This is a genomic window from Microcoleus sp. bin38.metabat.b11b12b14.051 (assembly GCF_013299165.1).
Classification (GTDB): Bacteria; Cyanobacteriota; Cyanobacteriia; order Cyanobacteriales; family Microcoleaceae; genus Microcoleus.
Map to the genome: position 1 here is coordinate 1 of NZ_JAAFKD010000027.1, position 42,493 is coordinate 42,493.

Genomic DNA, 42,493 nt, shown 5'->3' on the forward strand with positions numbered 1-42,493 from the left:
TTGGAAAAAACCCGGTTTCTGGGCCCCCGCCACCCAGCAAAGAAACCGGGTTTTTGCCCGAATCTGTGGGTTGTAGGGAAGTATTTTGGAAAAAACCCGGTTTCTGGCACACCGCGATCGACTTTTGGACAAATGTGCGATCGACTTTTGGGAAACGGGCGATCGGGCGATCGAAAAACAGTGTCAAATAAGGATAAACTCAAAATAATTATGAGAGTTATTGAAATTACCGAAGCGATCGATCCGCTCGCAGAATATGCAAATAGTCAAGAGCCAATTATGTTGACTCGCAACGGACAAATCATCGCAGCCTTAATGCCATTTGCCCGCAATCCAGAAACAGACGAACTTCCTTCTAATGTGCAGGAAGCGATCGAGCAACTATCCTTATCCGAAGAAAGTGCGAGCGCCCGTTCCCGCCAACAAACAGAATTAGCAACAACCTTTTACCAGTTAGTCGAACAATGGAAAACCGAAACTCGCGGCATTTCATCCACCGAACAACTGTCATTGCATCCAGCCTATCAGCAAATTATTGGCATGGGGCCCGATGTAATTCCGTTATTGTTGCGAGAAATTGAAAAAAAATCCGGTCGCTGGTTTTGGGCGCTCAAAGCAATTAGTCGTGAAGAACCAGTAACGCCGGAACAGCAGGGAAAAACAAAAGAAACGATTGCAGCTTGGTTAAATTGGGGCAGAGAGAAAGGTTACAAATGGACAGAATATGTCGCTAATTAAAAAATACGAATCTTCAACCCACGGAGGTGGGTTTCGTTTGTGTAGACGCGGTTTCAACCGCCGTCTCTTCTGGGTTTTTACCTAATCTGTGCGCGAAAACGAAGGATTATCGAAAAAACCCGGTTTCTGACAACTGAAAAGTTTGATAAATTAATGACAGATCAGATCGATCGACCTTATGCCACAGTCATACTCGCGATCAGTGCCGATGGTAAGATTGCAGATAAAGTGCGATCGCCCGCGAGATTCGGTTCAGCTAACGACAAAGCCCACCTCGAACAACAAGTCGCAGCAAACGATGCTGTTTTGTTCGGCAACGGCACTTTACAAGCCTATGGAACGACGATGCGAGTGATTTCGCCGGATTTGCTCAAACAGCGGGAACTCGCCGGGAAGCCACCACAACCCGTGCAAATTGTGTGTTCGCGATCGCGCCAATTTGACCCAAACTTGCGATTTTTCCAGCAACCGGTGCCGCGATGGCTGTTGACTGCGAAGCCTGGAAAAGATGAGAAAATTGTCAAGTTTCAATCTCATGATTTGCCGACTCCGACTGGAGAAACCGGGTTTTTTCCTGAATCTATCGGTTGTGATGCGTCTTTTCTGGAAAAAAACCCGGTTTGTGGGCCTTCATGCGTCAGTCCTAAGTTCGATCGCACTATCTATGCTAAAACCACGGATGGAGAGATTGATTGGATTGATGCGTTTCAACAGTTAGCCAGCTTGGGTATCCAACGGTTGGCGATTTTGGGCGGGGGAACACTGGTAGCGTCTGTGCTGGCTGCGGGCTTGATAGACGAACTTTGGCTGACGGTGTGCCCGTTAATTTTGGGCGGGGTGGATGCGCCAACTCCGGTTGAGGGAGAGGGTTTTTTGGCGGATTTGGCTCCGAAATTGGAACTTTTGGCGGTTAAACAGGTGGGACAAGAGGTGTTTTTGCATTATAAGGTCGATCGGGCTAACTGAAGCTCAAACGTACTCCGAGACTAGGGTTTGACGATTAAGCCCTCCGATCCCCCCTAGCCCACAAGAGGCGCTCAAAGTCCCCCTTCTTAAGGGAGATTTAGGGGGATCTGGCCTAGGATAAAAGCGAGATTTGTCTGGTTTCAAGGTTCAGTTGACACCAATTGCCCTTCAGCTTTCCTAGCGATAGAATAATTGTATTAAATTGTGCCACAGGTGAGGGAAGAGAAGAGTTTTTAACCGCAGAGGGCGCAGAGGGCGCAGAGGGAAGAGTGTTGGGAGGGTTTTGGATCGTGCGCCTCATCCTGTCGTAAAAAATCCTCTCATCCCTCCCCTCTCTGCGCCAAGAGCGCTCTCTGCGGTAAAATCCTCTTAATCTCTATTTCACGTCCTTGTAATCCACCCCATAACTCGTATCTCTTCCAGTCAAAGTCTCCAAAGTTTGTCTCGTTTTACTCGGAGTGTATTAACTTAAATGAAGTTCGATCGCTCTACGCACAAATCTCCCTATGCTGAAACAGCCAAAGACTCAACAATATTCTGTAGCCTGGATTAGCAAACTAGCAGACATCCCGCAAGCCTCCTGGGATGCCTTGGCGATGCCGCTAAAAACTCCTTTTATGGAATGGGATTGGCTAAACAATCTTGAAATCTCGGGTAGCGCGTCAGGTAAAACTGGTTGGCTACCGCATCACTTGACTGTGTGGCGCGATAAACAGTTGATTGCTTGCGCGCCACTTTATGTCAAAAGCCACAGCTACGGCGAATTTGTGTTTGACAATCAATGGGCAGATTTAGCTCAGCGTTTGGGTATAGAATATTATCCGAAGTTGATGGGAATGACTCCGTTTACTCCTGCTGAAGGCTATCGGTTTTTGATTGCACCGGGGGAAGATGAGGATGAGTTAACGGGAGTTATGGTAAGTGCGATCGACCATTTTTGCGATCGCCACAACATCTCTGGTTGCAATTTCCTGTATGTCGATCCAGAATGGCGGCAGCGCATGGAAAACCACGGTTTTAGCGCTTGGCTGCACCACAGCTATGTCTGGCAAAATCAAGATTATCAAAATTTTGACGGTTATTTAGGCGCTTTTAATGCTAATCAGCGCCGCAATATTAAGCGCGAACGCAAGGCTGTTGATAAAGCCGGTTTGTTGCTCAAAACGCTGACTGGTGATGAAATTCCCCAACCGATGTTTGGTCAAATGTATGCTTTTTATGAGAATACTTGCGATAAGTTTGGTTGGTGGGGTAGCAAGTATCTGACTAAGCAGTTTTTTGAACAGTTGCATGACAATTATCGCGATCGCGTTTTGTTTGTTGCCGCCTACGATAAGGAAGATGACAGACAGCCTGTGGGTATGTCTTTTTGTTTGTATAAGGGCGATCGACTTTACGGACGTTATTGGGGCAGTTTGCAGGAAATTGACTGTTTGCACTTCGATGCTTGTTATTATACGCCGATCCAATGGGCGATCGATCGTGGCATCAAAACTTTCGATCCGGGTGCGGGCGGGCGGCACAAAAAACGGCGCGGTTTTCCAGCAATGCCTAACTACAGTTTGCACAGATTTTACAACAATCGTCTGTCGCAAATTCTTAAGTCTTATATCGGTCAAATCAATGAAAGGGAACAGGAGGAAATTGATTTAGTTAATCAGGCTTTGCCTTTTTCTCAGGATGATGCTTCGGATTAGTCCGTGTTTGTAGTGAGGACTTCAGTCCTTTCTTGATGGAGGAAGAAGGACTGAAGTCCTCACTACGAACCTGTCCATGTTTGTAGTGAGGACTTCAGTCCTTTCTTGACGGAGGAAGAAGGACTGAACTCCTCACTACGAACCTGTGTTTGTAGTGAGGAGTTTAGTCTTTTATTGACGGAGGAAGAAGGACTGAAGTCCTCACTACGAACCTGTTTTTGTAGTGAGGGCTTTAGTCCTTTCTTGATGGATGAAGAAGGACTGAAGTCCTCACTACGAACCTGTTTTTGTAGTGAGGGCTTTAGTCCTTTCTTGATGGATGAAGAAGGACTGAAGTCCTCACTACGAACCTTATGATTTAATTCAAGAATACTCGCCCGTCTTCTTGGATTTCTAGCGATTTTGTATCGGCGCCCAAATCAGTTGTCGCGCCGAAACTGACTTGCAACATTCCTGGTGTTGCGGTGGCTTGTGTGCGAACTAGCAACAATCCGCCGTCTGGACGCTGGTAGGTGAGGGTAATTGGCACTTTGATGTTTTTGAGCACCATTTCCGATTGTTCGCCTAGAGTGCGCGGTGGAGTCACGCCAACGACTTGATAATTGATGACTGCATTGGTGCTATTCACCAGTTTAATTACTACCGTGCCTTCTGCTGGCGTCACTCGCCCACTTGGCATCGGGAAGCGGGGAGGCGCGTCTGTTGTCGGTTTTTCTGTTGTTGGTTTTGAGGGCATCCCGCTGGGGCTGGGACTGACGGTGGGACTCGGTTCGCCCACGGGCTTTCCAGCGGGCATGGTTTCGGGTTGGGAAACGGGTTTTCCTTGTTGGGGCGGGGGGCCGCCGGCTTGGGAAAGTGTCGCGAGAGTGACGAGTAAACCCCCGCAGGTGGCTGCTAGCAAGCTGATTTTTTTGAACGGTAGATTGTGGCGAAACATAAAATAACTCCTCACAAGTTCGATCGAGATTTTCTAACAAATAGCATGGTAATCTATGGCGGAAATGAATTTAAATAGCTGAGTTTGGGCGCAAGGTTGAAAGAATCAGGGTTTGAGGGATAGATTTTTTTTATTAACCGCAGAGGGCGCAGAGGGCGCAGAGGAAGAAGGGAAGCGAGAAATTTTAGAGGCTGATTGATGTCATTGCGAGGTACGAAGCAATCGCAGGATCTGTTTTTCATCGTTTCTACCTAAGTCCTGTTTTTTTATTAACCGGAAAGAAAAAGAGAAAGAGACGAATGTTAGAGGCGAATTTCTGCTGATTTGTGGGCGGGAAGGGTGACGGTAACAGCGGTTCCCCGATCGACTTGGCTGTCAATTCGGATTTGGCCACGGTGGTTTTCGACGATGGCTTTGGCTATGGCTAATCCTAAACCGGAACCGGCGGCGCTGCGGTGGGTGCGGGCGGGATCGGCGCGGTAAAATCGATCGAACAAATTTGGTAATGCTTCTGCGGCAATCCCAATACCGGTGTCTGTTACTTTGATTTGCAGGGCTGGATTTAAGATCGCTGAATTTCTTTTGTTTTTAGCTGCAAGCTGCAATTCTACTTGAATTTCGCCACCCGATGGCGTGTACTGCACGGCGTTGCTGACAAGATTGGTAAACAGTCGCGCTAGTTGATCCCAGTCGCCCAAAACGGTAAAGTTATTTTCAGCGTCGGACGAATCGACGATTTCCAAAGCAAGAGAGAGATTTTGGGTAAGCGCGATCGCCTGTTGTTCTTCAATTACTTCCATCAACAAAGCATCGAGTGGCACATCAACCCACTGCTGCTGCACGATTCCGCTGTCTTGTCTGGCTAAAAACAGCAAATCGTCAACCAACCGCCCCAAACGGCGCGTCAGGCGTTCGATAACCTGTAGCTGTTGGTGTTGCTGCGGTTCGATATCCGGTTCCGCTAAAGCGACTTGCACGTTTGTTTGAATAGTGGCGATCGGATTTCTGAGTTCATGGGAAGCATCCGCGGTAAACTGTTTGAGGCGACTATAGGATTCTCGCACAGGTGCGATCGCCAATCCCGACAGCAACCAACCAATCGCCGCCACGCAAATTAAAGTTAAACTCGCACCCAGTATCAAATCTAAAATTAATTGGCGAATCGGTTTTGTCACTTCAAACCAGGGATGACTGACTCGCAAATATCCCAAAACTTGGCGGCCGATTTCCACTCGCTGCGTCACTTGTCTGACAGAATAGTTTTGATCTGACTGCAACTTATTTTTAATTACCCAAACTGTTTCGCCGGTGCGGTTAGCGTGAATCGGAATATTCAGCGGTTCCGACAAAGTAGACCACAGCAACTCACCCGTAGGACTAAACCATTCTAGATCGATGTGGTCGTCTTCTACGGCATCGCTGCTATCTCTAAAACTGGCTTGAATATTAACTTGCGATTTAGTTTTAGTTCCAGGTTTAGCGGAAGTTAGCGGTTCGATGACGAGAGTTCGCTCAACTATTTCGACAACGTGATTGAGAGTGTCGTCAATGCGATCGATCAATGTATTGCGAACGTAAAAGTAGAAACCCGTGGCAAATACCAGTAACAACACGGCGGTAACAGCAGTGTACCAAATAGCAAGGCGGCGGCGAGTAGTTTGAAACATGGGGAATTTGGTAATTGGTAATTGGTAATTGGTAATATCATGTGCTGTAAACTACCCGCGATCAAAAAGGTTCGTAGTGAGGACTTTAGTCCTTCTAATAGATGCGGACTAAAGTCCTCACTACAAACCAAATTTCAGGTGAGGACTTTAGTCCTTCTAATAGATGCGGACTAAAGTCCTCACTACAAACCAAATTTCAGGTGAGGACTTTAGTCCTTCTCTTCTATATAGATGCGGACTAAAGTCCTCACTACAAACCAAATTTCAGGTGAGGACTTTAGTCCTTCTCTTCTATATAGATGCGGACTAAAGTCCTCACTACAAACCAAATTTCAGGTGAGGACTTTAGTCCTTCTCTTCTATATAGATGCGGACTAAAGTCCTCACTACAAACCAAATTTCAGGTGAGGACTTTAGTCCTTCTATATAGATGCGGACTAAAGTCCTCACTACAAACCAAATTCCATGCTTGATACTTCAGATAGATGTAGAGCTAGCTGTTAGCCTGCTACGCTACTGGCTAAACTTTTTAGGTGAACGCCTGTGAACAGATTTTTATTCCGATTCGCGATCGGCTTATTAATGGCATCTTTGGGGACAATCACCTATTTTACCAGCAACCACCTATGAGTCATCCCCTAAAATAAAAACAAGATAGTCATTTCGAGCAACCAAACAATCGTATAATCTATTTTTATGCTATTTTATCGCCACGGCATATTCAGTCAATAATCTAGAAATAAATATGATATTTTTCCTGTCAATAATAAGCATCATCACAAATTACCACAGAATAACCATTAGCTGACCAACTATTAACGACTATAACACTATTCTCTTATTCCCTTCCTTCGTGTCCTTCGCGTCTTCGCGGTTCGTTTTCGATCGCAAATCCATGCAACCCAGCTAACCGAACAAATCGAGTGAGGAAATCCGATTGACAGTAATCGGTATTTAATGACAAAATAAATGAATAAAAGTAGTTTAAATTAAAGGAAGACCGTTATCAATGGCAATTAAAGACCAGCCCCAACCACCTCGTTTTAGACAAATTAGCAGTATTTTGTTATTGCTATCAAGTTTGTTTTTGCTAGCCAACATCTTTTTGCCCAATGTATTCGGGCCGCAAATTCCCCAAGTACCTTACAGTTTGTTTGTCCACCAAGTTCAAGAACAGGATGTAGTTCGAGCTTCCGTCGGTCAAAATGAAATTCGTTATCAACTCAAAGGTGAAGGCGACAAACTTGGCCAAGTGCTTTCAACTACGCCGATTTTTGACCTGGAATTGCCTAAACTTTTAGAAGAAAAAGGCGTTGAGTTTGCGGCAACTCCTCCGTCAAAAAATGGCTGGATCGGTAGTGTTTTAAGCTGGGTGATTCCGCCACTGATTTTTGTAGCGATTTTTCAATTTTTCATGAACCGCAACGGTGGCGGGCCACAGGGTGCGCTGTCGATCGGCAAAAGTAAGGCTAAGGTCTACGTCGAAGGCGAATCGGCGAAGATTACTTTTGCTGACGTAGCCGGAGTAGAAGAGGCTAAAACTGAATTAGTCGAAGTTGTGGAATTCCTGAAAACTCCCGACAAATATACCGCCATCGGCGCGCGAATTCCGAAGGGCGTGCTGTTAGTCGGGCCTCCGGGAACTGGCAAAACTTTGTTAGCAAAGGCTGTGGCTGGTGAAGCTGGCGTGCCATTTTTCAGCATCTCCGGTTCGGAGTTTGTAGAACTATTTGTCGGTGTCGGTTCTGCGAGAGTTCGAGATTTATTCGAGCAGGCGAAGAAACAGGCTCCTTGTATCATCTTTATTGATGAATTGGATGCGATCGGCAAATCTCGCAGCAGCAATGGAATGTTTGGCGGTAATGATGAACGTGAACAAACTCTCAATCAACTGTTAACTGAAATGGACGGTTTTGCTGTGGGTAATACTACGGTAATTGTGCTAGCTGCTACTAACCGCCCAGAAAGTTTGGATGCTGCTTTGTTGCGCCCGGGCCGTTTCGATCGCCAAGTTTTAGTCGATCGCCCGGATTTATCTGGCCGCGAAGCAATTTTGAACATTCACTCTCAAAAAGTCAAGTTAGGCCCAGATATTAACTTGAAGGAAGTTGCCACTCGCACCCCCGGTTTTTCGGGCGCAGATTTGGCAAATTTGGTCAATGAAGCTGCCTTGCTGGCTGCGCGCAACAAGCGCCTCGCTGTGGCGCAGGAAGACTTCTTTGAGGCATTTGAGCGCGTTGTAGCTGGCTTGGAAAAGAAGAGCCGGGTGCTCAACGAGAAAGAGAAGAAGATTGTGGCTTACCACGAAGTCGGGCACGCGATGGTGGGTGCTGTGATGGCCGGTGGTGGCGAAGTGTCGAAAATCTCGATCGTCCCGCGCGGTATGGCTGCATTGGGTTACACGTTGCAGGTTCCAACAGAAGACCGTTTCTTGTTGGATGAGTCGGAGTTGCGCGGTCAGATTGCTACACTGCTAGGAGGGCGATCGGCTGAAGAGGTAGTCTTCGGTAGCATCACTACCGGCGCCTCAAATGACCTGCAAAGAGCGACAGATTTAGCCGAAAGAATGGTCACAACCTACGGTATGAGCAAGGTTTTGGGGCCTCTAGCCTACGACAAAGGCCAGCAGGCGATGTTCCTCAACGATGGTATGGGAAATGGGCGTCGTGCTGTTAGTGCCCAAACTGCTGAGGCGATCGACAAAGAAGTCAAAGATATTGTCGAAACCGCGCACACACAAGCCTTGAATATTCTCAAGGAAAATCGAGAATTGTTAGAAACAATTACCTCGCAACTGCTGGAAACTGAGGTGATTGAAGGTAAGAAACTGCACGACTTCCTCACTCAAGTAAAGACTGTAGATCAGGTTTCGGCGGTTGTTTAACAGGGTTTAGTTAAACCGCAGATGAACGCAGATGATTTAAACTCATCTGCGTTTTTTGATATTTCATAGCTTGTTATACCAATTTAAAAAAACATTGCTACCAAAAATAAATTAGAGGTTTTTACCTGTAGGGACACGGCACTGCCGTCTCCGGCAATTTATGATAATGACATATAATTTCTATAAGCTTAATCAGTGTAGCAACAATTTGTCAAAATGGTATTAGTTTGTAGTGCGGACTTAAGTCCGCAGCCGGAGAGCGGACTTAAGTCCGCACTACAAACCATTTTTGTTATGATTCCTCCATCCATTAAATAAACACTAATTGTTATTTCTGTCAAATGAATGTGCTTAACTCTCTCGTCCGCTCGAATCGCCCAAATATTCATAAAAATCTTGACGCAATAACTTTTTTATTATATGATATTCACTTAATTTAAAATCACGATAATTTCAACTATAAAGATTGTGGTCTGGGTCTAACCAAACAATATAAAAAACATTTTCACTAAAAAAACCATGCACCCTACCGTATTCATTAGCAGATATTTGAAACTGGTAGGGAATATTTACTAGCATAGCTTCATTGGGAATTCCAAAACCATTAGGCTCAGTTGTATCTTGCCATGCTATGCCATGACAGCGCAGGCTTTTACTCTGATTGTTGATGATTTCTTGAGAATTCAATTGTGATAAATCCCGCAGCCTTCTCAATAGAGATGCTAGATATCTAGCATCTCGGCCGGCTAGTGAAAATTTATCTTTGTCATCCTGATAATACCTAAAAGAAAAACTAACTCCTTCCGGTATTTGTATGGGGACAATCTCTCTGTTGGCTGAAGATGACTGACTCCGAAGATTTGTATCTTGTCTTTTTTTATTCTTCTTCGATGACACGGGTTTTGTAGTATTCTTTCATTGATTCCTTAGAAATAATAGCATGAGAAGGTTCATCTTTTGGCAAGCTACCTCTGGCCTTAATCCAAGGGTCTTCGCGACGCACCATCAATTCCAACTCATAAGCATCGCGAAATAAATAATCACCAGATAAGTCGTCTAAAAACTCTTGTACTGCTTCGGGAAACTCTGGTTTGTTGACTTCTTTGAGAATTGGCTTAAATCCAAATTGTTCTTTGTATTCGTAAAATAAAGCCGGGATAGTCGGCCCGTGCACCCAGGCTTCAAAATCCTCATCAAACAGCGGTGTGTCTTCAAAGGCTAGATACCATGCTTGGGCATAGAACAAGAGTTTTTGTAGTTTGTGGTTGCTGAGGTAAGAGCCTACGTCATTGGCAAACCAAATGTAGTAATCTGCTAGTTTGGAGGCTGTTGTTATTGTTGTTATTGTGGTCATATAATTTTTTGAATCTATAAGTTGTGGATTCTATGATATCATAAATTATAGTATAATGAGTAAACATCGCATCCTAAAAACTCCATACAAATCATGACTATCGATCTACAGATTTTTGAAACAATCGTCAAGATGCCAGAATCCCTAAAACAAGAGATATTGCATTATGCAAAATATTTACTTGAGAAACACACAAACACTGAATCGTCTCCAGAACAACTTGAACAACCTCATGGTTATGGTAGTTGGGCTGGTCAAATCGTGATGTCTGATGATTTCGATCAACCGCTGGAAGATTTAAAGGAATATATGTAAGATGGAATTCCTTTTAGATACTCATGCTTTTTTGTGGTACTTGCTTGGTGATTTAAATCTAGGTAATAAGGCGAAAGAAGCGATTGATACTAAAACAGGTTTGTATTTTAGTATTGCCAGCCTTTGGGAAATATCTATTAAAATTAATGTTGGCAAGCTTCAACTGAATCGACAATTTGAAGACCTTCCTAAAGAATTGCAACATCTTAACGCTCAAATTCTACCAATTACATTTGAAGATACTCAGATTTATAAAGGTCTTTCTCTTCATCATCGAGATCCTTTCGATCGCATTTTAGTCGCACAGACGATAAATCATTCGCTTGTTTTGATTAGTCGAGATGAAGCTTTTGATGCTTATCCTATTCAGAGGATTTGGTGATGAATAAGGTTGTTTTTTGATCGGTAAACCTACTAGGAACAAAAAAATACCCAAAAACCTAATCTGTTAAAGAAGTTGGTATCTGGGTATTCCGGTTTAATTACCCAACTTTAAACTACTTGCACTTGTTTTTCGGCAATAGAAGCTATCAGGGCTTTTTGCTGCGCCTGTTGAGCTTCGTCAGCTAAAAACTCGGCTAATTGTTCTTCGATTTCATCCCGCACAATTTGACGGTATTCTAGGAAGTGCTCGTTGTGAGCACACACTGTTAAATAGTGATCCCAAACCGCTGGATTGCGTTTGATAATGCTGAACAAATGATGCCAGAATTTCCAGCGAGTTGAACGCTTGACTCCTTGACGCCACACTACGGTTAGTAATGCTCGCAAGTCGATCCAACTGGGGATTCTTGATGGTATATTTGCTGTAGGTGCACCCAACATCAAGAAGTGGCGGTAGGTGCGGTCTAGGTATTTCTCAGCATCGTATACGTCAGAAAATGCTTGGACATATTCCCGCGCGATGTCTTCTAGCGGCCGCGTAGGAATGAAGTTCATCAATGTAGTTTGATTCAGGTTTCCTGATTTGTCGCGCAATCTGCCTTCTTTTGCTAGTCTGTGGGACAATGCAGTGTGCGGCAAAGCTTGCAACATTCCAAAGGTTGTACTCGGAATTGCTGCTGCTTCGGCGAAGTTGACGATGCGTTGGCCTGCGCCTGCTTTTTCGCCGTCGAATCCGATGATGAATCCGGCCATGACTCGTAAACCGGATTTGGCAATCAATTCTACTGATTCGGTGAGGGAATTCCGCGTGTTTTGGAATTTTTTGGTCATTTGCAAGCTTTCTTCGTCGGGGGTTTCAATTCCCAGAAATACTGCGTTGAAATGACACTTCACCATCATGTCCATCAATTCTTGGTCTTGGGCTAAGTCGATGGATGCTTCTGTGTTGAAGTTGAAGGGGAATTTGTGTTCTATTTGCCAGACTTCTAAGTCTTTTAGCAATAGTTTGACACTGCGTTTGTTCCCGATAAAGTTGTCATCTACCATGAACACGCCGCGCCGCCAACCTAGGTTGTAGAGACAGTCTAGTTCTGCTATTAGTTGTTGGGGCTCCTTGGTGCGGGGTTTGCGACCGTAGAGGACGATGATATCGCAGAATTCGCACTGGAATGGACAACCTCGCGAAAATTGAATCGACATCGAATCGTAGCTGTCTAATTCCAGCAGGTCGAAGCGGGGAACTGGGGTTGTGGTAACATCGGGTTTTACGCCGTCCGATCGATACATTCCACTTTTTTCACCCCGCGCGATGGCTTCGACGAACATCGGTAGGGTGATTTCGCCTTCGTCGAGAATCAGGTAATCGATGCCGGCTGCTTGGGGCTCTTCGGGTACGGAAGTCGGGTAGGGGCCACCGCAGGCTACGGATTTACCGCGCCGCTTGGCTTCGCGGATGATGTCTAGCAAGTCTTCTTTTTGGACAATCATCGCAGACAGAATAACGAGCTCCGCCCATTCCCATTCTGCTTCGGTGATTTGTCGGATGTTGCGATCGACTAACTTAAATTCCCATTCTTGGGGTAGAATAGCTGCTACTGTTACCAAACCCAGCGGTGGAAGCAGCACTTTGCGATCGACTAATTCTAGGATTTTCTCGTAAGACCAGAATGTTTTCGGGAACAGGGGGTAAACTAGAAGCACTCGCATATTATGTTAAACCTCACATCAGTAAATAACTTGCGATCGGGCTGGCGTGTCTGAGAGTTCGATCGACTCTCAAGACTTAATGTTACGGCTAAAATTACGATCTTGCGCGCGATCGACTATCTGACGAGGGGCGACACCCCCTAACACGAAGATAACCGACGCAATTTAATGAATTTGCAGTTTGTTGTCAAAGCCCGCAAATGCTGATATCTTATCTTATTTGATCGCTAATTGACGGTAATGGCTTCAAAAGTGTAGGAATTAGGCAAAAAAGAATTTTGAAACAGTAGACTTGAATAGCAAGAATTAGGGACGGGCTAGAAGCCCATCCCACAATCTTTCTTCTTGTGGGATGGGCTTCTAGCCCGTCCGATTATTGGTGCGGAGTCTACGCGCTACTTTGCATTTTTATCAGGAATTCCGCTAGTTCTTAACATATCAGCAACTGTGCCGCAGTAACTCGGCAATCCGACGCTTTCGGGATTGACCAGATTTTGATAAGTAAAATGGCGGTAGCTGATGCAAAATCTATCCCAAGCAGCCATTTGAATTCGGAACAACCAAATAAAGAAATCGGCAAGCCAAGGTGACAGAGTAATCCGAAAGAATATTTTTGTATGCAAATATTTGCAAGCTTGTTCGACAACTTCATTCGCGGTAATCGCCGGATTTCCGAGTACAAAATGTCGCGTTTCTTCGGAAGCAGTCGGATGTTCAACTAAATAATTAACTACCGTGGCAATATCGGCGCTGTGGATGAAGTGAAAGCTGCCGTCTGCTTTCAGCCAGCGAATCAAACCAATCCATTTGGCGACGAGTGGTAAGCCGGATGATAGGTGAGAAACTGGTTTATCGGCGTCTCCTCCCAATACTAATGTTGGGTAAAGTGCGGTAATCGGAGGCACATTTGTCAATGTCGATAATTGCGTCATGCACTCGTATTTCGAGCGAACGTAATCTGTTCCGAGTTCTCCGGCTTCTTTGAGCAAGTTGTTATCTCTACCGAGAATACTGGCGGTTGAAAAGTAGATTACTTGTTGGCAAGTTTCGGGCGAAAGTAGTTGAATTAATTGCAGGGTTTTGCTGACGTTGACATCAAAAACTTCTTGGGTTCCTCCCCAAGCTGTGGCGGCTAAAATTGCGACATCTATTGTTTGGAGAAGTTCGGCAAATTGCTCGATGTTTTTCATGTCGCCCTGTATGATGTTGATGCCGGGGCGGGCTTTTGTGTCAAATTTTAGCTTGTCTGGGTTGCGAACTAATAGGTAGAGTTCGTGGTTTGTCTGTTGAATTAAGGTTTCGGCCATGTAGTGACCGATACAGCCACTTGCACCCGTTACAAAAATTTTTTTGGGGTTCATTTTGCCGGAGGGGAAGATGGGAGAGATGAGGGTTTTTGATGGTAGGGAAACGGCATTGCCGTGTCCTTTTTATACGGTAGGGAAACGGCATTGCCGTGTCCTCTTTTCATTTAATGTCAAACGTGGTTATAGACTGTTGTTTGGCGGTTAGGTTCTAGAACCCCCCTAACCCCCCTTGCTAAGGGGGGGACAAGAGCATTGCCGTGTCCTCTTTTCATGGTAGGGAAACGGCATTGCCGTGTCCTCTTTTCATTTAATGTCAAACGTGGTTATAGACTGTTGTTTGGCGGTTAGGTTCTAGAACCCCCCTAACCCCCCTTGCTAAGGGGGGGACAAGAGCATTGCCGTGTCCTCTTTTCATGGTAGGGAAACGGCATTGCCGTGTCCTCTTTTCATTTAATGTCAAACGTGGTTATAGACTGTTGTTTGGCGGTTAGGTTCTAGAACCCCCCTAACCCCCCTTGCTAAGGGGGGGACAAGAGCATTGCCGTGTCCTCTTTTCATGGTAGGGAAACGGCACTGCCGTGTCCTCTTTCTTTGTTACAAATATTGTGTGTTTTGTCCACAAATATTGTGGGTTGTTGGCACGGTAGGGAGACGGCATTGCCGTTTCCCTACGAATATTGCAATCGCAATCAAATTTAAGCAGTAACTGCGAGCAATTTGTCGGCTTGTTTGGCGGTTTCAAAGAAGTAACGCACGTTATCTTCGGGGGTTCCTGGTAATACGCCGTGTCCTAAGTTGAGGATGTGTCCACGCGGGCCAGCTTTGCGAATTGTATCAAGAATTCGATCGCGAATAAACGGTTGAGAACCAAACAATACGCCGGGATCGAGATTTCCTTGAACGTTCATGTTGGGGCCCAAACGTCGGCGTGCGTCGGCCATATCAACCGTCCAATCAACGCTGATGATGTCCGCGCCGGATGTTGTCATCCGTTCCAGGAGGCCCGCGCTACCTGTGACTAATAGGATTAGCGGGGTGTCAGGATGGGTTTTTTTGACTTGCTCGAATACTTGTTTTTGGTATGGTAAGGCGAAGGTGTCGTAATCCTGCGGGGAGAGTTGGCCGGCCCAGGAATCGAACATTTGCACTACTTGCGCGCCGCAGTCGATTTGATAGCGGACGTAAACTGCGATCGCATCGGCGAATTTTGAGAGCAATTGATGCAGTAAAGTTGGATCGGAAAATGCCATGTTTTTGATGATGGCATAATCCTTAGAACCTTTACCTTCAACTGCGTAGGCTGCTAGAGTCCAAGGTGCGCCGACAAAGCCGAGCACGGTGGATTTGTTGCCAACTTCCGCGCGCAGGGATTGGAGGATGGTTTTGATAAACGGTAAGCTTTCTTCGGGGTTCAGCGGTTGCAGGTTGTCGATTTGCTGCTGAGTGCGGATGGGTGCGTGGATTATCGGGCCTTTACCTTCGGCGATGTCCATGTCGATGCCCAAACCGGGCATGGGGGTGACAATATCGGAAAATAAGATTACGCCGTCGGGTTGAAACGCGCGCCACGGCTGAAGGGAAACTTCGATCGCAACTTCGGGTATTTCGGAACGTTCGCGAAAGGATGGATACTTTTCTCGCAAATCTCGATAGGCTTTCATGTAGCGACCGGCTTGGCGCATCATCCACACGGGCGGGCGGTCTAGGGTTTCGCCGCGGGCTGCCCGCAACAGTAAGGGAACTTCATTTAATGCCGACATCTTAACTTGTCTCTACCTTAGATATTTTAATGTCTTTGGTAGCTTACCATTGTGCGATCGTCCTTTTCGATCGAAAGTTGTGCGATCGGCGGTACCTGTTGTCTGTCATTGCGAGGCGCTATCTGTCATTGCGAGGCACGAAGCAATCTCCGCATCTGTTTTTCGGGGCTTCTACTTTCTGGACAGGATTAGTTGATTGGTAGAGCTTGATTTGCGATCGAACTGTGGTAGTTTGCGAGGCTGAGGGAAAAATGGCTGAGATGACGCTGTTTCGTTCTAACCCTCGCAGCATTGCTGGGTAAGGGTTTCAGCTATTTTCTCTTTGGGGTTGAAGGAGTTTTGAGGGGTAATTTGGGGGAGCCTCGCAAATGGCCTCTGGACAGGTTGCGCTGTATAGGGTGTATGATGGAGGTCTCCCCACTCGCTGGGGAAACTAATTGAATGGAAACTGAGGCTTAGGTGAAGCAGAGCCATCTGGGCTGGAATTCTCCCCACTCGCTGGGGAAACTAATTGAATGGAAACTTTTCCGCGCAGCTATAACATAATCCATTAATTAACCTCCCCACTCGCTGGGGAAACTAATTGAATGGAAACAGCACTCCAGAAACATGAAAAGTTTCTGTTCCATTTTTGTTAACTCCCCACTCGCTGGGGAAACTAATTGAATGGAAACCTGGCGCCCTACTGCCCCCGCCAGTATTCGCATTACTACTTCATAGAGGCCAGCTCCCCACTCGCTGGGGAAACTAATTGAATGGAAACGGTGTGTACAAGGAGACCGCCTTACAGGTAGGCTTGGGACTCCCCACTCGCTGGGGAAACTAATTGAATGGAAACTGCTTGGGCGGTTGGTTCGTATGCAGGTGCACTGTACTCTCCCCACTCGCTGGGGAAACTAATTGAATGGAAACTTTTCGCGGTTATCACCGCGGTTACAGTTATTAGCTCCCCACTCGCTGGGGAAACTAATTGAATGGAAACCTTTTAGTGTGGGTAGTACAGCCCGAAGTTTGGACTCCCCACTCGCTGGGGAAACTAATTGAATGGAAACTGTCTTCGTCGGTCTTAAAACCAGCCTCTAGAAGCTCCCCACTCGCTGGGGAAACTAATTGAATGGAAACCGTCATTAGTCTTCTCCGGTTAATTCTTGTGATAATGATTCCAAACTCCCCACTCGCTGGGGAAACTAATTGAATGGAAACCTGCGAAGATGCGGATCTCTACCGTACTACTGTTGGCTCCCCACTCGCTGGGGAAACTAATTGAATGGAAACCCGTGTTTACCCGGTTGATGTCGCCATGAAGGAGCTCCCCACTCGCTGGGGAAACTAATTGAATGGAAACGCAAAATGTATCAACTCAATGGAGTTATTGAGCAATTACTCCCCACTCGCTGGGGAAACTAATTGAATGGAAACACGTCAGAAAAGTGTAAAACAGTTGATGTGGAGATAGCTCCCCACTCGCTGGGGAAACTAATTGAATGGAAACGGGAAAATTTAAGACCATTGTTAGAATCTCTTTCTGAGGTGATGATCAGTTTACTCCCCACTCGCTGGGGAAACTAATTGAATGGAAACCAAATTTCAAGATTGCGGTTGTGGGTTGCAAGACTGCATTGCTCTCCCCACTCGCTGGGGAAACTAATTGAATGGAAACCCATAGAATCCACAACATTAAACATTGATACATTTTCTCCCCACTCGCTGGGGAAACTAATTGAATGGAAACCTCGTAAAACCCCGAGGAATCTGAAAAGCTTGCGCTCAAGCTCCCCACTCGCTGGGGAAACTAATTGAATGGAAACTAGCCAAGGGTGTTATTAAGCTGCAAAGTTCCGTTATCCTTGCTCCCCACTCGCTGGGGAAACTAATTGAATGGAAACTCAAATATCACTCCGTGTGCAGCGAAGTGACCAACAATGCGATTACCCTCCCCACTCGCTGGGGAAACTAATTGAATGGAAACTCAGCTCCTCCATAACTAGCTACAACTTTCCCATCTTGTGTCACTCCCCACTCGCTGGGGAAACTAATTGAATGGAAACCTTATAACTGACATATAGGCTTTACCTAATGTTGGCTCCCCACTCGCTGGGGAAACTAATTGAATGGAAACTCGCGACGCAAAGAAACCCGGTTTCTACCAAGAAACCGGGTTTCCGAGCCCGCGCTACAATCCTAAAAAGACTTAAGGACTAGCCGAATATATACCAATATATTGCGAATAAAACAATTGAAATGTCGAACTTTTTCTGTCGATTTACTGCACTTTATTTCGATCGAAATTACCTCTTCACGAATCCCCAAAATATCTAAAACACCAAGATTTGTAGGGGCGGGTTCGCCCAAATTCAGATCATCAAATCCCAGAACTGAAAAACCCGCCCCCACCCATCGGTTGGGTGGGGGCGGGTTTATAAATATTGTTGATTAGAGTTACAAATTAGGGTGAACCCGCCCCTACAAATCCTCGGAAAAGATGATTTTTTCGGACTTACCTAGTCACATATACTCCGCTTCACAAATCCAAAATTACATCTAAAATACCAAAATTTGTAGGGGCGGGTTCGCCCAAATCTACAATGAAATCGACGGACTCAAAAACCCGCCCCAACCCATCGCAGAACCGGGAAAACTTGTTCCTAATCGGAGTTGGTTGGTTGGGTTGGGGCGGGTTTATAGATATTGTTTATTTGAGTTACAAATTAGGGTGAACCCGCCCCTACAATTCCTGGGAAAAGATGGTTGGTTGGGTTGGGGCGGGTTTATAGATATTGTTCATTTGAGTTACAAATTAGGGTGAACCCGCCCCTACAATTCCTGGGAAAAGATGATTTTTTCGCGCTTACCTAGTCACACACACTCCGCCTACGGATACGCGACATTGCTCAGGACGATCGAACCTGCTATTATCATTAGGGCGATCGAATCTACTATCATCCGCCCTCGCCGAATCTAAATCCCTAGTCCGCGAATTGTAATAATAATCGCCCGCCGGAACAGCCCTAGTCGGTACAGCGCAATAAGTCCCGTCCCTGCCGGTATCATCAAACCTGACTCTTACTATAGAACGTCGATCGGCACAATCAACAGGTCGCAAGCCAAAATCATCACGCAAAATCCGTTCTCCATCGTAGCTGCTGCTACGCCTGCTGTCGTTTCTGTCATCCCGCCGATTGCTAGCCCGTCTGTCGCCGCCATCAATTCCCGCAACTTCCACCGTGTAGCTACCGCCCCTCGCAGCATCTTTCGCCAACACCAACAGCTTGTAATCGCCGCTGCGGGGAATCACATAATTAAAAGAACTGTCTTGCGTAAAAGCGACTTGCTTGTTGTTCCCGTAAAATAGTACCATTACAGGAGTAAAACCGCGACTTCGACCCGTATCTAAAAACACTTCAATGTTATCGCCTTCCCGCGCACTGAAAGTATATTCTTGACCCCGCAATTCCTCTGTCGGAGTTCCGGGTGTCCACATATTTCGGAAACGGTAAATCGGGGAAGTGCGCCGGATTACTCCATCTATGCGATCGTTATTCTGTATGGATTCAGCAACTGCACTTGACGGAATTGCGGTAAGTGCCAATCCGGCAACTAGGACAGTGGCAGCTATACTGTTTAACAAGTTGTGTACTTTCATTTCAACCTCTCAAAAATTTTAAAATCTTTTTGCCTTGTTTGCGCCGACATTTGCATACACACCATTTTAAATCTAATTTCTGCCAACCGTGTTAACCTCACCCAACTGGACTATTTAGCTGGTGCTAAATCTTAATTTTGCACTAAGGTTCGTAGTGAGGACTTTAGTCCTTCTTAGCTTGTTGAGTAAGAAAGGACTGAAGTCTTTACTACAAACCAAGTTGTAGGGTGCGTCAGGGTTGACTGTTTTGATCGCAGACTAATCATTTTCCCCTGACGCACCCTACAAACTACCAACTAAAACCCTTGATTAATCTCGCTTTTGCCAGAGTTTCGTTCGGGTGCATCTGGTTTTTGAAGAGGGCGAAGCATGACCGCATATAAGTTATTAGTTATAATCCCATATTGACTGCGGTCATGCTTCGCCCCTACAAACATATTTGCAAAAGTGAGATGCACCCGTCTCGATCCCCCTAAATCCCCCTTAAAAAGGGGGACTTTGATCGCTTCCGGTTCCCCCTTTCTTAAGGGGGGTTAGGGGGGATCAGCTATTTAGCTGGTGCAAAATCTCAAGTTAAACTTAGTAGACGTTGATGTCGCATCTAAAGTTGCGATGTATCCCCACAAATCAGCAATCCCGATTCCGCATCCAGACTCGCCTCAATTCCCATCGGTAAAGCAGCGTTAACTCCCTCGTGCCCAAACGGCAAATCTGAGACAATGGGAATATTTAAGTCACTCAGCCGATCGCGCAAAACCTCATCAATGCTAAAACTAATACTATCCGGGCCAACCTCGCAGCGACTAAAGCGCCCCAAAGCAATCCCCCGCACTCCCGCAAAAGCCCCCGCCATCCGCCACTGAGTCAACATACGATCGACCCTGTAAGGAGCCTCGGAAACATCCTCAAATGCGAGAATAGCACCTGTTAAATCCGGTTGATACGGGGTTCCGAGCAAATGAGTCGCCACCGTCAGATTCGCCGGAAACAGCCGCCCGGTAGCCTTTCCACCAGCCCAACCTTTACCTTGCAAAGATTGTAACGGACGGCCTTCGATGCAGTCAAACAGTCGATCGACAGACCAATCAGGTTCAGCCGCCAAAGTCGTCAGCAGCGGCCCGTGAACGCCCCAAATCCCCAACTTAGCGTCATTCCACAGCAAAGCCGTAATATCAGAAAAGCCGATTAACCATTTCGGCGCATGGGATTCGGGAGTCGGAAACTGGGAATTTGCCCGATCGTCCACCCTAGCTTTTTCCAAAAGTCGAGTGCTACCGAAACCACCTCTAGCACACAGAATACCACGACAATCCGGGTCACTGAGGGCATCTGCGAGCTGTCGGACGCGGTTTTCGTCGGAACCTGCCAAATAGCCAGTGCGATCGGCAAAACCCGGTGTCAATTCAACTCGATAGCCGCGAGATTTCCAAATTTCCAAACCCCGCTCAAAATTAGTCAATTCTCGCAGCGCCCCACTAGGCGCAATTACCCTAAGCAAATCTCCCGGTTGTAGCCATTTCATATTAGTCATTTGTCATTTGTCATTTGTCATTACTCGTAGGGTGTGTCGCCATGAAAAATCTCTGACTAAAAATGAACAATCTCTATAGCGACGCACCTAACCCAATCCGATTTTAAAATAGGCTTTTTGACGAATTTCTGAAGTCAACCATATTGCGGTAGGGGCGGGTTAAGCTAAAAATTCATGAGACAATCGAGTGTATCAAGGCAAAACCCGCCCTTCTTTTTGACTTAAATTGCATAAATCTTTGATTAATACGTAAACCGCAGATTGCAGACAGATTAACGTAGATTAACGCAGATAACTAGGAAATGCTTTAAGGCAAAGTCAAAATTTCTACCCCAGAATCAGTCACAGCCAGAGTATGTTCAAATTGAGCCGAAAGCTTTCCATCCTTAGTAATAGCAGTCCAACCATCCGCCAAAATTTCCACATCCCAAGTCCCCTCATTAATCATCGGTTCAATCGTAAAAACCATGCCTTGTCTGAGCTTCTTTCCAGTCCCCCGCTTACCGTAATGCAAAATTTCCGGTTCAGTGTGAAAAACGCGATGCACGCCGTGTCCCGCAAAATTTCGCACTACCGAAAAACCCTGCGCTTCCGCATATTCTTGAATCGCCGCACCGATATCTCCAGTGCGAGCACCCGGCTTAACTTCCGCAATTCCTCTTCTGAGACATTCCTCAGTTACTTCAACCAATCGTTTAGCTACAGGTGAAGGTTCCCCAACAAAAAAGGTTTTAGAAGTATCGCCATGATAGCCATCAACTAAAGGCGTGACATCAATATTAATAATGTCACCTCTTCTGAGAATTTGTTTAGCATTTGGAATACCATGACAAACAACTTCATTGACACTCGCGCACAGAGATTTCGGAAATCCTTTATAACCTAGCGGAGCACTTTTTGCGCCGTGGGCTAAAGTCCAGCGTTCCGCTTCATCATTAATTTGCAGAGTGCTGACACCAGGTTTAATCATTGGTTCCAGATGCAGCAGAAGCTGAGCTGCTAAGCGGCCAGCTTGACGCATTTTTTCGACTTCTCTACTCGATAAAAGCACTAAACGTTCAGTTGCCATAGTTTTTTTGTTTGTTGTTGTAGTCGATTAAGAGTTTATTTAACTCAATTTTAGAATAGACTTGAACCAGCGCTCAAAAAGATCGCCCGCCACGACTAAATTGTATTCTACCTCTGCTTGTCGCCGGCAAGCGTTGCGGTCAATTTCATCCAAACGGTCGATCGCACTTACCAAGCCATTTACACTGTCAGGCTTCACTAAAAAGCCCGTCAACCCATCTCGAACAATTTCCGCAGGCCCCCCGCGCTCATAGGCAATCACAGGCACACCGCACGCTAAAGCCTCGATCGCGACATTTCCGAAAGCCTCCACCCAGCGCGGCGTCATCAACAATGCTCGGCACTGACGGACTTGCTCTTGCATTTTGGTTGTTGTCAAAAACCCTAAATATTCTACCGGAGCATCCGGGTAATCTGCACAAATTTTTTGCCAATAATTCTCATCCTGCATTTTGCCATAATTTTCAGGGGAATGCCTGTAATTTTTGCAGCCGCCACGGCATCTTCTAAGGCTTTTTCCGGGGCGATGCGACCTAGCCAAGCTAATTTTGATTCCGGTTGGCCGCAAAATTCGTACAGCGATAAATCGATGCCGCCGTTTCCCACCAACTCACACTCGCTAGCAAAGGCAAAGGTTTGAGCTTGGGTAAGGGTGCAAACTCCCAGAGTACCGGGAAATTTGGCAGCGATTTGTTCGGCAATGCGATCGAACGATCGCGAAAGTGAGCCCATACTGATAAAATGGGCGATCGGAGTCCTAAAAAATGGCGTCAAATAAAATGGCAGCCAATCGTAGGCAAAGTTAACAATCAGATCCCACTCATCCTGAACTTGGCGCGCATATTCCCACATATTTGCCAGCACAGAATCTGCCGGCATCACAATCGGATCTTGGTAATCTTGTGTTTGGGCGGTTACTTGCAAATCGCCAGTTATTTCAATTACTGGAATTGATTCTAAAACTGAACCCTTCGGTGCTACAACAGTTATTTTATGACCTCGGCGCTGCAATTCTTTAGCAATGTTGAACACTGTAAGTTCGACTCCGCCGCCCAACCCCGAACCGAGTTGACCGACAGAAGTTGATAGGAACAATAATTTTAAAGAGTTATTGGTCATTAGTCATTAGTTATTAATCACTTCTTCTAGCATATTATCAAATTTAGCTTTGTCTTAAAATAATAATTTTTCGAGTGCAATACGAGCATCTCCGCCCGCTTATATTTCAATACGGTTGACAAATAGGCTTTTTGACTAATTTCTGAAGTCAACCATATTGCGGTAGGGGTGGGTGCCGGCGAATAATTTATGAAATAATCGACTGTATCAAGGCAAAACCCACTCTTAAGTAAACTAATTTCTGAAGTCAACCAGATTGCGGTAGGGGTGGGTGCCGGCTAACAATCTATGAAATAATCGACTGTATCAAGGCCGGCACGCGCCCTCTCTTAAGTAAACCGTATTGGCTTATATTTTATACCATTTAGACAAAAGATTGCTAGACAATAAATATTGTACTTGTTTACAATGACCATCGTCAAAAGGTGCGTCGCTGTTAAATTGTCGATATTTTTTAGGGATTATTCATGGCGACACACCCTACGATTACTGTCAACTGTCAACTGACAACTGTCAACTGTCAACTGACTAATCATCCCTCCCAGAACGCGGGCGGATGCGATTCAACTGATTGATTGCCCAGCGGGCAGTTTCCTGAACTTCTGTATCTGGATCGTCCGTGGCGCGATGCAACAAGTGACTGATTTGATTCACCAATTCGTAAATCCGCGTCAAGTCGCGAATCGTATTTTTCCGCACTTCAGGGTTTTCATTTTGCAGGGAAATTGACCAGGCATTATTCATCGGTTTGAGGGTGCGGATGCCAATTTCCGAGACACTTGCCAAAATTAAACTGTACTGTTTAGAGTCAGAATTTGCCAGCAAATCGAGCAACGGCTCCACTGCTCGGGAATCTCCTTGCTGACCGAGTTCCCAAATTGCTTTGCGCCTCTGTGCTGGATTTAGGTGCTGCAAATCTTCAATTAGTTTTTCAATAACATCGAGTTTAGGTTTCGGCTCCTTTTCTGGAAGAGAAATATTTTTTTTGCGATTTGCTAGCTCAGAGGCTCGATTAGCTGTTTCGGGAATGTTCAAAGCCGAGTCGCCGTTGCCGTTGCTGTGCTTTTCCTCCGTCCCGATATCGGAATTAATTCGATCGCCCTCTACCCCTGCATCCTCAGATTCTTCTGCGCCCCGTTCTAGGATAAACGGTAAAGGTCGATCGTTGCCATCGGGATTGTAGCCCTTGGATGAATTAACAGGATAGGGCAATGGTGGTAATGGTTTTGCTGCCCCAGAAGCCAGCCGTTGCTGTCGGGTTTCCGGCAAATTTGTCTCAACCTCGGGATTGCTGAATGCAGGGTTTCTTGGGTTGTGGCGAGAGCCTCTTGGGCCTATTCGCTTTCGATGATTTGAATCGTCGCTGCCAACTAATTTTAGCATGATAAATACTGCCGCTGCCGTGACTACAACTGCTGCAAAACCCAACATTAACAGCCCCCGTTGCTGCGACAAAATGACAATTATTTGGGAGATTGGTTTCGGGATTTTGGAATTAGATTTTTGCGTTTTCGGGGGCAAGGATTTGTTTTTATTGGGCGCTGGTGAGGGTTTTGGAGGATTCGAGTCCTGGCGGTCGTCCGGGGGAGAGTTCGCCTGAGCAATTTCTTCGGAAACAACCCGGTACGAAGCATTGACAATCTGTTGCCTTCCGTCCGCACTGGGACTAAAGGCAGCGCCCAGACAGGCAATGCAGGTCAATAAACATAAACTGGAGCGGTAATGCGCCATAAGACTCAATCGGGTTTTTGAGAGGCCGCCGCCTGACGAGCTTTAGTGTAACCTTGAGTTAGCTCGATCCTAGCTGCTCTGCGCTCAACTAACTCACAAATAGCACCCTTCTCGCGAAAAATCATAATTTGAGGCGGCAGCGCTCCGGATCTCGATAACACAATTGCGTCATTGACGTGCAACTGTTTTAACTAATTAGTTTGAAAATAACTAAATCGGAGGCTGCGGGTAAAGCAGCGGCATCGAGAAAGTTGATTGACTGCTTTCGCCTCAGCTACCTGCTGTGCAGGCGTTCCGGCTGCCGCCAGCACAGCACGGGTGCGCTCCGGGGGGATGGCGGGCAATTGTGGCTCGCCGTCGATTTCTCGCGGGTAGCATGACGCAGTGAGTTTCACTGCGTCATCGCCGAGCGATCGCTTTTGTCTTCATCTTAATCGCAAGCCGGACAAGCGGGATTTACTACAGCAACGAGAAACCAGGTTTTTGAGAGCATTCTTACCTGTTCACCAAATATTTTCAGTATGTTTATTTGTACTTACTCACTTATGTTAAATCATCGCAATTTCATTGTTTTTCGCCGAATGTGATATAAGATCGAGCTAAATTTATCGTGTGAGAGTAGAGGCATTTGTGAGCCAACAAGATATTCTAAATTTAGCAAAAGAAGGCGACCCCAAGGCGATCGCATTTCTGCTAGGCCAAGCACTCCAAAGCTTCGGCGTCACCGCTAAAGCCAGCCTGGAAAATGACACCCTGCACCTACTGCTGGAAGCAGAACAATTGCCCGCAGAAGAAGCCTGTCTCCGAGTCGCACTCAAAGGATTGCAGCGGCTGCAACCAAATCACATTTACGGAGTAACAGTTTACGGGCGGCTCGAAGGCCAGCAATTACCCGCTTGGACTCAGACGGTAGAATTAAAAAAACCCTTGACAAAAGCACCTGTTAGTGTGCCTGTTGCCGAAAGAGCAACAGTTTCTGTCAGTGGAGCGGCTGCGGTGAGCGCACCCGCTGCCCAAATTCCTGTGACTTTGCCAACCATAGAAAACACTCAAAATGTCACAACTGCACCGTCTCAAATACCAGAAAAATTCCCGCCTCCACCCGCTAAAATCCCAACTCCCCAACCCACAAACCTACCGCAGCCAAAGCCATCACCACGGGCAAAGTTAGCCCGCACTAAAACTAAAAAATCTTGGCTGTCAGTCGGTGCTCTGAGTCTGATTCTCGTACCGATAGCTGGCTTTGTACTGGGTTCTCAATTTAACAAATCCTCAACCACCGCTACCATTAACCCTCTCACGCCAAAAGCTGGGGTACAAAAAGTAAGCGCAGCGAAACCATCCCGCAAGGAATCGATCCCAGCATCAACATCCGCCACCAAACCCGCATCAAAATCGCCCTTGCAGGCAGCAAAAATACCTACAAATCTGCCCGCAACTGTCAGCATCAAAGCAGTTGGCGACATGATCCCCGGCACCAATTTCCCCTACAACAAACTGCCGGAAAATAAGGAGCGTTTATTTGAATCGGTAAAATCTTACCTCCAAGGAGCCGATATTCTGTTTGGCAATTTTGAAAGCACGATGACCGATTATCCTTACAGCTCCAAAGGAGGCGGCGGAGGAATGCTGTTTGCCTTTCGGACGCCTCCGAGTTATGCCAAAATTTTCAAAGATGTGGGTTTTGATATCTTGAATGTTGCCAACAATCACTCCTACGATTTTAACGAGCAGGGATTTAAGGACACGATCAAAAACATCGACAGCAACGGTATGAAAGCTGTTGGTAAAAGAGATCAAATTGTTTATCAAAACGTCAAGGGCGTAAACGTTGCTTTTATAGGTTTCAGCAACTACGGCGAAGTTCACAATTCCTTGCTGGAACTGAAGGCGGGGGCAGAAGTTGTGAAAAAAGCGAGGCAAAAGGCTGATATTGTAGTCATATCAGTTCATGCTGGAGCTGAAGGAACCGGAGCTCAAAATGTCAGAAATACAAACGAGTTCTTTTACGGAGAAAATCGGGGAAATATGGTTTTGTTTTCGCGCACGATGATTGATGCGGGAGCAGATTTGATTTTGGGACATGGCCCGCACGTTACCAGAGCTTTGGAACTGTATAAAGGGAAATTGATTGCGTATTCCCTGGGCAATTTTATGGGTTATCGCACTTTGTCCACAGCCGGAGTATTAGGTCAATCTCTGATTTTAGATGTAAAAATGACTCCAAAAGGGGATTTTGTTTCTGGTAAGATTATCCCCGTCGAACTTAACAGCCAAGGTATTCCATCTGTGGATGACGATTTTAGGACTGTGGGGTTGATTCGCCGTTTGACAAAGAGCGATTTTCCAAATACTGGTTTGACGATTGATGACAACGGACAAATTTTGAAAAAGAGTAAGTAATTATTGGGAATTGGGCATTGGGCATTGGGAATTGGGCATTGGGAATAAATAACCTATAACCAATTACCAATTACTAATTACCCATAACCCAATACGGTTCACTTAAGAGATATCTCCCTGGCACACCCCTTAAAAAAGGGGAGTAGGGGGTGGGACAAGAATGCTCTCAAAGTCCCCCTACAACCAGGGGGATGCGAGGGGGATCTCCGGGGCATAAATAGTGTTAAGTAAACCGTATTGACCCAATTCCCAATGACCAATTCCCAATGACCAATTCCCAATGACCAATTCCCAATGACCAATTCCCAATGACCAATTCCCAATGACCAATTCCCAATGACCAATTCCCAATGACCAATTCCCAATTCCCAATAATTAGTCATAAACCATCGTTTTCAAAGCTTCTTTCATCTCCTCTGCTGTCGTCGTCGCCGTACCGAATTGACGCACGACAATGCTAGCGGCCAAATTTCCCAAAACCGCCGCTTCCCAACCGGATGCACCGACGCACAAAGCTAAAGTCATTGCTGCTACGACTGTATCTCCAGCACCAGTTACATCGAAGACATCTGTTTTGTTAAAAGGCGGAATATCCCAGCTTTGAATGGCAAATTCTCCCTGTTCACAAGTGGATGTGGGAGGAGGTGAATTTTTAATAGCTTCGCCGTTGACTCTTTCAAACAAACTCATCCCTTCTTCGCCGCGAGTAATCAGGATTTTTTGAGCTTGAGTTAAGTTCAACAAATCCCGTCCTGCTTGCATTAAAGTCTGAGAATTTTTGATAGCATATCCGACTGCTTGCTCGGCTTCTGGCAAGTTCGGAGTAAACAGCATGGCTCCGGAATATCGCTGCAAATTTGTTTGAGCGTCCACAATAGTTTTGCCGGGAACGACTGCCGATTCGATCGCCAAACGAGTCAAAACTCCATCGCCGTAGTCCGAACACACCACAGCATCTACTGTCGGGATTTGCTGCCGGATGTAGTCAGCTAATTGTAACTGCAAGTCTAAATCCGGCAACTCGTCCGATTTGCGATCGACTCGGACAATTTGCTGAGTCACCGACTGCCGCGCGTGCCCGGAAATGCGAGTTTTGGTGACAGTGGGACGCTGCGAATCGATTAAAATCCCAGCCGTATCAATTCCGGCCGCCTCAAAAATGCCGCACAAAGCCTTTCCCTGGTCGTCTTTTCCCACCAAACCAGCAACTTTTACTTTACCTCCGAGTTTTGCTAAATTGTAGACAGCATTTGCGCCACCTCCGGGTAATTGCCGAGTATTCTCGTAGCGCAAAATCAGCACAGGTGCTTCGCGGGAAATTCGCTCTACTTGTCCGGTAAGAAACTCGTCCAAGGTCAAATCTCCGATCGCTAATACCTGCGCTCGATCGAAGCAGTCTAATTTTTTCAATAATTGCTCTGTTGAGGCACGCAGTTGAGGCAAAAAATCGGAATAGTCGTTAGTCATTAACCAAAAAAATGAGACTGAGGAGTTGATAGTTGAGCGTGGCACGAGCGGCAATTAAAAATCCTAATCAAGATTAATAATTGATTTCCTCCCTGGTGTTATTTTTAACTTTTAATTGATTTTCTCACGGAGATTGTGAGAAACTTGTTGCACGTTGTTGGGTAGGGCGCGCGATCGAGAAATTTAGCTAAAAACTGCGGAGTTCAGGCAACCCATTGAGACCACAAAGCCAGAAATTTTCACAGTGTGGAAGTTTCCTTCTACCTGAGTGCCTTATACATGAGTACCTTCAGAACACCGCAGAATTATTTCAATTTCTGCTTGATGATTGTAATCACCTGAGTCATTTGTTTTTTGAGTGCATCAATTTCCGCTTGCATTTTCGCCATTTGCTTAGTCATCGCCTGAATATCGGCGCCGCCGGCTCCGGAGCTGGGTGCAGCCGCGGTGGCTGGGGCTTCTGGGACTGGTTTCTTTTTGGCCAGTACCATCGCCGACTTGATCGCCTCGGTTAGCTGCTTTTTCTCAAAGGGTTTGGCAATGAATGCAAAAAAATGCTTCTCGAAGGGTTTGGGAATTTTCTCCATCACCTCTTCTTCGCGGCCTGACATGATCACCAAAGGTATCTTGGAAAGCTCGGGATGGGCTTGCACTTTTTGATACACTTCCCAACCGCTGACTTTAGGCAGTAGAAAATCTAACATAATTAGATTCGGTCGGGCTTGACGGATCAGTTTGAGTCCCTCTTCGCCGTCTTTTGCTTCTAAAACTTCAAAGTTACCCTGAGGTAACATCTCTCGAACTCGGACGCGGATGACTTTACTGTCATCGATTACCAAGATTTTTTGACCGGCCACGACTGACTCCTTCAGTAATAAGTGTTGACACTCTCAGGGTGCGAGACCGCTGAGATTCTTGAATAGATCAGAAACCAATCTTCAAAGGCATTGTCAAGGTGCCTCGCTTTCGCTCAATACAACTATCTTTCGACGCTGCAATCGCGCTTGCGTTATCCTTTTCAAATGCTTTCTGGGTCTATCACTTTCGCCAGTTCCGCACGCTTGCCTTCCTGCTATTGCTTGCTCTTTTTGTTTGACGCCTCAATGCGTGTACTAAGTGGCCGGAATTTCTCCGTACTAGGATGGTTCGTCACGCAGACTGATTTACTTACTTGCCTCTAGATTATAGAGCACACACCACGGGGACTAAAGTCCGCCAAGTCGCTTTGCTCTCAGGACAGAAGTCTCTGAGTTTGCCGCCAACCGTGTGGTCTGATTTTGCAACCTTCAGTATATCTCTAAGAGAATTCTACCCAGAATTCTGCGCGAGTTTAGTTTTGCGGCAATTGAGCGCGATCGAGATTTCGCGCGCTAGTGCTACAAGTTCCGAGACTTTGATTTCGGATACGATCGAATATATTAACTCCATGCCCTTGATTTTTATGTCGCCCCAAACTCCTCAAACTCCTACTGTCAAAGCAACCGCCGCCCAAATACGCAGCGAAATCGAGGCGATGCCGGAGTGGCTGCGGCGCCCCATTGGCCTCGCCAGCGAACTTTCGCAAGTGCAGAAAATTATTAAACAGCGACAAATTCACACAATTTGTGAAGAGGGCAGATGTCCCAACCGGGGCGAGTGTTACGCCCAAAAAACGGCGACTTTTATGTTGATGGGGCCGACTTGCACCCGCGCTTGTGCTTTTTGTCAAGTAGATAAAGGTCATTCTCCGATGCCCCTCGATCCCCAGGAACCGCAGAAGGTGGCGGAGGCGGTGCAGTTGTTGGGTTTGCGCTATGCGGTGCTGACTTCGGTAGCGAGGGACGATTTGCCGGATGGCGGTGCGGGTTGGTTTGCGTTGACGATCGCCCAAATCCGGCACTTAAACCCCGATACTGAAGTTGAGGTACTGACGCCGGATTTCTGGGGAGGACTAGGTAGGGGCGGTGCCCCCGTGCCCGCCCTCCCCGTACCCGCCCCAGGCGAGAATTCCGGTTTGGATGAGTTGCAGCGGGAGCGAATTCGGACGGTGGTAGAGGCAAAACCGGCTTGTTACAACCACAATATTGAGACGGTGCGCCGGTTGCAAGGGCCAGTGCGGAGGGGGGCCAAGTACGATCGCTCGATCGACGTGTTGCGCCTTGTCAAGGAATTTGACCCAACTATTCCCACCAAATCCGGTTTGATGTTAGGGCACGGGGAAACCGAGGCCGAGATAGTCGAAGCGATGGCCGACTTGCGAGATGCCAAGTGCGATCGACTCACCCTCGGTCAATACATGAGACCATCTCTAGAACACCTCCCAGTGCGAAAATACTGGACGCCAGCCGAATTTGACCGTTTTGGGTCGATCGCCCGCGAGATGGGGTTTGAGCGCGTGCGATCGGGGCCTCTCGTCCGCAGTTCCTACCACGCCGGAGAGAGCGATTAAAAGCAATCTCTGTGCAACTCGGTATAAACTCCTAGTTACAAAAAATAACACTAAAGGATTGTGCTGATGTGCGACGCTCTCTGCTATTTGTAAATACAGTGACTTATGAATTAGGAGCTTGAATTATGGCAGAGATAGCAAAGAACCAATTAAAATCCGACTCCGTGATGAAAACGGGCAAATTCCCTTACACCTTTCGCACCGGCTGGTTTCTGTTGCTGTTAGCTATCAATTTTGTGGTTGCAGCCTTTTATTTCCATATCATTGAATAGTTCAGCAAGCTGACTTTTAGCAAACCCTGCTTTTGGGTAGCTTAAAGTCAGAGAGAGGGGGAGAGGGGGAGAGGGAGAGAGTGGGAGAGTGGGAGAGGGGGAGACTTTTTCCTACTTGCTTCTTGCTTTTGCCTACTTGCTTTTTTCTACTTGCTTCTTCCCTCTTCCTTCTCGCTTCTTCCTTCTGACTAATGACTAATGACTACCCAACGATCCGCAAGCTGACGAACAACTGACAACTAACAACCCAACTAACTGCTATTCTGACAACTGTCAACTGACAACTGTCAACTGACAGCTGTAGTATGTCTTATGCCAACTAGGAAAGTAGCTATTTTAATGTTCGATGATGTCGAGGTACTGGACTTTGCCGGGCCTTTTGAAGTGTTTTCGGTGACATCACAATTAAGTAAGGCTTCACAACCTTTTGCAGTCTCTACCGTAGCCGAACATCCCGGTGCAGTCATCGCCCGCAACGGTTTGAGTATAAATCCCGACTGCACCATTGCCGATTGTCCGCGCCCCGATATTTTAATTGTACCGGGAGGACTGGGCACGAGAAAGTTAATCGATAATTCAGCAGTGATTAACTGGATAGAAGATTGTTCGCAAACAGCAGAATTAGTGCTTTCTGTCTGTACGGGTTCGCTGCTGTTAGCAAAAGCGGGCTTGTTGGAAGGTTTAGCAGCAACTACACACCATGGAGCGTTAGATTTGTTGAGAGAATTAGCTCCTAATACAACTATTGTTGAAAATCAGCGATTTGTGGATAACGACAAAATCATCACTTCTGGGGGAATTGCTGCGGGAATTGATATGTCTTTGCACGTTGTCGGCAAGCTTTTAGGTACAGCACAAGCCGAACAAACAGCAGAGTACATGGAATATCATACTATTGTTCAAAAATGATGCACCTGTATTTGTAGGGTGTGTCGCTCTCTTTCAATCCCTAAATTTAATCGACAATCTCATAGCGACGCACCTTACACATCGCGTGGAATAAACAACCCTCCGTTTCAGTAAACCTCTTGCACTCCTGACACAATTATCTTAAAATTATCTGCGTTTATCCGTGTTCATCTGCCTTAAATCTGCGGTGAAAGGATCGAACAAGGATTTATACAATTCAAGTCTAGTCTCGCCCAACACTTGTTTTCTAGCAATAGTTTTTATTAAGAGTAGAATTAAGAATCGTCGCCCCAAACTCGAAGCTGAACATAAACTAATATCAAAGCTATGGCCATCAGGAAAGTTGCCGCAGCGGCTGCATAGCCAAAATCAAATTGCGAAAAAGCTTGATCGTAAATATAATAAACTAGCAAATTAGTAGAGTTCAAAGGGCCGCCGCCGGTAATGACGTAAACTTGCTCGAAACTCCGCAGGGTAAAAATAGCTGTAGTGACGGTAGCAAATACTAAAGTCGGCCGCAAACCGGGTAAAGTGATGTGCCAAAATTGCTGCCAACCATTAGCTCCATCCAATTCTGCTGCTTCGTAACGATTTACAGGAATTGCTTGCAATCCTGCTAAAAATACTACCATATTAAAGCCTAATTGTTTCCAAACACTGAGCAAGATTATGACGGGCATTGCCCAAACTGTGCTACTCAGCCAAGGTATCGGATTTAAGCCGATCGCCCTGAGCATATCATTCACCGGGCCATCGGTTTGAAACAACCACCGCCAACCCAAGCCAACAGCCACTAGAGAGGTAATCGAAGGGATAAAATAAGCAGTGCGGAGAGCTCCCCGCCAAGCAAACGAGCGATTTAGCAAAACGGCCAAACCCAACGGAATTATTAAACTGGGAATGACTGTCGCGGTTGTAAAATAGATCGTGTTTTGGAGAACTTGCCAAAAATCCGGGTTTGTGAGCAGGCGCGAGTAGTTGTTGAAGCCAATCAAACGCACTCCCGACTGGGTAAAGCTGCCTTTGGTAAAGCTGAGGTAGAATAAATAGGCGATCGGCCAAATCAAAAAAGTACCCAGAAACAGCAAAGCTGGGGCTAGAAATGTCCAAGCTGCGATCGACTCATTGTCCAACCAGTTAAAACGCCCAGATTTTATCGGAACCATTGGCTTGTAAATTTTAGCTTTTAATTTTAAATGGTATCACAATATAGGTCAATATTAAAATGAAATTGCTCGATATATTAGCAAATTTACCCACTATAGAAACTGAAAGGCTCCTGCTCAGAAAAATCACTTTAAATGATGCCAGCGATATGTTTGAGTATGCTTCTAACCCGGAAGTATCAGAATACACAATGTGGTCAACTCATGTCTCCATCGAAGACACTAAATACTTTCTCAAGTCTCTGACAAGAATGTACAAAAGACGAGAGCTTGTAGATTGGGGAATCGTCCACAAAGCCGAGAAAAAATTTATAGGGACTTGCGGATTTGTGGAATGGAGCATGACGCACAGCCGCGCGGAAATTGGCTATGCACTTTCGGCGAGACATTGGGGCGAAGGATACATGAGTGAGGCTGTCAATGCAATTATTGAATTTGGCTTTCGGGAGATGTTGCTAAATCGAATTATGGGTCGATGTGAAGTTAATAATATTGCTTCTGCCAGGGTGATGGAAAAAGTCGGGATGCAGTTGGAAGGGATTTTGCGACAGCAGGTATTTGTGAAAGGGCAATATTGGGATCTGAAAATTTATTCGATTCTGAGGGAAGAGTTTTTTGATGATCTTGTTGTAGAATAGCGCTGCCAGCAAGCGGTACAATGATTATGCAGGTCACGGGTTGACATTTATGCAAAAAACATACTTAAATATTTCTAGATTGCTGATTGGTGGCTGTTGCTTGTTGTCTGTGAGCAAGTTTGCTATAAGTGCGATCGCCCAACCGATCGCACCGCCAGCCCCAATTCTAGCCCAAACAACTACTCCCACAGCCAAAACTGTAGCCGAAAAATTAGTAGGACAGTGGCAGTTACAATATCTATTATCAGTTCCAGTTACAGTAATTTTTACACAAGAAGGCAAACTATTTATACTCACTTGGTCATTTCCTTTTGCACCTCCAACCGAACCTCTAACTGCCTATGAATTTAAATATAGAATTAACTCTACTACCCAGCCGATGGCAATAGATGTAATCGCCAATGCAATCGAAACTTTGCAGACAATCTTTGAATTTACTCCCAACGGTCAAATCCGCGTAGAATTCATCGGTTTAAAGTCGAGAGAAGCCAGACCAACTACTTTTACAACAGGTGCACTTTTTCTGCAAAAACTTTCCACAACTACAGCTTTACCTCGGAATACAATAATAAAAACATTTAATCAATTCGTAGGAGAAACTTCGCGACAAGCCTATGAGAGCGTACAATATATTCGGTCGATGCTTAATGCTCAACAAGCTTTCTATGCTGAAAATACAAAATTTGCTACAACATTTGAGGAAATGGGTATAGGAATGAAGTTTGAAGAAGAAAATTACCGTTATCAAATTCTCTCTCAAAGTAATTTCACCGAAGATGTAATTATGACGGTTCAAGCCAAAAAACCTCAATTGAGAAGTTATACTGGTGCAGTGTTTCTAGTTCAAGTTAAAGACGACAAGGAAAATGTTAGAACTAGCGTTGCATTTAGTTGCGTAACAAATTGGCCTTCTACTTCACCTCCACCGAGACCAATTGTCCCTAAAAATAACGACCCAGAAAACTTTCGATGTCCTGTTGGTTCCTCTTTGATAACACGGTAAAACTTTGATGATTGCAGCAAATACTAATTCTACAGACTGTTTAATTTCTCCCGCACTCATAGAGGGAAAGGCTAAGATTGCCACGCCATTAAAAATAGGAGTTTTAGCATCAGGAAGCGGCAGCAACTTCGAGGTAATTGCCCAAGCCATCCAAAAGGGACAACTCAATGCTGAAATCCCAGTATTAATTTACAACAATCCCGAAGCCAAAGCTGTCGCTAGAGCCAAAAAATACGGCATTCCTTCGATTTTGCTCAATCATCGCGATTGCAAAACCCGCGAAGAATTAGATACAAAAATTGTTAAAATTTTTCAAGCCCATAATGTAGAGTGGGTAGTGATGGCGGGTTGGATGCGGATTGTTACTAAAGTTTTGCTCGATGCTTTTGCCGACAAAGTTATTAACATTCATCCCAGCTTGCTGCCGAGTTTTCCAGGAATTCGCGCCGTCGAGCAAGCACTCGCCGCCAAGGTTAAAATAACCGGATGTACGGTGCACATCGCTCGTTTGGAAGTAGACAGCGGGCCGATTTTAATGCAGGCTGCGGTGCCTGTCTTGACTGACGATACGCCAGAAACGCTGCACGCCCGGATTCAGGTGCAAGAGCACAAGATTATGCTAGGTGCGATCGCCCTAATTGCCGATCGACCTCCGATTTAACTTAGGCTTTTTGCAGCATACAATCATACCAAATTTCGGCGCGCAGAACAACCACCGAGGTTATGATTGTCCGTAAAGTCGTAGCTTGCGGGGCGGGACGCCATCGCACTTTCCCCCAACTTGCGCGGTTATCACCGAAAATATTGTGACTAAAAAACCCACCAGTGCCGCATCTTCCCCCGAATTACCCGTCAGCGACTCACCCGAAACTTATGCGCCGCTGACAGACTCCAATCGCCTCAAATTAATTCTCAAAGAAAGACTCAAAAAGAACATCGGCATCAAGGGAGACTTTTATCTACCTTGCGTGCCATCGATGTTAGACGACTATCTGAAATTACTCTCCGACTTCTTGCAACTTCTCGGACAAAACCTCGATGCTGCCCAAACCGAAAACTTGCGAACATTAATCGCCAACGCCTTAGCAGAAGGATTCAAAAATTCTCCCCACGCTAGTCTAATCGTCTCATACTTTCCCGCCAATCCTCAAACTGGTTTAGCCGGCGGCATTACTATGAATACCAAGATTCAAGTCGAATCGATGGCCCAGAAATATCATACCTGGCCGGATATTCGCCCCGAACCTTTGTTTGGCAGCCATCCCGATGCTAAAGTTATGGCAATTGTCGCCGAATTAGGCGAACCGGGTAAAGCAGCTATTTTAGATGTTGGTGCGGGCCCAGGGCGCAATAGTCTACCTTTAGCTAGGTTAGGACATTCCGTGGATGCGATCGAGCTAACGCCGATATTTGCCGAAAAACTATCCGCAGCAGCCACCGCTGAAAATTTGCCGATTCATGTCACCCAAGGCGACGTTTTAGATCCTTTATTGAGGATGAAAACCTATCGATACAAATTAGCAATTGCTACCGAAGTTATCTCGCACTTCCGCTATCCCGAACAAGTCCGCTTATTCCTGGGTAAAATGTCGGATGCTGTGTTAAGTGGCGGGTTTATCTTGTTTAGCACTTTCTTAGCTATCGATGGGTACGAACCCGACGAGATGGCAAAACAAATGTCAGAATTGTGTTGGTCTTATTTAATTACCAGACAAGAATTGCAAGCAGCAATCGAGGGTTTACCATTAGAAATTATTGCGGATGAATCGGTGATTGAATACGAACAAAAACATTTGCCTGATGGTGCGTGGCCGCCGACACCTTGGTTTGTGAGTTGGGCGAGTGGACGCGATTTATTTCCTGTGCAAGAAACACCGCCGTTAGAGTTGCGGTGGATACTGGTTAAACGGTTGTAGGGTTGGTTGTAATATGATGTCAACTCGCAGAATCACAATCAAAAAGGTTCGTAGTAAGGACTTTAGTCCTCTGAATTTGATGCGGACTAAAGTCCTCACTACGAACCTTTTTTACCTAACACGAAAAATCTAATTTTCAACCCTCGGAGGCGCGCAGTTGTCCGCAGGCGGCATCTGCTTCTAAGCCGCGAGAATACCGCACGCTAACTGCAATTTTCTTTTCCTTCAAAACCGTCACAAATTGGTTAATTCGATTGGGAGTCGGCCGCTGATATTCTGCTTCCTGAATCGGATTGTAAGGAATTAAATTGACGTGACACTGAAAACCGCGCAACTGACTTGCTAACTCGGCTGCGTGCTCTGGTAAGTCATTCACATTTGCTAAGAGTACGTATTCAAAGCTTAATCTACGTCCAGTCGATCGCACATATTCGCGGCATTCTGCCATTAACTCACCCAAAGGATAAGGGTGGGCGCTGGGAATCAACTCTTCGCGCAGTCTTTGATTGGAAGCGTGGAGGCTGACGGCGAGGGTAACTTGCAGTTGATGTTCGGCTAGTTGGGTGATGCGATTGCGGATTCCGACTGTGGAAATGGTGATGTTGCGCTGTCCAATTCCTACGTCTTGGTTCAAACACTTGACAGCATTTACAACGTTATCGATATTCAGCAGGGGTTCGCCCATCCCCATAAATACGATGTGGCTGACTCGGCGGCCGAAATCTTGCTGTACCGTCAAGACTTGATCAACGATTTCGTTGACTTCTAAATTGCGCTTGAAACCGCCTTTACCCGTAGCGCAAAAGTCGCAGCCCATGGCGCAGCCAACTTGGGCACTGACGCACACTGTCAGCCGTTTTTCGGTGGGAATGCCGACTGTTTCAATAATTTGACCGTCTGCTAATTTTAGGAGATACTTTACTGTGGCGTCTGGTGCGACCGATCGCAAATGAATAGTCGATCGCCCGATCGGAATTTTAGCAACAGTCTCGCGCCATTGTTTTGAGAATACAGAAATATCAGAGAGCGATCGAGCGCCTCTCTCATAAATCCACTGATACAACTGTTTGCCGCGATAAGCCGGTTGTCCCTGCTGCTGTACCCACTCCGTTAACTCAGCTAAATTCGCCCCCAACAAAGGAGGAATTTTACCAGACTCAACAGCCAAAGCAGCAGTCTTGCGAGACTGATTCGCATCCCTGGAATTACCAGAAGAGTACACCTGAGAAACGGAAGTAGGAGACATAGGTCATCAGAAAATTTAAAACCACCCTCTATATTAAAACCTCTCGACCAAAACTGCCGAGAATCCTCCTACGGGTACTTATGCAGAATACCCGGCGGTTGAAACCGCGTCTATACAGACAAAACCCGCCTCCGCGGGTTGAAGACTGGATGGTTAAAATTGCGTTACTTTCGACCGTCGGCGGAGGCCGACTTCGTTTGTGTAGACGCGGTTTCAACCGCCGTCTTCGTTTGACAAGACGCGGTTTCAACCGCCGTCTTCGTTCGTGTAGACGCGGTTTCAACCGCCGTCTTCCTTTGTATAGACTCGGTTTTCACCGCTGTCTGTATTTCCTGACAAAAATATCCGCAACAAAGTTAATTTTCGGCGAAATTCCCCAAATATTGCGTGTAAATGACCGCAGTCACCTAAAATAAACTCTGTAGTTTGTGAAAGGGTATGCAAATTTGACAGCTTTCCACCAAAATTAATTCAACTTTCATGGTGCTAAATATTCTCGCGCTACCTCTAGGCTTTCAATTTACATCGCCAGGCCCGATTATCTTTCAACTCGGCCCCGTAGCTATCCGTTGGTACGGACTGTTGATAGCTTCTGCTGTCTTAATTGGCGTCAGTCTATCCCAATATTTGGCAGAAAAGCGCCGCGTTAACCCGGAATTGCTGGGCGATTTAGCAATTTGGCTGGTTCTGGGCGCTATTCCTTGTGCTCGAATTTACTATGTGGCTTTTGAGTGGCAGCAATACGCCCAAAGGCCTGAAGATATTATTGCGATTTGGAAAGGCGGAATTGCCATTCACGGGGCGATTTTGGGCGGCACAATCGCAGCTTTAATTTTTGCGAAAATCCAGCGAGTTTCTTTTTGGCAATTAGCAGATTTAATCGCGCCTTCAGCAATTCTAGGTCAGGCGATCGGACGCTGGGGAAATTTCTTTAATTCTGAAGCTTTTGGTAGTCCTACGGATTTACCTTGGAAACTCTATATTCCCCCAAACAGTCGCCCGATCGCCTATGCTAATTTTGAATACTTCCATCCCACATTTCTCTACGAATCTCTGTGGAATTTGACAGTATTTGGGTTGCTGCTGACTTTATTTTTCCGCGATTTGCAAGGCAAAATTAGGTTAAAAACTGGTGCTTTGTTTTTGGTTTACATCGCAGCTTACAGTTCCGGTAGAGTCTGGATTGAAGGGTTGCGAACTGATAGTTTAATGTTCGGGCCGCTGCGGGCGGCACAGATGGTAAGCTTGACTGGGATTGTTTTAGGATTGAGTGGTTTGGCTTGGCTTTATTTGCTCGATCGCCCTTTGCCAGATGTGGTCTCAGCCACGGGCGATCGCGCCAAGGTTGCTCCCAAATCGCCAGAGGATCAATAAAAAACCCCAGAGACGTTAGTCTCTAGGGTTCAAAACCAGGGTGCATCTACCATCCCTTACTTCCAACCTAAATAGGTGCATCCGGAAACGCCGGTAAATTTAGCAAATTTTTTTTAGCAGCCATGACTTTGACAGAGATTGCATCCCTAATTCCAGGGGTATACATTGTAGGTGCAGGCCCGGGAGACCCGGATTTGTTGACTGTTAAGGCTCAAAAATTACTGGCTGCGGCTGATGTCATATTATTTGCCGATTCCCTAGTTCCCAAGCAAATTTTGGAGGGGGTGCGCGCGGATGCTGAAGTTATCCAAACTGCTGATAAGACTCTCGAAGAGATTGTACCTTTGATGGTGGAACGAGTGCGAGACGGCAAAAGCGTTGTCCGCCTTCATTCGGGAGATCCCTGTCTCTACGGGGCTGTGGGTGAACAAATGCAGGCTTTGGCCGAAGCGGGAATTGCTTTTGAGGTAATTCCGGGAATTAGCGCTTTCCAACTGGCGGCGGCTAAACTGAAAATTGAGTTAACAGTTCCCGGGGTTGTGCAGACAATTATTTTGACGCGGATTAGTGGCCGAACTGAAGTACCGGAACGTGAAGAATTGGCGAGTTTAGCGGCCCATCAAGCGAGTTTGTGCTTGTATTTGAGCGCGCGCCATGTCGAGCAAGCTCAAGCTAAGTTGATGGAACATTACTCGTCTGATTTACCTGTGGCGATTTGTTATCGGTTGGGTTGGCCGGATGAGAAAATTGTGTTGGTTGCTCTTGACAAAATGGCGATCGCCACTCATGAACATAATTTAATCAGAACGACGATGTATGTGATTAGTCCGGCTTTGGGTAAAGATGTTGAAGGGCGATCGCGATTGTATCATCCAGAGCACGATCGGCTGTTCCGATCGAAGGAAGTTCGGCAGCGGATTTTGTAGCGGATTTAACGGATGGAAGAGTTTCCAATGACAACTGTCAACTGTCAACTGTCAACTGTCAACTGACTAATTACAAATGAAAGATTTAACTCGCAGACAATTTATCACTGTCACCGCATTAACCGCCGGATTTGCCTTAGCAGTTCATCCTATTTCTTTGGCAACTATTACCACAGATTCAACTGGTTTAGTTGCAGGTGAAGTGAAAATTCCGGTCAAAGATGGGCAAATTCCAGCTTACAGGGCAATGCCTGCTAGCGGTAGCAATTTTCCAGTGATTTTAGTGGTTCAAGAAGTCTTCGGAGTTCACGCACACATTCAAGATATTTGTCGCCGTTTTGCTAAATTAGGTTATTTGGCGATCGCCCCTGAACTGTATTCTCGTCAAGGTGATGTTTCTAAAATCACCGACATTCAAGAAATTGTCAGTAAAGTTGTCTCGAAAGTTCCCGATGCTCAAGTTATGTCCGATTTAGATGCTACCGTAGATTGGGCGCAAAAGTCTGGAAAGGGCAATATTAATAAGTTGGGCATTACCGGGTTTTGCTGGGGTGGCAGAATTGTCTGGCTGTACGCCGCCCACAACCCGAAAGTTAAAGCTGGTGTGGCTTGGTACGGGCGTTTAGCTAGCGCTTCTACGGCTTTGACTCCCAAACAGCCGATCGACCTTGCAGCCACCTTGAAAGTGCCCGTATTGGGTCTTTACGGTGGCAAAGATGACTTAATTCCCAATGATACAGTCGAGAAAATGCGGCAACTTCTCAAAACTGGCAGCAGCGGTTCCGAAATCGTGGTTTATCCAGATGCGCCCCACGGTTTTAACGCTGACTATCGCCCCACATACCGGAAAATAGAAGCTGATGATGCTTGGAAAAAGCTACAAGATTGGTTTAAGAAGTACGGAGTTGTTTGAGAGTTTTGATGTCTTGAATTGGCAGTTAAAACTTATCCCCTTACTGCTTAAATAATGCTAATCTAACCAACCGCGAAGACGCGAAGTGCACGAAGTTATAGAAAGAAGAGAAAAGCCATATAGGCGCATCGCCCTTAAGACAGTTTGGTTTGTGAGCCCGACATTGGTAAACTGGCTGTGTAGAATTATCGATCGACAGGTAAGCCCGTGTTAGATGAACAAGCTAAAAAGACCATACTGCGGAAAATCCCCCACGGATTGTACATCTGCGGTGTCAAAGACGGGGAAGAAGTCAACGGTTTCACCGCTAGCTGGGTGATGCAATCTTCCTTTACCCCTCCCTTAGTCGTCAACTGCGTTAAGCAAGACTCTAAATCCCACGCCATGATCAAAGCCAGCGGTGTCTTTGCTTTGAGTTTCCTGGAAGCTGGACAAAAAGACTTAGCCCAGAACTTCTTTAAGCCGCAGCGCCGCGTTGGTAATAAATTTGAGGATGTAGAATTTTATCTGGGCCCCGAAACCGGTTGTCCGATTATTTCGGATACTCTGGGTTACGTTGAGTGCAATGTTGTCGGTGCTGTGGAACATGGGGATCACACGGTTTTTGTGGGAGAGGTTATCGGTGCTGGGGTTCACCGCGAGGGCGCTCCGTTGCTGTTAGAAAGCACTGGCTGGAATTACGGCGGCTAAAGACTTACCAGTTATTAGTTTCGTGCTCAACCTCAGAAACCCGGTTTCTCTGAGTTTTGGCGATTGGTAACGAGAAATAGTTGTAGAAACCCGGTTTCTCGTTTCTGCGCGTGAGATCCAAAAAGGTTTCTCGTTTCTGCGCGTGAGGCTCAGAAACCGGGTTTCTACGAGTTTTGGCGATTGGTAACGAGAAATAGTTGTAGAAACCCGGTTTCTAGTCCCTGCGCTCAACCTCAGAAACCGGGTTTCTACGAGTTTTGGCGATTGGTAACGAGAAATAGTTGTAGAAACCCGGTTTCTAGTCCCTGCGCTCAACCTCAGAAACCGGGTTTCT

The 42,493-nt window shown here is 46.1% G+C and carries 36 protein-coding genes, 1 pseudogene and 1 CRISPR repeat array; of the genes and pseudogenes, 18 read left to right on the forward strand and 19 right to left on the reverse strand.

The annotated features are described in order from the left end of the window. From QZW47_RS23185 to QZW47_RS23195, 3 genes are all read left to right on the forward strand, one after another. Window positions 1-738: hypothetical protein (locus QZW47_RS23185; RefSeq protein WP_293132155.1), on the forward strand; the 738-nt coding region annotated here is incomplete at its 5' end. Window positions 739-891: 153 nt separating this feature from the next. After that, entirely contained in the window at window positions 892-1,704 is an 813-nt protein-coding gene (locus QZW47_RS23190; RefSeq protein WP_293132158.1) for a dihydrofolate reductase family protein, read from the forward strand. Window positions 1,705-2,210: 506 nt separating this feature from the next. Further along, complete coding sequence (locus tag QZW47_RS23195) at window positions 2,211-3,401, forward strand: GNAT family N-acetyltransferase (RefSeq protein WP_293132161.1); 1,191 nt, start codon at window positions 2,211-2,213, stop codon at window positions 3,399-3,401. Between the two features lie 358 nt (window positions 3,402-3,759). On the opposite strand, the gene QZW47_RS23200 is transcribed toward QZW47_RS23195, so the two are convergent. Then, window positions 3,760-4,338, reverse strand: a complete 579-nt coding sequence (locus tag QZW47_RS23200) for a hypothetical protein (RefSeq protein ID WP_293132164.1) — start codon at window positions 4,336-4,338, stop codon at window positions 3,760-3,762. 302 nt (window positions 4,339-4,640) lie between these two features. Beyond that, a complete protein-coding gene (locus QZW47_RS23205) occupies window positions 4,641-6,005 on the reverse strand; it encodes an ATP-binding protein (protein ID WP_293132167.1) in 1,365 nt (454 codons plus the stop codon). 1,009 nt (window positions 6,006-7,014) lie between these two features. Between QZW47_RS23205 and ftsH4 the strand changes: the two genes are divergently transcribed. Then, window positions 7,015-8,889 (forward strand): ATP-dependent zinc metalloprotease FtsH4, encoded by a 1,875-nt coding sequence (gene ftsH4 / locus QZW47_RS23210; RefSeq protein WP_293132170.1) that lies wholly within the window; start codon window positions 7,015-7,017, stop codon window positions 8,887-8,889. Window positions 8,890-9,342: 453 nt separating this feature from the next. Here ftsH4 and QZW47_RS23215 read toward each other — a convergent pair whose 3' ends face one another. Further along, window positions 9,343-9,786: a hypothetical protein gene (locus tag QZW47_RS23215; RefSeq protein WP_293132173.1), complete on the reverse strand. Its 444-nt coding sequence runs from the start codon at window positions 9,784-9,786 to the stop codon at window positions 9,343-9,345. Next, window positions 9,767-10,243, reverse strand: coding sequence for a type II toxin-antitoxin system antitoxin SocA domain-containing protein (locus tag QZW47_RS23220; protein WP_293132176.1), 477 nt, complete (start codon window positions 10,241-10,243; stop codon window positions 9,767-9,769). Before QZW47_RS23220 ends, QZW47_RS23215 begins: the two co-directional genes overlap by 20 nt. A 93-nt stretch (window positions 10,244-10,336) precedes the next feature. Here QZW47_RS23220 and QZW47_RS23225 point away from each other — a divergent pair, with 93 nt between their 5' ends. Both QZW47_RS23225 and QZW47_RS23230 read left to right on the forward strand, forming a co-directional pair. Continuing rightward, window positions 10,337-10,558: a DUF2281 domain-containing protein gene (locus tag QZW47_RS23225; protein ID WP_293132179.1), complete on the forward strand. Its 222-nt coding sequence runs from the start codon at window positions 10,337-10,339 to the stop codon at window positions 10,556-10,558. Between the two features lies 1 nt (window position 10,559). Further along, complete coding sequence (locus tag QZW47_RS23230; RefSeq protein ID WP_293132183.1) at window positions 10,560-10,940, forward strand: type II toxin-antitoxin system VapC family toxin; 381 nt, start codon at window positions 10,560-10,562, stop codon at window positions 10,938-10,940. A gap of 110 nt (window positions 10,941-11,050) precedes the next feature. Here the strand turns inward: QZW47_RS23230 and QZW47_RS23235 are convergent, their stop codons facing one another. The 9 genes and pseudogenes from QZW47_RS23235 to QZW47_RS23275 form a co-directional block, all read right to left on the reverse strand. Next, window positions 11,051-12,649: a B12-binding domain-containing radical SAM protein gene (locus QZW47_RS23235; protein WP_293132186.1), complete on the reverse strand. Its 1,599-nt coding sequence runs from the start codon at window positions 12,647-12,649 to the stop codon at window positions 11,051-11,053. Between the two features lie 395 nt (window positions 12,650-13,044). Continuing rightward, complete coding sequence (locus tag QZW47_RS23240) at window positions 13,045-14,010, reverse strand: NAD(P)-dependent oxidoreductase (protein WP_293132189.1); 966 nt, start codon at window positions 14,008-14,010, stop codon at window positions 13,045-13,047. Window positions 14,011-14,651: 641 nt separating this feature from the next. Then, window positions 14,652-15,716, reverse strand: a complete 1,065-nt coding sequence (gene hemE / locus QZW47_RS23245; protein ID WP_293132191.1) for a uroporphyrinogen decarboxylase — start codon at window positions 15,714-15,716, stop codon at window positions 14,652-14,654. A 412-nt stretch (window positions 15,717-16,128) separates the two neighbouring features. Next, a CRISPR array of direct repeats spans window positions 16,129-17,835; the repeat unit is 36 nt; unit sequence CTCCCCACTCGCTGGGGAAACTAATTGAATGGAAAC. 729 nt (window positions 17,836-18,564) lie between these two features. Then, entirely contained in the window at window positions 18,565-19,359 is a 795-nt protein-coding gene (locus QZW47_RS23250; RefSeq protein ID WP_293132193.1) for a hypothetical protein, read from the reverse strand. Window positions 19,360-19,960: 601 nt separating this feature from the next. Beyond that, a complete protein-coding gene (locus tag QZW47_RS23255) occupies window positions 19,961-20,890 on the reverse strand; it encodes an LD-carboxypeptidase (RefSeq protein ID WP_293132195.1) in 930 nt (309 codons plus the stop codon). A 307-nt stretch (window positions 20,891-21,197) separates the two neighbouring features. Continuing rightward, window positions 21,198-21,959 (reverse strand): type I methionyl aminopeptidase, encoded by a 762-nt coding sequence (gene map / locus QZW47_RS23260; protein ID WP_293132198.1) that lies wholly within the window; start codon window positions 21,957-21,959, stop codon window positions 21,198-21,200. Between the two features lie 39 nt (window positions 21,960-21,998). Then, window positions 21,999-23,077 (reverse strand): annotated as a pseudogene (locus QZW47_RS23265) (glycosyltransferase family 4 protein). A gap of 528 nt (window positions 23,078-23,605) precedes the next feature. Then, complete coding sequence (locus tag QZW47_RS23270; protein WP_293132201.1) at window positions 23,606-24,808, reverse strand: HEAT repeat domain-containing protein; 1,203 nt, start codon at window positions 24,806-24,808, stop codon at window positions 23,606-23,608. 191 nt (window positions 24,809-24,999) lie between these two features. Further along, window positions 25,000-25,203, reverse strand: coding sequence for a hypothetical protein (locus tag QZW47_RS23275; RefSeq protein WP_293132203.1), 204 nt, complete (start codon window positions 25,201-25,203; stop codon window positions 25,000-25,002). A 235-nt stretch (window positions 25,204-25,438) separates the two neighbouring features. Here QZW47_RS23275 and QZW47_RS23280 point away from each other — a divergent pair, with 235 nt between their 5' ends. Further along, window positions 25,439-27,211 carry a CapA family protein gene (locus QZW47_RS23280; protein ID WP_293132206.1) on the forward strand — a complete coding sequence of 591 codons (1,773 nt, stop codon included), beginning with the start codon at window positions 25,439-25,441 and terminating at the stop codon, window positions 27,209-27,211. Between the two features lie 177 nt (window positions 27,212-27,388). Here the strand turns inward: QZW47_RS23280 and QZW47_RS23285 are convergent, their stop codons facing one another. The 3 genes from QZW47_RS23285 to QZW47_RS23295 form a co-directional block, all read right to left on the reverse strand. After that, window positions 27,389-27,562, reverse strand: coding sequence for a hypothetical protein (locus tag QZW47_RS23285; protein ID WP_293132209.1), 174 nt, complete (start codon window positions 27,560-27,562; stop codon window positions 27,389-27,391). A gap of 24 nt (window positions 27,563-27,586) precedes the next feature. Continuing rightward, the gene (locus tag QZW47_RS23290) at window positions 27,587-28,678 is read right to left on the reverse strand and encodes a PfkB family carbohydrate kinase (RefSeq protein WP_293132213.1); all 1,092 of its coding nucleotides are present in this window, start codon (window positions 28,676-28,678) and stop codon (window positions 27,587-27,589) included. 305 nt (window positions 28,679-28,983) lie between these two features. Further along, entirely contained in the window at window positions 28,984-29,535 is a 552-nt protein-coding gene (locus QZW47_RS23295) for a response regulator (protein ID WP_293132216.1), read from the reverse strand. A 584-nt stretch (window positions 29,536-30,119) separates the two neighbouring features. On the opposite strand from QZW47_RS23295, the gene QZW47_RS23300 reads away from it, so the two are divergent. From QZW47_RS23300 to QZW47_RS23310, 3 genes are all read left to right on the forward strand, one after another. Further along, window positions 30,120-31,106 (forward strand): lipoyl synthase, encoded by a 987-nt coding sequence (locus QZW47_RS23300; RefSeq protein ID WP_293132346.1) that lies wholly within the window; start codon window positions 30,120-30,122, stop codon window positions 31,104-31,106. 125 nt (window positions 31,107-31,231) lie between these two features. Beyond that, window positions 31,232-31,378 carry a photosystem I protein PsaX gene (locus QZW47_RS23305; RefSeq protein ID WP_293132219.1) on the forward strand — a complete coding sequence of 49 codons (147 nt, stop codon included), beginning with the start codon at window positions 31,232-31,234 and terminating at the stop codon, window positions 31,376-31,378. A 312-nt stretch (window positions 31,379-31,690) separates the two neighbouring features. Next, a complete protein-coding gene (locus QZW47_RS23310; RefSeq protein WP_293132222.1) occupies window positions 31,691-32,287 on the forward strand; it encodes a DJ-1/PfpI family protein in 597 nt (198 codons plus the stop codon). 275 nt (window positions 32,288-32,562) lie between these two features. Here QZW47_RS23310 and QZW47_RS23315 read toward each other — a convergent pair whose 3' ends face one another. After that, complete coding sequence (locus tag QZW47_RS23315; protein ID WP_293132225.1) at window positions 32,563-33,453, reverse strand: carbohydrate ABC transporter permease; 891 nt, start codon at window positions 33,451-33,453, stop codon at window positions 32,563-32,565. Window positions 33,454-33,512: 59 nt separating this feature from the next. Here QZW47_RS23315 and QZW47_RS23320 point away from each other — a divergent pair, with 59 nt between their 5' ends. The 4 genes from QZW47_RS23320 (at window position 33,513) to QZW47_RS23335 (ending at window position 37,010) form a co-directional block, all read left to right on the forward strand. Then, entirely contained in the window at window positions 33,513-34,091 is a 579-nt protein-coding gene (locus QZW47_RS23320) for a GNAT family protein (RefSeq protein ID WP_293132228.1), read from the forward strand. Window positions 34,092-34,140: 49 nt separating this feature from the next. Then, on the forward strand, window positions 34,141-35,094 hold the full coding sequence (locus QZW47_RS23325) for a type IV pilin-like G/H family protein (protein ID WP_293132231.1): 954 nt from the start codon (window positions 34,141-34,143) through the stop codon (window positions 35,092-35,094). Window positions 35,095-35,101: 7 nt separating this feature from the next. After that, window positions 35,102-35,755 (forward strand): phosphoribosylglycinamide formyltransferase, encoded by a 654-nt coding sequence (gene purN, locus QZW47_RS23330; protein ID WP_293132234.1) that lies wholly within the window; start codon window positions 35,102-35,104, stop codon window positions 35,753-35,755. A 145-nt stretch (window positions 35,756-35,900) separates the two neighbouring features. After that, window positions 35,901-37,010 (forward strand): bifunctional 2-polyprenyl-6-hydroxyphenol methylase/3-demethylubiquinol 3-O-methyltransferase UbiG, encoded by a 1,110-nt coding sequence (locus QZW47_RS23335; protein ID WP_293132237.1) that lies wholly within the window; start codon window positions 35,901-35,903, stop codon window positions 37,008-37,010. Window positions 37,011-37,146: 136 nt separating this feature from the next. Here QZW47_RS23335 and rlmN read toward each other — a convergent pair whose 3' ends face one another. Continuing rightward, window positions 37,147-38,256, reverse strand: coding sequence for a 23S rRNA (adenine(2503)-C(2))-methyltransferase RlmN (rlmN, locus tag QZW47_RS23340; protein WP_293132240.1), 1,110 nt, complete (start codon window positions 38,254-38,256; stop codon window positions 37,147-37,149). A 480-nt stretch (window positions 38,257-38,736) separates the two neighbouring features. Between rlmN and lgt the strand changes: the two genes are divergently transcribed. From lgt to QZW47_RS23360, 4 genes are all read left to right on the forward strand, one after another. After that, window positions 38,737-39,630, forward strand: coding sequence for a prolipoprotein diacylglyceryl transferase (gene lgt / locus QZW47_RS23345; protein WP_293132243.1), 894 nt, complete (start codon window positions 38,737-38,739; stop codon window positions 39,628-39,630). A 122-nt stretch (window positions 39,631-39,752) separates the two neighbouring features. Continuing rightward, window positions 39,753-40,556, forward strand: a complete 804-nt coding sequence (cobM, locus tag QZW47_RS23350) for a precorrin-4 C(11)-methyltransferase (RefSeq protein WP_293132246.1) — start codon at window positions 39,753-39,755, stop codon at window positions 40,554-40,556. A gap of 76 nt (window positions 40,557-40,632) precedes the next feature. Further along, window positions 40,633-41,469 carry a dienelactone hydrolase family protein gene (locus QZW47_RS23355; protein WP_293132249.1) on the forward strand — a complete coding sequence of 279 codons (837 nt, stop codon included), beginning with the start codon at window positions 40,633-40,635 and terminating at the stop codon, window positions 41,467-41,469. A 207-nt stretch (window positions 41,470-41,676) separates the two neighbouring features. Then, window positions 41,677-42,159 carry a flavin reductase family protein gene (locus QZW47_RS23360; RefSeq protein WP_293132252.1) on the forward strand — a complete coding sequence of 161 codons (483 nt, stop codon included), beginning with the start codon at window positions 41,677-41,679 and terminating at the stop codon, window positions 42,157-42,159. On the opposite strand, the gene QZW47_RS23365 is transcribed toward QZW47_RS23360, so the two are convergent. Continuing rightward, the coding region (locus tag QZW47_RS23365) for a hypothetical protein (protein ID WP_293132255.1) at window positions 42,127-42,493 on the reverse strand (367 nt) is incomplete at its 5' end. The two genes, QZW47_RS23360 and QZW47_RS23365, sit on opposite strands and share 33 nt — an antisense overlap.

What these genes read in the sequence shown, in the direction of transcription:
- QZW47_RS23190 (WP_293132158.1), top strand. Translation starts at nt 892, where the DNA reads ATGACAGATCAGATCGATCGACCTTATGCCACAGTCATACTCGCGATC.
- QZW47_RS23195 (WP_293132161.1), top strand. Translation starts at nt 2,211, where the DNA reads ATGCTGAAACAGCCAAAGACTCAACAATATTCTGTAGCCTGGATTAGC.
- QZW47_RS23200 (WP_293132164.1), bottom strand. Translation starts at nt 4,338, where the DNA reads ATGTTTCGCCACAATCTACCGTTCAAAAAAATCAGCTTGCTAGCAGCC.
- QZW47_RS23205 (WP_293132167.1), bottom strand. Translation starts at nt 6,005, where the DNA reads ATGTTTCAAACTACTCGCCGCCGCCTTGCTATTTGGTACACTGCTGTT.
- ftsH4 (WP_293132170.1), top strand. Translation starts at nt 7,015, where the DNA reads ATGGCAATTAAAGACCAGCCCCAACCACCTCGTTTTAGACAAATTAGC.
- QZW47_RS23220 (WP_293132176.1), bottom strand. Translation starts at nt 10,243, where the DNA reads ATGACCACAATAACAACAATAACAACAGCCTCCAAACTAGCAGATTAC.
- QZW47_RS23225 (WP_293132179.1), top strand. Translation starts at nt 10,337, where the DNA reads ATGACTATCGATCTACAGATTTTTGAAACAATCGTCAAGATGCCAGAA.
- QZW47_RS23230 (WP_293132183.1), top strand. Translation starts at nt 10,560, where the DNA reads ATGGAATTCCTTTTAGATACTCATGCTTTTTTGTGGTACTTGCTTGGT.
- QZW47_RS23235 (WP_293132186.1), bottom strand. Translation starts at nt 12,649, where the DNA reads ATGCGAGTGCTTCTAGTTTACCCCCTGTTCCCGAAAACATTCTGGTCT.
- QZW47_RS23240 (WP_293132189.1), bottom strand. Translation starts at nt 14,010, where the DNA reads ATGAACCCCAAAAAAATTTTTGTAACGGGTGCAAGTGGCTGTATCGGT.
- hemE (WP_293132191.1), bottom strand. Translation starts at nt 15,716, where the DNA reads ATGTCGGCATTAAATGAAGTTCCCTTACTGTTGCGGGCAGCCCGCGGC.
- QZW47_RS23250 (WP_293132193.1), bottom strand. Translation starts at nt 19,359, where the DNA reads ATGAAAGTACACAACTTGTTAAACAGTATAGCTGCCACTGTCCTAGTT.
- QZW47_RS23255 (WP_293132195.1), bottom strand. Translation starts at nt 20,890, where the DNA reads ATGACTAATATGAAATGGCTACAACCGGGAGATTTGCTTAGGGTAATT.
- map (WP_293132198.1), bottom strand. Translation starts at nt 21,959, where the DNA reads ATGGCAACTGAACGTTTAGTGCTTTTATCGAGTAGAGAAGTCGAAAAA.
- QZW47_RS23270 (WP_293132201.1), bottom strand. Translation starts at nt 24,808, where the DNA reads ATGGCGCATTACCGCTCCAGTTTATGTTTATTGACCTGCATTGCCTGT.
- QZW47_RS23290 (WP_293132213.1), bottom strand. Translation starts at nt 28,678, where the DNA reads ATGACTAACGACTATTCCGATTTTTTGCCTCAACTGCGTGCCTCAACA.
- QZW47_RS23300 (WP_293132346.1), top strand. Translation starts at nt 30,120, where the DNA reads ATGTCGCCCCAAACTCCTCAAACTCCTACTGTCAAAGCAACCGCCGCC.
- QZW47_RS23305 (WP_293132219.1), top strand. Translation starts at nt 31,232, where the DNA reads ATGGCAGAGATAGCAAAGAACCAATTAAAATCCGACTCCGTGATGAAA.
- QZW47_RS23310 (WP_293132222.1), top strand. Translation starts at nt 31,691, where the DNA reads ATGCCAACTAGGAAAGTAGCTATTTTAATGTTCGATGATGTCGAGGTA.
- QZW47_RS23315 (WP_293132225.1), bottom strand. Translation starts at nt 33,453, where the DNA reads ATGGTTCCGATAAAATCTGGGCGTTTTAACTGGTTGGACAATGAGTCG.
- QZW47_RS23320 (WP_293132228.1), top strand. Translation starts at nt 33,513, where the DNA reads ATGAAATTGCTCGATATATTAGCAAATTTACCCACTATAGAAACTGAA.
- QZW47_RS23325 (WP_293132231.1), top strand. Translation starts at nt 34,141, where the DNA reads ATGCAAAAAACATACTTAAATATTTCTAGATTGCTGATTGGTGGCTGT.
- purN (WP_293132234.1), top strand. Translation starts at nt 35,102, where the DNA reads ATGATTGCAGCAAATACTAATTCTACAGACTGTTTAATTTCTCCCGCA.
- rlmN (WP_293132240.1), bottom strand. Translation starts at nt 38,256, where the DNA reads ATGTCTCCTACTTCCGTTTCTCAGGTGTACTCTTCTGGTAATTCCAGG.
- lgt (WP_293132243.1), top strand. Translation starts at nt 38,737, where the DNA reads ATGGTGCTAAATATTCTCGCGCTACCTCTAGGCTTTCAATTTACATCG.
- cobM (WP_293132246.1), top strand. Translation starts at nt 39,753, where the DNA reads ATGACTTTGACAGAGATTGCATCCCTAATTCCAGGGGTATACATTGTA.
- QZW47_RS23355 (WP_293132249.1), top strand. Translation starts at nt 40,633, where the DNA reads ATGAAAGATTTAACTCGCAGACAATTTATCACTGTCACCGCATTAACC.